Raw genomic sequence first — 56,064 nt, forward strand, 5'->3', positions numbered from 1 at the left:
CGGGCGAGCGCCGCCACCGCGGTCGAGGTCATGCGACGGCCGGCATGGGCGCGGTCCATATGCTCGTCGATAAGGGCTGCGACCTGCTGGTCGCGCGCGCGGCCGGAGCGGCCGCCGAGCACGACGGTGAGGATGTGCCGGCCGTCCATCTTGGCCGAGGTGAGCAGGTTGAAGCCCGAGGCGCGGGTATAGCCGGTCTTGATGCCGTCCACGCCCTCGACGGTGCCGAGCAGCCGGTTGTGATTGCGATAGGCGCGCCCCTCATAGGTGAAGCTGCGGGTGCCGAAATAGGGATAATAGCGCGGGAAGCGGTCGTGGATCGCGCGGCCGAGCGTCACGAGATCGCGTGCGGTTGTCCATTGGTCGGGGTCGGGCAGGCCGGAGGCGTTGCGGAAGGTGGTGCGGCGCATGCCGATGGCGCGCGCCTTGCGCGTCATCATCGCAGCGAAGCGCTCCTCATCCCCCGCGATGGCCTCGGCGACGACGACCGCGACATCGTTGGCGGATTTCGTCACCAGCGCCTTGATCGCATCCTCGGCCGTGATCGTGTCGCCGGGGCGCAGGCCGAGCTTGGACGGCGCCTGGCTCGCGGCCTCGCGCGAGACCGGCAATTCGCTCGACAGCTTGAACCGGCCGCTCTCAAGCTGCTCGAACAGCATGTAGAGCGTCATCACCTTCGTTACTGAAGCCGGGTGGCGCAGCGCATCGGGATTGGTGGCCTGGAGCGTCCGGCCCGATTTCACGTCATAGACCATCGATGCATAGGGCGGATTATAGGCGGGGAGACGCTTCCGCTTGCGCCGGGCTTCCGCTTCCGGAACCATCGCGACGATCGCCACGAGGCAGGCGAGAAACAGAGGCAGCGCCGCGCGCGCGACGTTCGGTCGCGACGCGGCGCGGAGAGGGGAACAACGCATGCTGACGCTCCGGCACCCGGTCGGTCGGGCCTGCCCGCGCGGCCCGTTCCGCTAAAATGCCGTCGAGGCAGTTACCCGAGCGTTAAGCCTCGGGCGGGTTTCGCGGTTGTGCTCCGTGTCCTGCGCCTGCGCGCCGCCGCGCGCGATCGTTGAGGCAGCGGAATGATGCGCTGCAAAATGGTTGCTTGACATTTTGTGCGGCGCAACATAAATCACCCTCGCAGTTGGCGCGTGCGGCTTCACCGGCGCAATTTCAAGGGGACTAGCGATGATGCAGGCTTTCGAAGATTTCCAGAAGTTCGGCAAAGAGAACCTCGACCTCGCCGTGAAGGCGTTCGGCGCCCAGCAGAAGGGCGTGCAGGCGATCGCGACCGAAGTCGCCGATTACTCCAAGAAGGCGATCGAGGCTGGGTCCGCGACGTTCGAGAAGCTCGCCGGCGTGAAGACGCTCGACAAGGCGATCGAGATCCAGTCGGACTATGCCAAGTCGGCCTATGAGGGCTTCGTCGCTCACGCGACCAAGGTCGGCGAGCTCGTCAACGAGCTGGCCAAGGAGAGCTTCAAGCCGCTCGAAGCCGCCTTCTCCAAGGTTCAGGCGAAGTAAGCCCTGCCCGGCCACGAGGCCGAGGCGGTCGCACCTTCCCGTTGCGTCATGTGATGGCCCGGTCGTGAAAGACCGGGCCATTTTCGTTGCAATGCGGGAAAACCTGCGTGGGGCCTTTCCGAAATCCGGCCGCCACCCCACATTGCTTGCGGCCGGCAGGGTTCGCCGGCCGGCGTCAAGCCTGTGGCGAATGCCCGAACCGGCTTGATTGTCCGAAAAACCCGCATAACCTCTCTGGCATGAGCGCTTGGGTGCGACATCGCGCGTTTGAATCGAAACCGCTTTCCGGCGCGGCCGGCGGCGGGCAGGGTGGCCGTCCGGCCAACGGGACCGCGCTCGCAACGCGGACCAGGACCGTCCGGAAGCGCCCGGATCTCTACCGGGTGCTGCTGCTCAACGACGATTACACGCCGATGGAATTCGTCGTGCATGTGCTGATGCGGTTCTTCAACAAGAACGAGGAGGATGCGACCCGCATCATGCTGCATGTGCATCATCACGGTGTGGGCGAATGCGGCACCTATACGTTCGAGATCGCGGAGACCAAGGTGACGCAGGTGATGGACTTTGCCCGCGAACACCAGCACCCTCTGCAATGCGTGATGGAAAAGAAATGATCGGGGGGTTCCCGCGGCGGCGCGGGAACGGTGCCGGGCCGGTCCCGGCGGGAACGGAAAGCGGGCGGGGCCGGACCCCCGAACCAGGAAAGCGAGCGGGATTTGCCCAGTTTCTCGAAAAGCCTCGAAAACGCCCTGCATCAGGCGCTTGCCCATGCCGCCGCGCGGCGCCATGAATTCGCGACGCTCGAGCATCTCCTGCTTGCGCTGATCGATGACGAGGACGCGGCGGCGGTGATGCGCGCCTGCAATGTCGATCTCGACCTGCTGCGCCAGAGCGTCACCACCTATATCGATACCGAGCTTGAGGCGCTGGTGCTGCGCGAGCGTGCCGATACCAAGCCGACCGCCGGGTTCCAGCGCGTCATCCAGCGCGCAGTCATTCATGTCCAGTCCTCCGGGCGGGAGGAGGTCACCGGCGCCAATGTGCTCGTCGCCATCTTCGCGGAGCGCGAGAGCCACGCCGCCTATTTCCTGCAGGAGCAGGAAATGACACGCTACGACGCGGTCAACTACATCTCGCACGGCATCGCCAAGCGCCCCGGCGCCACGGAGGCCCGCAGCCCGCGCGGCGCCGACGAGGAGAGCGAGTATGCGCCCGAACAGGGGCAGGGCGAGCGCGAGCAGGGCAAGGCCAAGAAGGAAAGCGCGCTTCAGGCCTACGCGGTCGATCTCAACCGCAAGGCGCGCACCGGCAAGATCGACCCGCTGATCGGCCGCGAGGCCGAAGTGCGGCGGACGATCCAGGTTCTGTGCCGGCGGCAGAAGAACAATCCGCTGCTCGTCGGCGATCCCGGCGTCGGCAAGACCGCGATCGCCGAGGGGCTGGCCAAGAAGATCGTCGACGGCGAAGTGCCCGACGTGCTCGCCGACGCCACCGTCTATTCCCTCGACATGGGCACGCTGCTCGCCGGAACCCGCTATCGCGGCGATTTCGAGGAGCGGCTCAAGCAGGTGATGAAGGAGATCGAGGCGCATCCCAAGGCGATCCTCTTCATCGACGAGATCCACACCGTGATCGGCGCCGGGGCAACCTCCGGCGGGTCGATGGATGCGTCGAACCTGCTCAAGCCGGCGCTCGCCGCCGGCACGCTGCGCTGCATCGGCTCGACGACCTACAAGGAATACCGCCAGTATTTCGAGAAGGACCGGGCGCTGGTGCGCCGGTTCCAGAAGATCGACGTCAACGAGCCCTCGATCCCCGACACGATCGAGATCCTCAAGGGGCTGAAGCCCTATTTCGAGGAGTTCCACCGGCTGCGCTACACCAGCGAGGCGGTCAAGGGCGCGGTGGAACTCTCCGCGCGCTACATCCATGACCGCAAGCTGCCGGACAAGGCGATCGACGTCATCGACGAGACCGGCGCGGCGCAGATGCTGCTGCCCGAATCCCGCCGCAAGAAGACGGTCGGCATCAAGGAGATCGAGGCGACCATCGCCACCATGGCGCGGATTCCGCCGAAATCGGTATCGAAGGACGATGCCGAGGTGCTGCGCAACATCGAGACGACGCTGAAGCGCGTCGTCTACGGGCAGGACAGGGCGATCGAACAGCTGGCCGCGGCGATCAAGCTCGCGCGCGCCGGGCTGCGCGATGCGGAGAAGCCGATCGGCTCCTATCTGTTCTCGGGACCGACCGGCGTCGGCAAGACCGAGGTCGCCAAGCAGCTTGCGAGCGTGCTGGGTGTGAAGCTCCTGCGCTTCGACATGAGCGAATACATGGAGCGCCACACCGTGAGCCGCCTGATCGGCGCGCCGCCGGGCTATGTCGGCTTCGACCAGGGCGGGCTCCTCACCGACGGCGTCGACCAGAACCCGCATTGCGTGCTGCTGCTCGACGAGATCGAGAAGGCGCATCCGGACCTCTACAACATCCTGCTGCAGGTGATGGATCACGGCAAGCTGACCGATCACAACGGCAAGGAAGTGCAGTTCCGAAACACGATCCTCATCATGACTACCAATGCCGGTGCGGCGGACCTTGCCAGATCGGCCTATGGCTTCACCCGCTCCCGGCGGGAGGGGGATGATGCGGAGGCGATCAACCGGCTCTTCACGCCGGAATTCCGCAACCGCCTCGATGCGATCGTCTCGTTCGGGCATCTGCCGCGCGAAGTGATCGCGCAGGTGGTCGACAAGTTCATCGCCGCGCTCGAGGCCCAGCTCGCCGACCGGCACGTGACGATCGAATTGTCCGACGAAGCGCGCGCCTGGCTGGTCGAGAACGGCTATGACGAGCAGATGGGTGCCCGGCCGATGGGGCGGCTGATCCAGACCGCGATCAAGACGCCGCTCGCCGACGAGGTGCTGTTCGGCAAGCTGCGCGAGGGCGGCACGGTCCGCGTCGTGGTACAGGAGGAGGCGGAGGGGCGGAAGACGCTGGCCTTCGATTATCCCGAGGGGCCCGTGGTGCCGAAGCCGGAGAAGCTGCCGGAGCGGCCGAAGCCGCCGCGCAAGCCCGCCGCCGCCCGCAAGGCGCGGGTGCCGCGCGCGGCGCTGCCGAAGCCGTCCGCGCCGCCCAGACCGCCGGAAGGGCCCGCCCCGGACAAGGGGCCAGAGCGCGGCGGCGACGAGCCACCCCGCCCACGGCGCGGCACGGTGCCGAAGCTGCCGCTGAAGCGTTGAGCGCCCCCCGGCGGGGGGCCTCTCGACGCGCGGCGCGGCGGGGGCTAGCCTGAACGGGTTCCATGCCCGACGATTCTTCACAAGCCGGTTCCCCGCCTTCCGCGCCTTCGCCTGCTCCGAGCCCTGAACGCTCGCCACGGCAGCGTGCCTCGCCGCATGTCCTGGCGGGAATCCGGGCCGGCGCCGGGCTGCCGGCGCTGATGCTGATGTGTTCGCTGGTCGGGGTCGGCGGGCTCTGCCGCGATATCGGCTATCCGCCCGGCGCCGCCGTGCTCTCGACGCTGATGATCTGGGCCGCGCCGGCGCAGATGGTGCTGTTCGGCTCGATCGCCGCCGGGGTGGCGCTGCCGGCGATCGCCGCGGCGGTCTCGCTGTCCTCGATCCGCTTCGTGCCGATGTGCATGTCGATCCTGCCCCTGGTGCGGCGGCCGGGCACGCCGACCTGGCTGCTGCTGCTCATCGCGCATTTTGTCGCAGTCACGGCCTGGGTCGAGGGCATGCGGCGGCTGCCGGATATGCCGCAGCACGCGCGCATCCCCTATTATCTCGGCTTCGCCAACACGGTGATGTTGGCCGCGGCCTTCGCCACCGGGGCCGGCTATTTCCTGATCGCGGAATTGCCGCCGCCGCTGGCGGCCGGGCTGCTCTTCACCTCGCCGGTCTTCTTCACGCTGTCGCTGATGGCGGGGGCGCGGCGCGCGCTCGACTGGCTGGCGATCGGCCTCGGCTTCGCGGCGGCGCCGCTGGCCGCCCGCCTCGTGCCGGCGGGGCTCGACCTGCTGGTCGGCGGGCTCGGGGCCGGCACGCTCGCCTATCTCGCGCATCGCCTGCGCGCGCGCGGGGGAGGGCGGCCGGCATGAGCCTGATCCAGAGCCTCGAACACGCGACTGGCGGCCTCTGGCCCTATCTGGTGGTGATCCTGTTCGGGTTCCTGCCGAGCGAGGTCTGGCGCTGGCTTGCGGTGTTCCTGGTCCGCGGCCTCGACGAGGAGGCGGAAATCCTGGTCTGGGTGCGGGCGGTGGCGACGGCGCTGCTCGCCGCCGTGGTCGCGAAGCTGCTGCTCAACCCCAACGGCGCACTTGCGGTCATCCCCGCCCTGTGGCGCTGGGGGGCGCTCGCGGCGGGAATCGCCGGCTACGCGCTGTTCCGGCGCTCGGTTCTGGCGGGGGTCCTGACCGGCGAGGCGGCGCTGGTTGCGGCCGGGTTCCTCGCGCCGGGCTGAACGGGGCCGCAGCGCCAGCGCGGCCGGCCCATGCCGCTACTGGCCGAGGGCGGCGCGGATTTTCCCGGCCTGCTCGGCGAGCACGGCCATGTCGCCCTTCGGCGCCGGATGCGGGTGGATGCGCTGCCCCTCCCAGCGCGGCAGGATGTGGAAATGCAGGTGGAACACCTCCTGCCCGCCGGCGCTTTCCGAGAATTGCTGGAGGGTTATGCCCTCGGCGCCGAGCGCGGCCATCGCGGCCCGCGCGATCCGCTGCACGCGTGGCAGCATCGCGGCGAGGGTTTCGGGGTCTGCGTCGAGAAGGTTGCGCGCCGGCGCTTTCGGGATCACGAGCAGATGGCCGGGCGAACGCGGCATGATGTCCATGAAGGCGAGCACCACCTCGTCCTCGTAGACCCTGTGGCAGGGCAATTCCCCGCGCAGGATCTTCGCGAAGACATTGCCGTTATCATAGGCGGCATTCTGAGCGGGGGAATCGGGGCCCGACATGGCAATCTCCGGTCCTGAAACGAAAAGGGCGGCTTTCGCCGCCCTGATATCGCGCCTTTCGGCGCCGGATCAATAATAATAGACCCGGCGGACATAGCGCCGGCGATAGACCCGGCGCGGGCGATAATAATAGCGCGGGCGCCGGTAATAGCGGCGACGGCGGTAATAGTAATATTGCGTCGGTTCCGAGGCCGGAAGGTCGGCATCGCGGGCGGCTTCCTGGGGCGCTTCGGGCTTCGGCTCGGGGCTCGGCGCATCGGCCGCGCGCGGCGCGGCTTCGGCGGCTGCCGGCATCAGCACCGCCCCGGCTCCGGCGGCGACGGCCGCGAGGCCGAGCAACGCCTTGAGTGCGGCACGGCGGCCGAGGGCGGGTCTCGCGTCAGTTTCGGTCATCCAAGTCTCCTCTCACGGGCTGGACCCCTCTTAAGGGGGGCGGGAAGGCGGAGCCTAGTCGCGGCGAAACGGGAATCCGTGCGTTGGCGCACCATGCGCGCTGCAACCAACGGACGCAAGAGGAGAATGCCGGCGGCTGTGGATGCCCCGCGCCGCCCCAGAAGCGCAGCCGGATAGAGGGATGGAGCCGGGGCAGGCCTGTGGCTAGCTTTGCTTCCGGAAGGGCGTCATCCCGGCGAGGATCGCCTGGGCGCGGTCGATCTCGGCGTGTTCGTGGCGCAGGTAATCGGCGACGGCCCGATGCAGGCCGGGATCGGCGAAGCGATGCGCGGACCAGGTCTTGACCGGGCCGTAGCCGCGCGCGAGCTTGTGCTCGCCCTGCGCGCCGGCCTCGACGCGGGCAAGCCCCCGCGCCAGCGCGAAATCGATCGCCTGATAATAGCACAGCTCGAAATGCAGGAAGGGGTGATGCTCGATCGCCCCCCAGTTGCGGCCATAGAGCGTGTTGGCGCCGATGAAGTTCAGCGCTCCGGCGATGTAGCGCCCGGCGCGCTTCGCGAGGATCAGCAGGATCCGCTCGGGCATCGCGGCCGAAACCTCGGAGAAGAAGGCGCGGGTGAGGTAGGGCGAGCCCCATTTGCGGTCGCCCGTATCCATGTAGAAGGCGAAGAAGGCATCCCAATGCGCTTCCGTCAGGTCGCGCCCGGTCACCCATTCGACCGTGATCCCCGCGGCGAGCGCGTCGCGGCGCTCGCGCCGCAGCACCTTGCGCTTCCTTGAGGCGAGGCTTTCGAGGAAAGCGTCGAAATCGCGATAGCCGGGGTTCCGGAAATGGAATTGCTGGTCGGCGCGCAGCAGGTAGCCCGCAGCAGCCAGCGCCGCGCGGTCCGGCGGGGTCAGGAAGGTCGCGTGGATGGAGGAGCCGTCGATCCGCTGGCGGAGCGCCTCCAGCCCCGCGATCAAAGCGGCGCGGGCGGTCTCCGCCGCAGCGCCCGGCGCCACCAGCAGCTTCGGCGCAGTCGCCGGCGTGAAGGGCACCGAGACCTGGAGCTTCGGGTAATAGCGTCCGCCGGCGCGGTGATAGGCCTCGGCGAAGGCGTGGTCGAACACGTATTCGCCGCGCGAATGACCCTTGGCATAGGCGGGAACAGCGCCGAGCAGCCGGCCGGCGCCGTCACGGGCAAGCAGATGCAGGGGGGTCCAGCCCGAACGCCCGCCGACGGAGCCGGAGCGTTCGAGGGAGGCAAGAAAGGCATGCGATATGAACGGGTTGTCCCGATCTTCCTCAGGGTCCGATTCCGGTTCTTCACTGAATGATTCCGCATCTTCACGCGGCGGATCAATGGCGGCGGCACACGGTGCGGCCGGTGTCGGCGCGTGGCGGAACAGGCTGTCCCATTCCGCCGGGGCGATGCCGGCGAGGGAGGTCAGGATCTCGATCGAGGCGGCACTGGCGCGGGCGGCGGAACCGGGCATGAGGCTCATCTATCGCGCGCCGGCACCATTCCAAGGGGGGAGGCAGGGCGCGAATCTGCGTCGGCGCAGGCCTCTCAATCCGGCAGAAACCCCTCGAACACGATCTGGTCGAGATGCGGGGCGGCGCGGCGCGCTTCCTCCGGCGTGCGGATCGTCCAGCCCATGACCGGCAGGCCGAGCGCGGCACGGCAGAGATAGGGACCCGCCGAAGGCAAAGCGAGGTGATGCCAGGAGAGGAAATCCGGCCGGCTTTCGGCGAAATGCAACAGATTGGCAAGGGCGTGCCGGGCCGCGTCGTCGAGATGGGCGTAATCGGGGTAATCGTAGCGGGCCATGCCGACGATGCCGAGCGGCGTTTCGATCCCCGCAGCCTTGAGCGCCATGATCTGGGCGGGATCGAAGGATTTGAAGACGAGCGGGCCGGCGTAAGCCCGCGCCAGCGCGGCGATGCGGCCGGCGAGGCGCGTATCGCCGTTGAAGCGGCTCTTGACCTCGACGACAAGCGGAACCCGCCCGGCGACAAGATCGAACAGCCCGGCGAGCGTGCCGATCCGGTCCGGCCCCTCCGCCAGGGGGATACCGGCGAGCGCGGCGGCGTCGCGGGCATCGAGCGGCCCGGTTTCGCCGGTCAGCCGGTCGAGGGTGAAATCGTGGAAGACCATCGCCTCGCCGTCGCGGCTCGCCTGGACGTCGCATTCGATGCCGTAGCCGGCCGCGACTGCCGCCCGGAAGGCCGAGGCGGAATTCTCGATCCGCCCGGCGGCGCGCGCATGCAGCCCGCGATGCGCGATCGGCCGGGCGAGGAAGCCGGGCGGGAGCGGCCGGGGCGGGGTCATCCGGCGATCTCGAACAGGCCGTCGACCTCGACCGCGCAATCGAGCGGCAGCACGGGGACGCCGATCGTGGTCCGGGCATGGCGGCCCGCATCCCCCATGGCGGCGACCATCAGGTCCGAGGCGCCGTTCATCACCTGCGGCAGGGCGGTGAAATCCGGCGTCGCGGCGATGAATCCGCCAAGCCGCAGGCAGGATTTCAGCCGGGTGAGATCGCCGCCGAGCGCGGCGCGCGCCTGGGCGAGCAGGTTGATCGCACAGAATTTCGCGGCCTCCGCCCCGTCCTCCGGCGAAACCGCGCCGCCGAGCTTGCCCTTGTGGCGCGGCGCCAGCGCGCCGTCCGGCCCGATGCAGATCTGGCCGGAGAGAACCAGCAGGGTGCCGCTGATGCGATAGGGCACGTAATTGGCGACCGGCGCGACGGGCACCGGCAGCGAGAGGCCGAGTTCGGCGAGGCGGGTTTCGATCGGGGACATCGGGACTTTCCTCGAAGGACGCCGCGCGGGCGGGCGCGGCCGGACGCGGAAGCTCTAGCAGAAAAAGCGGCGCGCGAAATGGCGGCCGGTGCCGGAATTTCGCCATCTCGCAGCGCTTGATGAAGGCGCCCTGAGAATCCATCGATGATGGGGCAACCCAACGATTCGTCCGCCGCCAGATCCGATGCGGCCTCTTCCGACAGGATAGCGCCCCATGTCCCACCACTCCGCCTCGCTCCCGCCCCGTTCCGCCGCTCCGGCCGGCGCGGCGCTCGCTGTGCTGCTCGGCATCGCGCCGGCGGCAGCGGCGCCGGCCTCGGGCGCGGCCGCGACCGCGATCGTGCTCCAGCCGCACCGCATCGCCTATGAGGTTTCGCTCGGCCCCCGGCGCGGCCCCGGCGGCTTCAGCGGTGCGCGGGGGCTGATCGCGCTCGAATTCACCGGCAATGCCTGCGACGGCTACGCCACCAATTTCCGGCAGGCGACCGAACTCGAGGATGCCGACGGCCAGCCGCGCCGGCTCGATTTCTCGGTCAATCTCTGGGAGGAGGGCAGGGGCCAGCGCTTCCGCTTCACCGTGCTCAACAAGGTCAACGGCCAGACGACGCGCGATGGCGACGGCGAGGCGCGGCGGAGCGCTGACGGCTCGATCGCGGTGGCGATGAAGCGGCCGCCGGGCCGGAAGGGCGATTTCGACGGCGCGGTTCTGTTCCCCTCCGCGATGATGATCGGCCTCATCGAGGCTGCCCAGCGCGGCGAGCGGCGTTACGATGCCCGGCTCTTCGACGGTTCCGAAGGCGGCGAGAAGATCTACGAGACCTCGGCGACGATCGGCGCGCGGCTCGAGGGCGCGCGCAACGAGCGGCTCGAACCGGCGATGCGGGTCGCGGCGCTCGAATCCGTTCCGCGCTGGCCGGTGGTCACGGCCTATTACGAATCGACGCCGGGCGACCGTGTGCCGGTCTACACGATGCGCGCGGTGACCTTCGCCAACGGCGTCGTCAGCGATCTGGTGTTCGATTTTCCCGATTTCAGCCTGATGGCGAAGGCGGTGCGCTACGAGGCGCTGCCGGTCGAGAGCTGCCGCAGATAACCGGGGCGGCTCAGATCTCCGCCCCGTGCCCGGCGAGGCGGTCGCGCGCGGCGAGAACCCGCTCCGGCGCGACTTGCCGGTTCGCGGCGAAGGCGAGCAGCAACGCCTCGTCCTGCGCGAGATGATCGAGCACCGCGGCAAAAAAGCCCGGTGCGCGGGCCGCCTCGCGCAGCGTCTCCGGCGCGATCCCCGTCAGCGCGAGAAAGCGGCCGAGGCGCTCGACATCCTCGGCGAGAAAGCCGAGCGCATCGATCGCCAGCAATTCGGGATCGATGCCCCTGTCGTCGCGGATCATGCCGGCCTCCCTGTCTTCCCCGTATTTCTTCCGCCGCAGCAAGCCTCTTTAAACCATCTTCCGCGATGCGCGATCCGCGGGCTTGCGGAGGCCCGGTCACTTAGACGATTCCTTCAACCTTCGCAGGCTAGCGTCGGGACGGATGCAGGCGGCCCCGGGGGGCGTCTGCCATTCTGGCGTGGTGGGAGCCGGCGACCGCAGCGATGGCAAAGACCGTTCTGATTGTCGAGGATAACGAGCTCAACATGAAGCTCTTCAACGATCTCCTCGAAGCGCATGGCTACGAGACGCTCAAGGCCAGGACGGGCCTCGAGGGCTTCGATCTTGCGCGGACCAGGAAGCCGGATCTCGTCCTGATGGACATCCAGCTGCCTGAGGTCTCCGGCATCGACATCATCAAGCTTCTCAAGGAGGACGAGGAGCTGAAGGGTATTCCCGTCATCGCCATCACCGCCTTCGCCATGAAGGGGGACGAGGAGAGGATCCGGGAATCGGGCTGCGAAGGCTATCTTTCCAAGCCGATCTCGGTTTCGAAGTTCATCGAGACCGTGCGCGGCTTCGTTGCCTAGCCATTCCGGCAAGGCGGAAGATGTGGGCAGGGTGGACCAGAAATGACTGCGCGCGTTCTCATTGTCGATGACGTCTTCGCCAATATCCGCTTGCTCGAAGCACGGTTGACCGCCGAATATTTCTCGGTCCTGACGGCGATGAACGGGCCGCAGGCGCTCGATATCTGCGAACGCGGGGAATGCGACATCGTTCTGCTCGATGTGATGATGCCCGGCATGGACGGGTTCGAAGTCTGCCGACGGCTCAAGGCCGCGCCCTCGACCGCGCACCTGCCGGTAGTGATGGTGACGGCGCTCGACAGCCCGGCGGACCGGCTGGCCGGGCTCCAGGCCGGCGCCGACGATTTCCTGACCAAGCCGATCAACGAACTCGCGCTGCTCACACGCGTGCGCAGCCTGGTGCGGCTCAAGCACCTGACCGACGAACTTCGCGCCCGCGCCTCCGGCACGCAGGGGCTCGGCCTGCCCGATCCGCTCGCCCTTGCGGCCTCGGAGGACGGCATGAACGGCCAGATCCTGGTGATCGAGGATCGGCAGAACATTGCCGAGCGCATGAGCTCGGCGCTGCTCCAGCACCATCGGGTGGAGATCGCCCCGCGTGGCCACGAGGCCGGGACCCGCGTTGCGCAGGGCGATTACGATGTGGTGATCCTGAGCCTCGGCCTTGCCGATACCGACCCGCTGCGGCTCGTTTCGCAGCTCCGCCTCAACGACAAGCTGCGCAACCTGCCGGTTCTGGTGATCAGCGATACGCTTGATGATCCGCGCGTGGTGCGGGCGCTCGACATGGGGGTCAACGATTATCTGATCCGCCCGGTGGATCGGAACGAGCTGATCGCCCGTGTCTCGACCCAGATCCGCAAGAAGCGCTATCAGGACAGGCTGCGCGAGAACCTCCAGGCCTCGATGGAACTCGCGATCATCGACCCGCTGACGCGGCTGCACAACCGGCGCTACCTGCACAGCCAGCTGCAGGCGCTGCTGGCCGACAACGCCCATCGCGGCGCCGCGCTCTCGCTGCTCGTCATCGATCTCGATCATTTCAAGGCCATCAACGACCAGCACGGCCATGATGCGGGGGATGATGTGCTGCGCGAATGCGCGGATCGACTGCGGAAGATCGTGCGCAACATCGATGTCATCGCGCGGTTCGGCGGCGAGGAATTCGTCATCGTGATGCCGGATACCGAGAGTTTCGCGGCGAGCCGGGTCGCCGAACGGCTGCGCGCGGCGGTCGAGAGCGAACCGGTCCGGATCGCCGGCGGCAATACGGTGCGCGTCACCGCCTCGATCGGCGTCGCGACCGGGATCGGCGACCGCACGAACGCCAAGGCGCTGTTCAAGCAGGCGGACGAGGCGCTCTACGCCGCGAAGAAATCCGGCCGCAACTGCGTGCGGCTCGCGGCCTGAGGCGCGCCATCACGCCGCAGATGCAACGCTTGTTTCGGTGACGGGCGCGACCTTTCGGCCTTGCGGCGCCGAACGAGACTCGGATAGCCTCTTGTTTCAATCGAACGCGCGCGCCGCCTACCACCTCTTTGGGAAAGGCCGCCCGCATCGCAGCCATTCCTCGCGGGATGCTCAGGTCCGCCGCATCTCCTGGGTCCCACGGGGTCGGCCGGTTCGGAACCGGAGGGAGTGCCTCCTCGCCTCCGGTTCCGGGCCGGCCACTTTCTGGCCGGCGAGCCCTCGCGGGGATCAGTCCAAGACCAGGATTCTCCTGATGGGGCACGAGCGGATGAGGGGGCTCGCGGCATGAAAAAGGCGCCCGCAGGCGCCCATTCCGGCATGTCGATGCTTGCAGATCAGGGGTTGTGGATCAGCAGCGGGTTGGCTGCCGGCCGGAGCACAAGCGAGTTTGATCCTGGCTTACTTGATCTTGGCTTCCTTGAACTCGACATGCTTCTTCGCAATCGGATCGTATTTCTTGAACGCGAGCTTCTCTGTCGAGGTGCGGGCATTCTTCTTGGTCACGTAGAAATAGCCGGTATCGGCCGTCGAGACGAGCTTGATCTTGATCGTGTTGGCCTTGGCCATGGGAACCTCCGGCGCGACCTGGCGCCGCCGCGCGGCCGGCCTGTCGCATGAAACAGAGCGCCGGACGAAAACGCCCGGCGCGAGGGGCCCGTATCGCGGATCGGGCCGGCGAAGTCAAGCCTTTCCGTCCCGCGCCGCACGGCGCGGTGAAAGGCGCAGCACCACGATTCCCGCATAGCCGGCGAGCAGCGCCACGAGGATCGCCGGCAGGCCATAGGCGCCGCCGGCATCCATCCCAAGCCCGATCAGCGGCGGGCCGAGCATCAGCCCCAGCGAATAGAGCAGCACGAAGGCGGCGTTGGCCGAGGCGAGATCGGCATCCGAGAACCGCGAACCGAGATGCGCGAGCCCCACCGTGTAGAGCGCGCCCGAAATGCCGCCGAACACGAGGAGCAGCGCCGCGAAGGGCCAGAAGGCCGGCTGCGCCAGGGGCAGCGCCGCCGCGAAGCCCGCCGAGAGCAGCGCCAGGGCGAGCAGCATGGTGCGGCGGTCAAGCCGGTCTGACAGCAGGCCGAGCGGGAGCTGGAACAGCACATTGCCGAGCGTGAAGGCGCTGAGCAGCAGCGCCGCCTCGTGCTCGCTGAATCCAACCCGGACATTGTGCACCGGCAGTTGCACGAAGAGCCCGGTCTCGACCGCGCCGAACACGAAGGCGGCGAGCGTCGCCGCCGGCGCGGCGCGGATGAAGCGCGTAAACCCCGCCGCGGGCGCACGCTCGAGGCCGGGGGCCGCGCCGCCGGCGATCGCGAGCGGCGCGAGCCCAAGCAGGATGATCGCTGCCGTGACGAGAAAGGGCAGCGCGCCGGCGGTGCCGATCAGCGCCAGCACCGCCGGCCCGGCGGCGAAGCCGAGATAGAGCGTCGTCGCGTAGAGCCCCATCACCAGCCCGCGCCGGGCGGGATCCGCGGCGGCGTTGATCCAGAATTCGGAGAGCGTGAAGATCACGCCGATCGCCGCGCCGAGCGCGAAGCGCAGGGCGCTCCAGGCCAAGAGGTTCGGTACGGCCGGGAAGGCGGCGAGGGTGAGCGCGGTTGCAAGCAGCGCCGCCGTGAGCATCGCGCGGATGCCGAAGCGGCGCGCGAGCCCCGGAACCAGGGGCACCATCAGCACGGTTCCGAACCCCGCCAGCGTCGCCGTCAGCCCGGACACCGTGCTGGACACGCCCCAGCGCTCGATTTCCAGCGAGACCAGCGGCCCGGAGGTCGCGAGCGCGAGGCCGACCAGCGTGACGAGCGCGATCGCGGCGGCGATCACGCGCGTGCCGCCGCCGGCGGTGGAGGGGGGCGCGGGCATGCGTTCGGGCTTTCGGGCGTGCTAGCATAGCGGACCGATTCGGCTCGATCCGGGATTGCGATGAGCGAACATCTAGCGCGGCGCGCCGGCGCCGTCATCCCGCCGGCCCTGCTGCTGGCCGCTTTCCTCTCCGCCATGGCGGCCGGAGCACAGGAGTCGGGGCGGTTCCTGTTCGGAACGCGCGATTTCGAGATGGATTGGCGCGCCGAGGCCGGGGGGCGGCCGATGCGGCTGCGCTTCCTCGGCGCGCGGCGCCTCCTGCGCATGGAGCCGCTCGACGGGTCCGATCAGGTGATGCTGCGCGATCTCGCGACCGGGGCGGTGCATGTGCTGATCGGCGAGGGCCGGAGCGGGGTCCATGCCGGCCGCGCGCCGCCGCTCGGGTCGTTCCGCCCCGACGGGATCGGCGAGATCCGGACGATCGCCGGCGAGGCCTGCCGCGAGATGCGGGCCGGGCCGGAGCGCTTCTGCCTGACCGATGACGGGATTCCGCTCGAAATGGCCAATGCACGCGAGCATTACGTGGCCGAGCGCCTGTTGCGCCGGGCGCAGGCGCCGGCGCTGTTCGAGGTGCCGAAAGAGCCGAAGCCGAAGCCCATTCCCGGCCTGCCGGGGCTGGAGCCGAAGTCCGGCCCCTAGCTCTGGCGCCGGGGGAGCGGGTTAGCGCGCCTCCGGCGTGATCCATTCGCGGCGGAAGACGCGGTTCTTCTCGAAATAGAACGGCACCGGCCGCGGCGCCTCGATCGGCCCCTGACGCAAGGCGGCATCGAGATCGGCGAGCACGACGCGCGTGATCGCGGGGAGCGGCAGGGCGGCGGTTTCGGCGAGGCTCAGCCAGGCGAGTTCGACCAGTTCCGAATCCGGCCCCACCACGCCCTCGATCCGGTGGGCGATGCGGGCGGCGTCGACCACGAAGAACCGCGTGTCGAAGCGCTTCGGCCGGCGCGGCGGCGTGATCGCGCGCGCGAGATAGGCGAGGCCCGAGAGATCCGGCACATGGCCTGTGCCGAGAAAATCGCGCCAGGGATCTTCCTTGCGGTCTTGCTTGTTGCCCGTGGGACGGGGCGGAAACGGACTGGCGGCGGGGCGGCCGATCACGATTCCCGTCTCCTCGAAGGTTTCGCGCAGCGCGGCGAGGGCAAGACGGCGACCGCGCGCGGCGCTCGGCCGCCCGCAGCGCGCGGCGAGCCCGGCCGCCACCGCCGGCGGCAATTCGCCAGCCACGGGCAGGCGCGAATCGCCCGCCTCGCTCCGGCCGCCCGGAAAGACGAAGCGGTCGGGCATGAATTTCAGCGCCGGGTGGCGGCGCCCCATCAGCACGCGCGGCACGGGGCCGGATCGGTCGAGGATGACGAGGGTCGCGGCATCCACCGGCCGGACATTCGGCCAGGAACGGTCGCGCGCCTCGCCCGTCAGGCGCGCGAGGCGCTCCTCCTCGGCGAGGCGCGCTCCGGCGGAATCGGTCATCGCGCCGCCGGCCTCGACGGGATGTCGTGGATATCGCCGGCCGGGTCGAAGCCATGCATCCGATGCGCCCATTGATAGGCGATCAGCGCGCCCTTGACCGGCTGTATCAGCAGCAGCGCCAGCAGCACGGTCAGCGCCGGCCACAGCGCCATGTGCCACCAGAGCGGCCATTCCGCGCCCTGCTCGACGGCGAGGTTGAGCGGAACGATGATATGGCCGACGATCATGATCGTCACATAGGGCGGCATGTCGTCGGCGCGGTGGCCGTCGAGCGGCTCGCCGCAATCCCGGCAGGCGGGCTCGACCTTCAGGAAGCGGCCGAACATCCGCCCCGTGCCGCAACGGGGGCAGCGGCATCGGAAGCCGCGCGCCATCGCCTGTTTCCAGTCGCGCGCCGGCAGGGCGGGCGCGGCTGCGCCATCTTTCCACGCGGTGTTGGTCCAATTGTCCATCGTGATGTCCGGCCTCCTGTTCTCGACCGGCCTCATTCCTCGAAACGGGGGACGCGCGCGCGCCGCGGGGTTGCGCCGGATCTTGAAGCATCGGCGCGGCCGGCGCGCAACCGGCCTTTCGCCGCGCCCCCCGCCTCCTGCGCGGGCGGCAGGCGCCGGCCCCGTCCCGTCTTGACGTAGCGGCCCTCGCTCAACATCTCGAAGCGCAGCGCGCCGGCCATCGGCTGCGCCTCCACGAGCCGGACCTGCACCTCGTCGCCCAAGCGGTAACTCTCGCCGGTGCGCGATCCGGTCAGGGCGTGGCCGGCTTCGTCATGGCGGAAGAAATCGTCGCCGAGGCTCGCGGCCGGGATGAACCCGTCGGCGCCGGTGCGGTCGAGCTTCACGAACAGGCCGGCGCGGGTGACACCGGCGATGCGGCCGCGGAAGCTCGCGCCGACCTGATCGGCGAGATAGAGCGCGATGAGCCGGTCCACCGTCTCGCGCTCGGCAGCCATGGCGCGGCGCTCGGCGGCCGAGATCCGCGCGCCGATCTCGCGCATGGTCTCGATCGGCGTATCCGGCAGCGCGTCCTTCCTGCCGAGATCCAGCGCCCGGATCAGCCCGCGATGGACGACGAGATCGGCATAGCGGCGGATCGGCGAGGTGAAATGGGCGTAGCGGCGCAGGTTGAGGCCGAAATGGCCGATATTCTCCGGCGCATATTCCGCCTGGGCCTGCGAGCGCAGGATGACCTCGTTGACGAGGCTCGCATGCGGCCCCGCCTTCACCCGCGCGAGGATGCGGTTGAACAGGTCCGGCCGCACCGCGCCCTGCTTCGGCAGCGAGATGCCGATCGTGTCGAGGAAATCGCGCAAACCCTGCATCTTCTCGAGGCTCGGATTGTCGTGGATGCGATAGAGCAGCGGCACGCGCGCCTTCTCCAGCGTCTCGGCGGCGCAGACATTGGCGAGGATCATGAATTCCTCGATCAGCCGGTGTGCGTCGAGCCGCTCGGGCACGATCACGTCCGCGACATGGCCCTGCCTGTCGAGCACCAGCTTGCGCTCCGGCAGGTCGAGATCGAGGGGCTCGCGCGCCTCCCGCGCGACCTTAAGGGCGGCATAGCCGGCCCAGAGCGGCCGCAGCACCGTTTCGAGCAGCGGGCCGGTGGTCTCGTCGGGCCGGCCGTCGATCGCGGCCTGGGCCTGGGCATAGGCGAGCTTGCCCGCGGAGCGGATCAGCACCCGGTGGAAGGAATGTGCCCGCTTCTCGCCGCGCGCCGAGATCGCCACCCGGAGCCCGAGCGCGGCGCGGTTGACGCCGGGCTTCAGCGAGCACAGATCGTTGGAGATGCGCTCCGGCAGCATCGGCACGACGCGATCGGGAAAATAGACCGAATTGCCGCGCTCCAGCGCCTCGGCATCAAGCGCTGAGCCCGGCAGAACATAGGCCGCGACATCGGCGATCGCGATATGGAGCACGAAGCCGCCGGGATTGGCGGGGTCCGCGTCCGGTTCGGCATGGACGGCGTCGTCATGGTCCTTCGCATCCGCCGGATCGATGGTGACGAGCGGGATCGTCCGCCAATCCTCGCGGCCGGCGAGCGTCGCCTCCTGCGCCGCCGCCGCCTCCCGCAGCGCGGCCTCGGAAAAGACATGCGGGATCTCGTGGGTATGGATCGCGATCAGCGAGATCGCGCGCTCGCTCCGCGTCGAGCCGAGGCGTTCGCGCACCCGGCCGACGCGCAGGCCGAGCAAGCGGTCGCGGCCGAGTTCCACCGAGACGAGATCGCCGTCCTGCGCTGCGCCGGCGGCCTCGCCGGGCGGGATCGCGATCTCGACCCCCCTGGCCTTCTTGTCGATCGGCACCAGCCGCCCGCCCCCCTCGGGCAGGGCGCGGAACACGCCGACCGCGCGCTTCGCCTGATGCGAGAGGATCTTGAGGATCCGGCCGGAATAGGCCGGGCCTTCGGCGTCCCCCGTCGGTTCGATGCGGATCAGCACCCGGTCGTTGAGGCCGGGCGGCGGGCCTTGCTCGCGCCGGCGCGGCACGGGGATGACGATCAGCGGCGGCTCGCCGCGCATCTCGTCCCATTCGGCCGGCGCGGCGATCAGGTCGCCGTCGGAATCGCGGCGCAGGATGTCGGCGACGATCACCGGCGGCAATTGTCCGGCGCGGTGCAGCGCGCCGCGACTGCGGGTCAGCGCGCCTTCCGCCTGAAGCTCCTTGAGGATGCGCTTCAGCGCGATCTTACCGGCCGGGTTGAGGCCGAATTCGCGCGCGATCTCGCGCTTGCCGACCTTGCCCCGCGCGCCGGCGATGAAGCCGAGGATCTCCTCCCGGCTGGGGAAGCCCCGCGCCTCGGCCGATTTCGGCTGGCGGCGGGGCGCGCGGGGAAAGGGCAGGGAGCGGGCCATGGATGCTTCTCGCATGCGGCGGGGGCTACAGGAAGAGCAGAAGCAAAAGCGGCACCAGGATCGCGGTCACGAGGCCGTTGAGCGCCATGCCGAGCGCGGCATGCGCGCCGGCGCGCTCGTCGACCTGCAAGGCCCGCGCGGTGCCGATGCCATGCGCGGCGATGCCGGCTGCGAAGCCACGCGCCGCGTAATCGCGGATGCGCAGCAGGTTCATCAGCGGCGTCACCATCACCGCGCCGAGGATGCCGGTTGCGATCACCAGCACCGCAGTCAGCGGCGGCGAGCCGCCGACCTCGGCCGAGATGCCCATGGCGATCGCCGCCGTCACCGATTTCGGCGCCAGCGAGGCGATCGTGGCGTTGCCGAGCCCGGCCGCCCGCGCCAGCGCGAGCGTGGCGACGATGCCCGTGACGGCGCCGGCGACCAGCGCGCCGAGAATGGCGCGCCATTGCCGGCGGATCAGCGTCCGGTTGCGGATGACGGGCAGCGCCAGCGCCACCGTCGCCGGGCCGAGCAGCACATGGATGAAGCGCGCGCCCTCGAAATAGCGCTGGTGCGGCGTGCCCGTCGCCAGCAGCATGCCGCCGACGAGCAGGATCGCGATCAGCACCGGGTTCGCCACCGGATGCCGGCCTGTCGCGGCGGCGATCCGGTCGCCGACGAGATAGGCCGCGAGCGTGAGCGCCAGGAAGAACAGCGGCTGCTCGGCGAGATAGATCCAGAAGGCGTTGGGATCGAGCCCGCGCAGGGTCATCGTCCGTCACCCCCGTCGCGGGTCAGTGCCCGGAAGACGAGGGCGGTGACGGCCATGGTGATCGCGGTCGAGGCGACGAGCACCAGCAGCAGGCGCGGCCCCTCGGCGACAAGCCGGTCGCCGAAGGCGATCAGCCCGACCCCTGCCGGGACGAAGAGCAGCGACAGATGCTTGAGGATCGCATCGCCCGCCACCGCGACGGGCGCCGGGATCCGCCCGCGCAGCAGCGCCAGCGCCGCGAGCAGCGCGAGCCCGATCACCGGCCCCGGCACCGGCACGCGGGTGAAGCCGGCGATCAGTTCGCCGACGAATTGCAGGATGATCAGGATGGTGATGCCTTCGAGCATGGCGGCTCCCCCCAAGCCAACATAGGGGGATTCGCGCCGACCGGTCATGTGTCCGGTTGTGGCCGCAATCAGGACGGCCTCTTCGGCGCGGAGCGGGCGCGCGGGGCCTTCTTGCTGACCGTATCCTTGCCGGCCGCATCCTTGCCCGCCGTATCCTTGCCGGCCTTTGCTGCGGTCTTTCCGGCTCCGGCCGGCCTGGCGGATTTTGCCTTGCCGCCGGCAGGCTTTCCATCCGCGCTCTTGCTGCTGCCGCTCCTGCTGCCACTCTTGCCACGGCCCTTGCCGCCATCTCCCGCGACCGCGATGCGCGCGGCGAGGATGGCGAGGGCCTCCGGCAGGGCGACGCTGTCCTTGTCGGTGCCCTTCGGCAGGTTGGCGTTGACCTTGCCCCAGTTGAGATAGGGGCCGAAGCGGCCGTCCCGCACCGTCACCGCCCCGCCATCCGGGTGATCGCCGAGCAGACGGCCGGCCTCGGCGCCCGCGCGCCCGAAGCGCCGGCCGCCGCCCGCCTCCTTCGTCGCGATGAGATCGACGGCGCGGTTGATGCCTACCGTGAACACCTCGTCGGCCGAGGGCAGGTTGGCGTAGGTCTTGCCGTGCTGGACGTAAGGGCCGTAGCGGCCGATCCCGGCGAGGATCGGTTCGCCGCTCTCGGGATGGCGGCCGATCTCGCGCGGCAGGGAGAGCAGCGCCAGCGCCTTCTCGAGATCGACCGTTTTGGCGGTGAAGCCCTTGGGCAGCGTCGCGCGCCTGGGCTTTTCGCCCTCGCCGAGCTGGACATAGGGCCCGAACCGGCCGTCGCGCAGCGTCACCTCCTCGCCGGTCGCGGGGTCCTTGCCGAGCACCAGGGTGCCCGAGGCGCCCTGCGCGTCGCCGCCTTCCTCGCCGTTCGGCACCGAGAGCGGCCGCGTGAACCGGCATTCCGGGTAATTCGAGCAGCCGATGAAGGGACCAAGCTTGCCGAGCTTCAGCGAAAGCTGGCCGGCGCCGCATTTCGGGCAGGCGCGCGGATCGGAGCCGTCCCCCTTCTCGGGGAAGATCATCGGGCCGAGATGGGCATTGAGCCCTTCGAGCACCTCCGCCGTGCGCCTTTCCTTGGCGCTCTCGATGGCGGCCTTGAAATCGCGCCAGAAATCGCGGAGCACCGCGCGCCATTCGACCTCGGCGTTGGAGATGCGGTCGAGATCGTTTTCGAGATCGGCGGTGAAATCGTATTCGACATATTTCTGGAAGAAGCTTTCGAGGAAGGCCGTGACGATGCGGCCCTTGTCCTCCGGCACCAGGCGCTTCTTCTCGATGCGGACATATTCGCGGTCGCGCAGCACCGCCAGCGTCGCGGCATAGGTCGAGGGCCGGCCGATGCCGAGTTCCTCCATGCGCTTGATCAGGCTCGCCTCGGAATAGCGCGGCGGCGGCTCGGTGAAATGCTGGCTCGCCTCGATCCCGCGCCGTTCGAGTGCCTCGCCGGCGCGCATCGCGGGGAGCCGGCGGTTCTCGTCGTCCTCCTCGTCGTCGGCGGTTTCGGTGTAGAGCGCGAGGAAGCCGTCGAAGGTCACGACCTGGCCGGTGGCGCGCAGGTCGAGTGCCCGGCCGCCGGCCGCAGCGCGGATCTCGACCGTGGTGCGCTCGAGGCGCGCGCTTTCCATCTGGCTCGCGATGGTGCGCTTCCAGATCAGCTCGTAGAGCGCGAATTCGTCGGCCGAGAGATGGGATTTCACCGCCTTGGGCACGCGGAAGGCATCCGTGGGCCGGATGCATTCATGCGCCTCCTGCGCGTTCTTGGCCTTGGTGGAATAGGCGCGGGGCACCTGCGGCAGGTAGGGCGCCTCGTAGGCCTTGCCGATGAAGGCGCGGACCTGGGCGCGGGCTTCCGGCGCGATGTCGACGCCGTCCGTGCGCATATAGGTGATGAGCCCGGTGGTCTCGCCGCCGATATCGACGCCCTCATAGAGCTTCTGGGCAATGCGCATCGTGATCGCCGGCGCGAAGCCGAGCTTGCGCGAGGCCTCCTGCTGGAGGGTCGAGGTGGTGAAGGGCGGGAAGGGATGGCGCTTCGCGGGCTTCGCCTCCACCGAGACGACGGCGAATTCCGCGGCCGCGAGCGCGGCGCGGAACGCCTCGGCCTCGGCGCCGGTGCCGATGTCGAGCCGGCCGATCTTGCGGCCGTCGGCGCCGACGAGGCGCGCGGAGAAGGTCTCGCCGCGCGGCGTCGCGAGCGTTGCCACGAGGCTCCAGTATTCGCGGGCGCGGAACCGCTCGATCTCGGCCTCGCGGTCGCAGACGAGCCGCAGCGCCACCGATTGCACCCGCCCGGCCGAGCGCGCGCCGGGCAGCTTGCGCCAGAGCACCGGCGAGAGCTGGAACCCCACGAGATAATCCAGTGCGCGGCGGGCGAGATAGGCATCGACCAGCGCCTGGTCGATCTGGCGCGGCGCGGCCATCGCCGCCGCGACCTGATCCTTGGTGATGGCATTGAAGGTCACGCGCTCGACGGGCTTGTCCTTCAACACGCGGCGGGCCTTGAGCGCCTCCAGCAGATGCCAGGAGATCGCCTCGCCCTCGCGGTCCGGGTCGGTGGCGAGGATGACGCGGTCGGCGTCCTTCACGGCCGCCGCGATGGCCGAGACCTGCTTGGCGCCGCGCCCGTCAAGCTCCCAGATCATCGCGAAATCGTTGTCGGGATCGACGGATCCGTCCTTCGAGGGCAGGTCGCGCACATGCCCGTACGAGGCGATCACCTCGTAGCCCCGGCCGAGATATTTGTTGATCGTCTTGGCCTTGGACGGCGATTCGACGATGACGACGCGATTTTCCATGGATGCCCCGATCCGCCAGCGCCGGTTAAGTGGCCGGGAGGGGCGCGTTTGTCAAATGCAACCAAGAGAAGAGACCCCGCAATTTGGTTATCCGGGCATTAACAGAATAACGAAATCTTCACACTTGCAAACTAACTTGCGGCCTCCAGAAAGATCTTTTGCGTGAAAGCACAGAATGTTCTCCTTCAACGGAAATGCGTCGCGCATGCTTGCGGCAATCAGTCATGCACATGCCATGCTCGAACTCGATCTCGACGGCAGAATTCTCGATGCAAACGAGACTTTTCTTGCGCTGACAGGTTCTTCCCTAAAGGAGATCGTCGGCAGGGATCATGCGACGATCGTCAGCGAAGCCTATATCCGCAGCGACGAATACCGCGCGTTCCGGGCCGCCTTGGCGACAGAAAGGGGGATTGTGGCTGAGATCCCGTATCGCACGACATCGGGCCGGGACCTGTGGCTTGCCGGCCGGTGCGCTCCTGTGCTGCGTGGCGGCAAGCCCTACAAGATTGTCAAGATCGCAACCGATATCACGGCTCAGAAGGCCGAGCGGGCGCGGATGGAAAGCGAGCTCGCGGCGATCCGGCGCTCGCAGGCCGTGATCACCTTCGCGCTCGACGGCACGATCCTCGACGCCAACGACAATTTCCTCGCCGCGCTCGGCTATGCCCTCGACGAGATCAAGGGCCGGCATCACAGCCTGTTCGTCGATCCGGCGGAGGTCTCCGGCGAGGGCTATCGCCGCTTCTGGGAGGAGTTGCGCGCCGGCAAATACCAGACGGCCGAATATCGCCGCCTCGGCAAGGGCGGGCGCGAGGTCTGGATCCAGGCCTCCTACAACCCGATGTTCGATGGTGCGGGGCAGGTCATCGGCGTCATCAAGTTCGCGACCGACATCACGGCCGCGCATCAGGCGCGCCAGCAGCGGCGCCAGGCGCAGGAGCGCGTCAATGCCGGGGTCACCGACATTGCCGGCGCCGTTGGCTCGACCAACGAGGCCGCGACCGGCGCGGCGGCGGCGGTCGAAGTCTCGACCAATGTGCAGGCGGTTGCCTCCGGCTCGGCGCAGCTCGCCTCCTCGGTGGCGGAGATCAACAGCCAGGTGGGCCGCGCGCTCGAAATCTCCAACACGGCCGTGGAGCAGGCGGGCTCGGCCGGGGCGACGGTGGCGGAACTCGCGGAGGCCGTGGGAAAGATCGGCGCGGTGGTGGAGCTGATCTCCTCGATCGCGAACCAGACCAACCTGCTCGCGCTCAACGCGACCATCGAGGCGGCGCGGGCCGGCGAGGCGGGCAAGGGCTTTGCGGTGGTGGCGAGCGAGGTCAAGGCGCTGGCGAGCCAGACGGCGCGCGCCACCGGCGAGATCGCCGCCCATATCGCCGCGGTCCAGCAATCGAGCACCCGCGCGCAGGGCGTGATCGAGACCATCTCCGCTACGATCGGCGATATCAACGGCATCTCGCTCTCGATCTCGGCCGCAGTCGAGGAGCAGGCGGCGGTGACGAACGACATGTCGCGCAACATGGGTGAGGCGGCCGCCGGCGTGGAGATGATCACCCGCAGCATGGAAGAGGTGGCGACGCTCACCCGCAATGCCGACGAGGGGATCAAGGGCGTGGTGGCGGCGGCGCGCGAGGCGGCCTGAGGCGCAAGGCCGGGAAAGGTTTCGGAGGACAAGGCGCCGGCCGGCTTGTGGCCGGCCGGCCGCTCGCGTAGACCCTGTTCCTTGTCATGTCCGCGCCATCCGATTTCGTGTTCCCGCACCGCCACCTTCTCGGGATCGAGGGGTTGTCGCGCCCCGTGATCGAGGGGCTGCTCGCCCTTGCCGAGGAGGAGATCGCGATCTCCCGCCAGGTGGAGAAGAAGAAATCGTCGCTGCGGGGCCGGACGCAGATCAACCTGTTCTTCGAGGCTTCCACGCGCACGCAAAGTTCGTTCGAGCTGGCCGGCAAGCGGCTCGGCGCGGATGTGATGAACATGAGCGTCTCGAATTCCTCGGTGAAGAAGGGCGAGACGCTGATCGACACCGCGATGACGCTCAACGCCATGCGGCCGGATATCATCATCGTGCGCCATCACCATGCCGGCGCGGTCAATCTGCTCGCGCGCAAGGTCGATTGCTCGGTGGTCAATGCCGGGGACGGCGCGCATGAACACCCGACGCAGGCGCTGCTCGATGCGCTGACCATCCGCCGCAACAAGGGCCGGATCGAGGGGCTTCTCGTCGTGATCTGCGGCGATATCGCCCATTCCCGCGTTGCGCGCTCGAATCTCATCTGCCTCCAGGCGCTCGGCGCCCGGGTGCGCGTCTGCGGCCCGCCGACGCTGCTGCCAGCGGGGATCGATCGTTACGGGGTCGAGGTCTTCACCGATATGCGCGCGGCGCTGAAGGATGCGGATATCGTGATGATGCTCCGCCTCCAGCGCGAACGGATGAACGGCGCCTTCGTGCCGAGCGTACCGGAATATTTCCATTTCTACGGGCTCGACCGCGAGAAGCTCGCGATCGCCAGGCCCGATGCGCTGGTGATGCATCCCGGCCCGATGAATCGCGGCGTCGAGATCGCCTCGGATGTCGCGGATGGCGCGCAGAGCCTGATCCGCGAGCAGGTGGAGATGGGGGTTGCGGTGCGCATGGCGGTGCTGGAGGCGCTGGCACGGCGGATGCCCAATGGGTGAGGCCCGCCATGGGCATGTTTGAAGGCCTTCTTGGCGATCTCCTGCTCGGGCTCACGCAGTCGCCCGCCCTGCGCTGGGGCGCGGCGGGGCTGGCCCTGGTCTGGATCTGGCTTGTCGGGGAGCGGGGTGATCCGCGCCGCCGGCTGTTCCTGCTCGCGCCGCTCGCGGCGGCCGGCGCGGTCGAGCTCGCCGACCTGCTGATTCTCGGCCCGGCCACCGGGCAGGGCGCGCGGGGCGGCTGGTTCCCCTATTATCTCACGACCATGGAGGCCTTGCGCCGCTTCGTCTCGCCGCTGGGGCTGATCTCGCTCGCGCTCGCGGCCGTGCTCGGCTTCCGCGGCGCTTTCGGGGTGTTTGTCGGGCTCGCGGCGCTCAGCGCCGCCTATCTCGCCGATGCGATGACCGGCAAGGCGCCGGGCTTCTTCTCGGCGGAGGTGTTCGGGCTGATCGCGACGCTGCTGCCGGGGCTGTTCCTCGTCCAGATGATCGCCTATGGGCTCGGCGCGACATGGCGCACGGTGTTGGGACGGCAGATGGCGAGGCGGCGCGAGGATGACGATGACGAATGAAACGCGCCCCCTCCACCTCGCCAATGCCCGGCTGATCGAGCCGGTCACCGGGCTCGTCTCGCCGGGCGGCGTGCTCGTCGAGGCCGGGCGGATCCGCGATATCGCGCCCGAACTCGCCTCGGCTCGCGTCGAGGGCGCCGAGCGGCTCGATTGCGCGGGCGCGATCGTGGCGCCGGGGCTTGTCGATCTCCGCGCCTTCATCGGCGAGCCGGGCGAGGAATTCCGCGAGACGCTGCGCTCGGCCTCCGAGGCGGCAGTAGCAGGCGGCGTCACCACGCTGATCGCCCAGCCGAACACCTCGCCGGTGATCGACGATCCGGCGGTGGTGGATTTCGTGCTCCGCCGCGCCCGCGATACGAGCCTCGTGCATATCCGGCCGGCGGCGGCGCTCACCAAGGGCTGCCGCGGCCAGGAGATGACCGAGATCGGCCTGCTCAAGGCGGCCGGGGCGGTTGCCGTCACCGATGGCGACCGTCCGGTCGTCAACGCGCAGGTGATGCGCCGCTGCCTCGCCTATGCGCGCATGTTCGACATGCCGGTGATCCACCATCCCGAGGATCCCCATCTCGTCGGCGAGGGGGTGATGAACGAGGGCGAATTCGCAACCCGCCTCGGGCTGCCCGGCATTCCCGCGGCGGCGGAGGCGATCATGCTCGAGCGCGACATGCGCCTCGTCCATCTCACTGGCGCGCGCTATCATGCGGCGCTGGTCTCCTGCCGCGAGAGCCTCGACATCCTGCGCCGCGCCAAGCAGGCGGGGCTGCCGGTGACGGCGGGCGTCTCGATCAACCACCTGACGCTCAACGAGCTCGATATCGGCGAATATCGCACCTTCCTGAAGCTGAGCCCGCCCCTGCGCGGCGAGGAGGATCGGCTCGCGCTGGTCGAGGCGGTGGCCGAGGGGCTGATCGACGTGATCGTCTCCGACCACAACCCCCAGGATGTCGAGACCAAGCGGCTGACCTTCGCCGAATGCGCGCCGGGGGCGATCGGGCTCGAGACCATGCTGGCGGCGGGGATGCGACTCGTCGAGGCCGGCCTCATCAGCCTGCCGCGGCTGATCGAGGCGATGTCGGCGGCGCCGGCCCGGCTTGCCGGGCTCGATACCGGCCGTCTCGCGCGCGGCGCCCCGGCGGACCTGATCGTGTTCGACCCGGAGGAGCCCTGGCTGGTGGATCCGGCGCGGCTGCGCTCGCTGTGCAAGAACACGCCCTTCGACGGGGCGCGGATGAGCGGCCGGGTGACGGCCACGCTGGTTGCGGGGCGGATCGTCCACCAGTATCGTTGAAACGGGGCGGGGAGACGGCGGCGTGGATATTCTCATCCTTGTCATCCTGGGCTACCTGCTCGGTTCGGTGCCGTTCGGCCTCGTCCTGACGCGGCTTGCGGGCACGCGGGACCTGCGCTCGATCGGGTCGGGCAATATCGGCGCCACCAATGTGCTGCGCACCGGCCGCAAGGATCTCGCGGCGGCGACGCTGCTGCTCGATGCGCTCAAGGGCACCGCGGCGGTGGTGCTGGCGCGGCATTTCGCGGGCGAAGGCGTGGCGATGCTGGCGGGAATCGCTGCCTTTCTCGGCCATCTCTTCCCGGTCTGGCTCCGGTTCGAGGGCGGCAAGGGGGTCGCGACCTTCATCGGCGTGCTGCTGGCGCTGTGGTGGCCGGGACTCGTGCTCTTCGCCGCCTGCTGGCTCGGCATCGCCTATGCGACCCGCTATTCCTCGCTCGCCGCGCTCGCCGCCTCGGCGCTGGTGCCGGCGGCGCGACTGACGCTCGATCTCGCGGCGGGCACGCTGGGGCCGCTTGCCGGCGCATTGCTCGCCATGGCGGCGCTGCTGTGGTGGAAGCACCGGCCGAATATCAGGCGCCTGCTCCTCGGCACCGAGGGGCGGATCGGCGAGCAGGGATGAGCCGGCCGGGCGGCCTCCGGTTGAGCGACAGCCAGCGCTTCGACTGGATCCGCCTCACGCGCACGGAGGGCATCGGCCCGCGCGGCTTCCAGGGGCTGATCAACCGCTTCGGCGGCGCGGGCGCCGCGCTCGCGGCGCTGCCGGACCTCGCCCGCGCGCGGGGGCGGACGATCCGCATCCCGCATCCGGAGACCATCGCGCGCGAGATCGAGGCCGCGGCGCGGCTCGGCGTCCGGTTCGTTCTCTCGGGCGAAGCCGAATACCCGACGGCGCTCATCGAGATCGACGCGCCGCCGCCGGTTCTGGCGTTGCGCGGCCGGCCGGATCTGCTCGAACGGCCCTGCCTGGCGATCGTCGGGGCGCGCAATGCCTCGGCGCCCGGCCGGCGCATGGCGGCGCGGCTGGCGCAGGGCCTTTCCGAGGCCGGCTACACGATCGTCTCCGGCCTCGCGCGCGGGATCGACGCCGAGGCGCATCGCGAGAGCCTCGCGGGCGGCACGGTGGCGGTGCTGGCCGGGGGGCTCGACAGGCCCTATCCGCCGGAAAACGCCGCGCTCTATGACGAAATCCTCGCGCGCGGGCTCGCTCTTTCGGAGATGCCGCTCGGGCTTTCCCCGCGTGGCCGCGATTTTCCCCGCCGCAACCGGCTCGTTTCGGGGCTGTCGCGCGCGGTGATCGTCGTCGAGGCAGCGCGGCGCTCCGGATCGCTGATCACGGCGCGGTTCGCGGCGGAGCAGGGGCGGGAGGTGTTCGCGGTGCCGGGCTCGCCGCTCGATCCGCGCTGCGAGGGCAGCAACGATCTCCTGCGCGCCGGCGCGAGCATCGCCACCGCCGTCGAGGATATCCTCGCGATCCTGACCCCGCTCGCCGGGACGGAGGCGCGGGCGCCGCGCCTGTTCCGCGAGCCGCCGGCATGCGGGCAGGACGGCTTCACCGGGCCGCCCGATGCCGGGGAGGACGATCTGTTCGAGGACCCGGATCCCGCGGAGGATCTTCCGCAACCCGCGGCCATCCAGCCCCAGCCGGCGGAGGAGGCGCTGCTCGCGCTGATCGCGGTCGCGCCGGTCGAGATCGATCAGCTCGCGCGGATCACCGGCCTGCCGGCGCGGGCGGTGCAGGCGGCGCTGCTGGAACTCGAAATCGCCGGCCGGATCGTCCGGCATGGCGGCAACCGCGTCTCGCGCGCGCTGTGAGCGGGGCCGGCCGGGCTCAGCTCGCAAGCGCGACGAGAAGCGGCAGGGTCAGCATCGAGGCGAGCGTCTGCGCGGTGATGATCGCCGCCATCAGCGGCGCGTCCCCGCCCATCTGCCGGGCGAGGAGATAGGAGGCGCTGGCGGTCGGCACGCCGAGGCAGACGATGGCGATCACGGCGGCGCTGCCGGAAAGCCCGAACAGCAGCGCGAAACCCGCCCCGAGGGCCGGCGCCGCGACGAGCCGCAGCAGCACCCCGGCGACAAGCGCCGGGTCCGGCCGCCGGAGATCGCCGAGCCGCAGCCCGGCGCCCACGAGGATCAGCCCGGCACCGAGCGCGCAGCGCCCGACGATGTCGAGCGCGAGATCGAGCGCCCGCGGCAGCGGCAGGCCGGTCAGATTGAGGAGCAGCCCGGCGATCGTCCCCAGGATATAGGGGTTGGTCCCGAGCCCGCGCCAGAGCGTGCCCCCGCCGGCGCCGTAACGGCGCAGAACCAGCACGCAGAGCACGTTCAGCACCGGGATCAGCGCCGCGATCGCCACCGCCGCCAGCGTCACCCCCTCGCGGCCGTAGAGATTGGCGGCGATGGCGAGCGCGATGAAGGCGTTCCAGCGCAGGATTCCCTGAAACAGCGAGGTGAAGCCGGCATTGCCGGTGCGCAGCCCGCGCAGGAGCCGCGGCCGGGCGAGGAGCAGCAGCGCCGCGAGCACGGCGATCGTCGCGAGCAGGGTCAGGCCGAGCCTTTCGAAGGGCACGGCGCCGAGCTTCGCGCCGCCGAGCGTCGTCGCCACCAGCACCGGCACCAGCACGTAATAGGAGAGCTGCTCGAAGCCCTTCCAGGCGCCATCCTCGCGGATCAGCGTCCGCCGCAGCACCCAGCCGATGGCGATCACCAGGAAGACGGAAAGGAGGGAATCGATGATCACGGACGGGATGACGCGAAAGGCGGATGGCACGGGGCCGGGCGATGAAGCTAGCGGCCCGGCGCCGTTCCGTCACCCCGTCGGATGCGGTATGCGTATTTTCATCCCGGTATGCTGTCGGCATGCTTTCGCCATCGTTCAGCGCCAGTTCAAGGGCAGGATCCTATTCGGTCCGCTCCAAGCCAATCCGGCGGAACGCGGGGCAGCAACGGCCTCGAGGAGAAACGAGATGAAGCGCGTGCATGCCCATCGCCTTGTCTATGGCCTTGCCCTTGGCCTTGCCCTCGCGCTTGCCGGCGGCGGCCTCGCCCATGCGGAGACCGATCAGGATCGCGGCCGGCCGGTTCCGGGCGGCGGCGTCCGCGGCGCCGATGGCAATACCTATTTCCCCGGCGGGCCCGGCCGCCTCTATCAATGCCCCACCGACGCGGATTGCCGCCCCGGCGCGCAGCGCTACCAGCAGCGCAGCTTCGAGCCGCAGCGCCGGCGCAGCTATTACGACGGATACGGCTATCGGGGCGGCTATGACGGGCCCTCCGGCTATTACGCGCCCGCGCCGCGATATTACGAGCCCGCGCCGCGTTATCGCCCGCGCCGGCAATACGACCCGGCCGGCGGCGGTTCGCTCTATTACTGAAACGCGCGCAGCCGATCGAGCGCGCCCTGCAGGATGAAGGCGGCGGCGGCGGAATCGATGCTCGCCGCGCGCTTGCGCCGCGAGAGATCGGCGTCGATCAGCACCCGTTCGGCGGCGACAGTCGAAAGTCGCTCGTCCCAGAGCAGGATGGGAATGTCGCGCAGGGCGAGGAGATTGCGGGCGAAGGCGCGGGTCGCCTGCGCCCGCGGGCCGCTCGTGCCATCCATGTTGAGCGGCAGCCCGATGACCAGCCCGCCGGCGTGCTGGGCTTCGACCAGGGCGAAGAGCATGGCGGCATCGTCCCGGAACCGGCCGCGCCGCTGCGTCGTCATCGCGGTGGCGATCATCCGGCCGACATCCGAAAGCGCGAGGCCGATCGTCTTCTCCCCGAGATCGAGGCCGAGGAGTCGCGCGCCGGGCGCGAGGCGGGCGGCAAAGGCGCCGGCATCGGTCAGCGGCGCGGCGCGTGCCGCCGGGCCGGTTTCCTCGCCCGCCGCGTCGCTCATGGCGCGGCCCGGCGCGGCGGGCGGTTCAGCGATTGCCGCATTGCACAAATTCCTTTCCCTCATCGCCCGCCCGGCCTAAACGAGGGGCATCGGCTGGGGCACGCGGAGAGGATACCATGCAGATCACCTGGTTCGGCCATTCGGCCTTCGCGCTGGAGCACAAGGGGCGCCGTGTGCTCGTCGATCCGTTCCTGACCGGCAACCCGGTCTTCGAGGGCGAGGGGGCCGGCGACGCGGACGCCAAGTTCGCGGCCGCGATCCGCGGCGCGACCGATATCGTCATCACCCACGGCCATTCCGACCATATCGGCGATTCGCTCCGGATCGCGAAGGAAACCGGCGCGACGATCTTCTGCAACTGGGATCTCGGGCAATGGCTCCTCCACAAATGGGAGGCGATGGCGACCGGCCGGCCGCTCGCGATCGAGATGATGAATTCCGGCGGCCGCGTCGAGCATGACGGGGTCTCGATCCGCCTCGTCCGCGCGGATCATTCCGCCGGCGTTTGGGAGGACGGCATCTTCCAGACGCTCGGTTCCGCCAATGGCGTGATCCTCAACATTCCCGGCGCGCCGATCGTCTATCACATGGGCGATACCGACATTTTCGCCGGAATGGGGCTGATCGAGGAATTGCACCGGCCGGACATCGTCATCGTTCCGATCGGCGACCGTTTCACGATGGGGCCCTCGACGGCGGCGCTGGCGGTGCGGCGGTTCTTCCCGCGCTCCAAGGCGGTGATCCCGTGCCATTTCCGCACCTTTGGCGCGCTGACCGGCACGGTCGAGGAATTCCGCCGCGAACTCGGCCCGCTCGGAACGCATCTGCTCGAACCGGTTCCGCACGAGCCGGTGCGGTTTTCGATCGCCTGAGCCAAGGCGGCGTTTGTCAGCGCCGCGCGGCTTCGCTAAAGACCGGGAATCCCTTTCCCGGAGAACGCTCATGTCCGTTGATGTCGCAACCGTCCGCCGGATCGCGCGGCTCGCCCGGATCGAGGTGCCCGAGGCGGAACTCGAAGGCTTCCGCGGCGAGATCAACGCCATCCTCGGCTTCGTCGAGCAGCTGGGCGAGGTCGATGTCGACGGCGTCGAGCCGATGACCTCGGTCATGCCGATGGCGCTCAGGATGCGCGCGGATGCGGTGACGGACGGCGAGCAGCCGGCAAAGGTGACCGCCAACGCGCCGGAACGCGAGGATTCGTTCTTCCTTGTTCCGAAGGTCGTCGAATAGGGACGGCGCTGCCGCCCGCCGCCAGAATTTCCCGCCCGCCTTTTCCGGATGGACCATGACCGATCTGACCGCGCTCACGCTCGATGAGGCCCGCCAGGGGCTCGCCAAAGGCGATTTCACCGCCCTCGAGCTGACCGAGGCGCATCTCGCCGCGATGGAGGCGGCGGCCGCCCTCAACGCCTATGTGCTCGACACGCCCGACCGCGCCCGGGCCATGGCGCGGGAGTCCGACGCGCGGCGCAAGCGCGGCGAGGCCGGCCGCCTGGAGGGCATCCCGCTCGGCGTCAAGGATCTCTTCGCCACCGAGGGCACCCGCACCACGGCCTGTTCACGGATCCTCGGCGATTTCGTGCCGCCCTACGAATCCACCGTCACGCGTCAGCTCTGGCAGCAGGGCGCGGTGATGCTTGGCAAGCTCAACAACGACGAATTCGCGATGGGTTCCTCGAACGAGACCAGCGCGTTCGGCCCCGTCGTCAACCCGTTCCTGCCGCCGAACTGGGACGCGGCGAAGGCAAGGGCGGCGCTTGCGGCCGACCGGAAGGGCCTGCTGGTGCCCGGCGGCTCCTCCGGCGGTTCGGCGGCGGCGGTCGCGGCCAATCTCTGCCTCGGCGCCACGGCGACCGACACGGGCGGCTCGATCCGCCAGCCGGCGGCCTTTACCGGCACGGTCGGCATCAAGCCGACCTATGGCCGCTGCTCGCGCTGGGGCATCGTTGCCTTCGCCTCCTCGCTCGACCAGGCCGGCCCGATCGCCAAGACCGTCCGCGACGCCGCCGCATTGCTGACGGCGATGGCCGGGCATGACCCGAAGGATTCGACCTCGGTGGACCTGCCGGTGCCGGATTTCGAGGCGGCCCTGGGCCGTTCGGTTGCCGGCAAGGTGATCGGCATCCCGCGCGAATACCGGGTCGAGGGCATGCCGGCCGAGATCGAGGCGCTGTGGCGCAAGGGCGCCGAGATGCTGAAGGCGGCGGGTGCGCGCATCGTCGATGTCTCGCTGCCGCACACCAAATACGCGCTGCCGGCCTATTACATCGTCGCGCCGGCGGAGGCCTCCTCGAACCTCGCCCGCTATGACGGCGTGCGCTACGGCCTGCGCGTCAAGGGCCGAGACATCGTCGAGATGTACGAGAAGACGCGCGCCGCCGGCTTCGGCCGCGAGGTCAAGCGCCGCATCCTGATCGGCACCTATGTGCTCTCCGCCGGCTATTACGACGCCTATTACCTGCGGGCGCAGAAGATCCGCACCCTGATCAAGCGCGATTTCGAGACGGTTTATGCCGAGGGTGTCGATGCGATTCTCACGCCGGCGACGCCCTCGGCCGCGTTCGGAATCGCCGAGAAGGCCGAGGCCGATCCGGTCGAGATGTATCTCAACGACATCTTCACCGTGACGGTGAACATGGCGGGACTGCCCGGCCTCGCGCTGCCGGGCGGAACAGATCCGTCCGGCCTGCCGCTCGGGCTCCAGCTCATCGGCCGGCCCTTCGACGAGGAGACGCTGTTCAGCCTCGCCGGGGTGATCGAAGATCAGGCGGGACGGGTGCGCGCCCCGCGCTGGTGGGCCTGACCGCCGCTTTCCGCCGGGATTTCCGCCCGATCGGGCTCCCGCCATGAAAAAGGCCCGGTTTCCCGGGCCCTTCAACGTTTTCGGGCTGCCGGCCGCCGCGCGGGCGGGCTCAGCCCCCCAGGGCCTGTCTGGCGCGGCTCCACCAGCCGGAGCGCTTGGGGCGGTTCGGATCCTCGATCTCGGGTTCCGGCTCTGGCGTCGGTGCCGGCGCTGCCTTGATCTCGGGCGCCGCTTTCGCTTCCGGCGCGGCCGCGATTTCGGAGATCGCCGCCGCGGAGGCCACAATCTCGTGCGTCGCGATTTCGGTGGCCACGACATCCGGGGGCGGCGCTGCGGCCGGCTCGACGGCGGCCTCGGCGACGGCCTTCTTGCGCCCGCGCGGCGCCCGCGCCGGTTTCGCAGCCGGAGCTTCGGCAGCCGGCGCCTCGGCGGCAGGTTCGGCGCCTGCGACCACCTTTGCGGTTCCGGCGCGGGTGCGGCGCGGCTTCTTCGTCGGCTCGGCTGCCGGTTCGGCATCGGCCGGTGCCGCGATCACCTCCGGTGCCGGCGGCGCCATGGCGGGCTCTGCGGCCCCGGCCGGGGAGGAAGGATCGCCGGCCTCGCCATCATCCAGGTCGCGGCCGCCGTCATCGGTGTCGGCGATGCCGGTCTCGCCCGCGCGTGCCTCGCGGTCGCGCCGGTTGCGGCGGCCGCCGCGGCGACGGCGGCGGCGCTTGCGCTCCTCGCCATTGCCGGTCTCGTTCCCGGCGCGCTCCTCGCCTTCTTCAGCCTCGCTTTCCTCGTCATCGCCGGGGCCGGCATCGCCGTTGCCGGCCTCATCCTGTGCCTCGCGGCGCGCGTCGTCGCCGGCATTTTCCCGCAATTCGCCGCCGCGCCCGCGCCGCCGCCGGCGGCGGCGGCGCTTGCGCTCCTCGCCATTGCCGGTCTCGGTTCCGGCGCGCTCCTCGCCCTCCTCGGGGGCTCCGCCTTCTTCGTCCGCCTCGGGCAGGTCCTCGATCTCGACATCCTCGGGATGGACCGCCCCGGCCGAGCCGGGCCGTTCCGCGCGGCGCTGGGGCGGCGGCGCGGTCTCGCCCTCGTCGGCGCGCGGGCGCGGCTGGACCGCTTCGCCGCGCTCGATCAGGAAATGCTGGCCCGGCGGCAGCGCCGCCTCGGCCACCACCGTGATCGTGACGCCGAAGCGCGCCTCGAGCGCGCGTAGGGATTCGCGCTTCTGGTTCAGGATGTAGAACGCAGTCTCGAGCCGGGTCCGCAAGGTGATGTCGTTCTGGGCGCTGCGGAGCAGCGTATCCTCCAGGGCGCGCAGGACATGGAGGGCAAGGCTCGGCGTCGAGCGCAGGAGGCCCGTGCCGGCGCAATGCGGGCAGGGGGTGGTCGAGCTTTCGAGCACGCCGGTGCGGATGCGCTGGCGGCTCATTTCCAGCAGGCCGAAATGCGAGATCCGCCCGACCTGGATGCGCGCGCGGTCGTTCTTGAGGCAATCGTTGAGCTTGCGCTCGACCGCCTTGTTGTTGCGCTTCTCCTCCATGTCGATGAAGTCGATGACGATCAGCCCGGCGAGGTCACGTAGGCGGAGCTGGCGCGCGACCTCCTCGGCCGCCTCGAGATTGGTCTTGAGCGCGGTGTCCTCGATATTGTGCTCGCGCGTCGAGCGGCCGGAATTGACGTCGATCGAGACCAGCGCCTCGGTCTGGTTGATGACGATGTAGCCGCCGGATTTCAGCGTCACGACATTGGAGAACATCGCGTCGAGCTGGCTCTCGACGCCGAAGCGCGAGAAGAGCGGCGTCGCCTCCTTGTAGGGCTGCACGGCCTTGGCATGGCTCGGCATGAGCATGCGCATGAAATCCTTGGCCTCGCGGTAGCCCTCGTCACCCGCGACCTGGATCTCCTCGATATCCTTGGAATAGAGATCGCGGATCGCGCGCTTGATCAGCGAGCCTTCCTCGTAGACGAGGGCCGGCGCGGTCGATTTCAGCGTCAGCTCGCGCACGCTTTCCCACAGGCGCATCAGATATTCGAAGTCGCGCTTGATCTCGACCTTGGTGCGCGCGGCGCCGGCCGTGCGCAGGATGACGCCCATCCCCTCCGGCACCTCCAGCTCGGAGGCCATGGATTTCAGGCGCTTGCGGTCGGTCGAATTGGTGATCTTGCGCGAGATGCCGCCGCCGCGCGCGGTGTTCGGCATCAGCACGGAATAGCGGCCGGCGAGGCTCAGATAGGTGGTGAGCGCGGCGCCCTTGTTGCCGCGCTCCTCCTTGACGACCTGCACCAGCAGGATCTGCCGGCGCTTGATCACCTCCTGGATCTTGTATTGGCGGCGCGGGCGCGAGGCGGCGCGGGTCGGCACCTCCTCCATCGCGTCGCCGCCGCCGCCGATCTCGGCGACCTGATCCTCGCCATTGCCGTTCTCGCCGGCCTGCATCTCGCCGGCATGATCCTCGCCGGCATGATCTTCCGCCGTGGCCAGCGCCTCTCCGGTGTTCTCGCCTTCGACGGCCTCGCTCACCGAATCGGCGGCCGGGCTCGCGGCCTTGCGCGCCCGGCCGCGCTTGGCGCGGGCGCGGCTGCGCTCGTCGTCGTCGCGCTCCTCGTCGGCGGCGGCGGCGGCTTCCTCGGCGAGCAGCGCCTGCCGGTCGGCCGTCGGGATCTGGTAATAATCGGGATGGATTTCGGAGAAGGCGAGGAAGCCGTGGCGGTTGCCGCCGAAATCGACGAAGGCGGCCTGAAGCGAGGGTTCGACCCGCGTCACCTTGGCGAGGTAGATATTGCCGCGCAGCGGGCGCCGGTTGGCGCTCTCGAAATCGAATTCCTCAACGCGGTTGCCGCGTGTCACCACGACCCGGGTCTCTTCCGGGTGCGCGGCATCGATGAGCATTTTTGTTGTCATGGGAAACTCTTGAAAGGTCGGAAGCCCGCCTGCCGGCGCGGCGCGTCTCCAGGACGCGCGGGGCGCCGGCCCGTTCCGGGAATGGCGGGCGGCAAGGTCGGGATCGGGGCAGGACGGCGGACCGCCGCTGCTCCGGGGCAAGGGGTGCGTTCGAAGCGACGCGCGGAACGCCCCGCGCCGCGACCGCGGAAGCGGCAGCGCGGCGGGTTTGGTCCGACATCATCCAAGCTGGCATCGACGCCATCCTCGTTCGAACAGACGCGCGAGGCTCGCGCGCCACGGGGCACCGGGCGACGGGCGAAATTGCCGGGCGGCAAAGGCTCGAAGCCGGTTTCCCGCATTCCACGGACGGGGAGGAGGATCCGGCGCCCTTTCACGAGGCGTTAGGACGGATCAACGAAAACTTGCCCCGGCTCGGAATGCACCGTAGGACCCGTTTAAGCGGGAGGGGGGCTTTTGGCAAGCACCACGATGGCAGGCGCGCGCAGCAAGGCCGGGGCACGGTTCCGCGCGATTTCCGCCGGGCTCGCGGCGCTTGCGGTGCTCGCGATCGCGCCGGCCCTGCGGGGGGCGGAGGGCAACGGGGCCAACGGCCCTGCGCGGGGCGAGCCGCCGGCGGTTGCGCGCGGGCTTCATCTCGTCGATGCCGGCGGCGAGGCGGCGGGGCTCGTCGTCGATCTGCCGCGTGAGGTCAATGTCCGCGTCTCGGCCCTCGCCGCGCCGGACCGGCTCGTCATCGATCTCGACGGCGTGGTGATCGCGCCCGGCGTCCCGCCGCTCGGCCGGGCCGGGCAGGGGCCGGTGGCGGGCTATCGGGCCGGGCTGTTCATGCTGGGCCAGTCGCGTATTGTCGTCGATCTCGCGCGGCCGGCGCTGGCGGAACGGGTCGATTTCGTCCGGCAGGCGGGCACCGCGCGGCTCATCGTCGAGATCCGGGCGGTGACGCCGCAGCGCTTCGCCGAACAGGCGCGGATGGATCGCGCCAGCCGCCTCGCCGCGCAGGGAGAGGAGACGGCGGCCATCGCCCGCCCGCCGGGAGCGAAACCGCTCATCGTCATCGATCCCGGCCATGGCGGCATCGACCCCGGCGCCTCGGGGGCGAAGGGCGAACTGGAGAAGGACATCGTGCTCGCCTTCGGGCGGGCGCTCCGGCAGGCGATCGAGGCCGAGGGGCGCCTCGAGGTGCAGATGACGCGGGAGGACGACCGCTTCATCGCGCTCGGCGAGCGGGTGCGGTTCGCGCGTTCGCGCGGGGCAGCACTGTTCGTCTCGCTGCACGCCGATTCGCTGGCCGGGGAAAGCGACGTGCGCGGCGCCTCGGTCTATACGCTGTCGGAGAAGGCTTCCGACGCCGCCGCCGCGCGCGCTGCCGAGAAGGAGAACCGCGCCGACCTGATGGCCGGACTTGATCCGGATACCGAGGCGCGCGACGGGATCGGCGACATCCTCGCCGATCTGGCGCGGCGGGAGACGCGGATCTTCAATCAGCTCGCCGCGCGCGCGGCGATCAGGGCGATCCGACACGGCGCGGCGCTGCACAAGGTGCCGCTGCGCAGCGCCGGCTTCCGGGTGCTGCGCGCGCCGGACATGCCCTCGATCCTGATCGAACTCGGCTATCTGTCCAATGCCGAGGATCTCGCGGCGCTCCATGACGACAGAGCGCGGGCCGCGCTGGCCCGGACGCTGGCGCGCGCCTTCACGACCTTCCTGACCGAGCGGCGCGACGCGATTTCCGCGCGCGTTCAGGAATAACGTGCAGAATGGCAACATTGCCGTTTTTCGGCCACGCTTCTCGACAAAGTCCAGACAAGCGGGTTTGTCGGGCCGCGCGCGTTCTGGTATCGGAACCCCGGTCGGTTCCGTGCCCTCCCGTTTCCGGCCGTGGCCTTGAAAGCGGGAACGGGCGGCGAGACGGCGCGGAATCCACGGCGGATCACGGGCGCGCAGGGCATTCCGGCCGCCACCTGGAAATGGGATAACGGCATGCGGATCATCGCGCGGTTCCTCGCGTTCCTGTTCGGCACGGCAACGCTGGTCGGGCTGATCGGCGCCGCCGTGGCCGGCTACATGATCTGGCATTATTCGCAGGATCTGCCCGACCACGCCCAGCTCGAGAAATACGAGCCGCCGGTCACGACCCGCATCCATGCCGCCGATGGCACATTGCTGGCGGAATATGCGCGTGAGCGCCGGCTCTACCTGCCGATCCAGGCGGTGCCGAAGCTGGTGATCGCAGCCTTCCTTTCCGCCGAGGACAAGAATTTCTACAAGCATGGCGGTGTCGATCCCGAGGGCATCGCCCGCGCGCTCGTCTCGAATTTCCGAAAAGGGTCGGGCGCGCGCCAGCAGGGCGCCTCGACCATCACCCAGCAGGTGGCGAAGGTGTTCTTCCTCTCGCCCGAGCAGAGCTACGAGCGCAAGATCCGCGAGGCGCTCGTCGCCTTCCGGCTCGAATCGACCTTCTCGAAGGACAAGATCCTGGAACTCTATCTCAACCAGATCTATCTCGGCTTCGGCAATTACGGCATCGCCGCGGCGGCGCTGAACTATTACGGCAAATCGGTGCACGAGCTGACGGTGGCCGAGGCCGCCTATCTCGCCGCGCTGCCGAAAGCGCCGTCGAACTATCACCCGATCAACCAGCGCGATGCCGCGCTCGGCCGCCGCAACTACGTAATCGACCGCATGGTCGAGAACGGCTACATTACCCGCGAGGACGGCATCGCCGCCCGCGCCGAGCCGCTCAATGTCACCTTCCGGCAATTGTCGCCGAATTCCTATGCCGCCGGCTTCTTCGCCGAGGAGGTCCGGCGCGAGCTTGCCGAGCGCTACGGCTCGAAGAAGCTCTACGAGGGCGGGCTCTCCGTGCGCTCGACGCTCGATCCCAAGCTCCAGATCCTCGCGCGCAAGGCGCTGTCCGACGGCCTCGTCCGTTTCGACGAGGCGCGCGGCTGGCGCGGCGCGCAGGAAAAGATCCCCTATACCGGCGATTGGGGCGTGGCGCTCGCCGAGGTGGCGACGCTGACCGATGTCGATCCCTGGCGCCTTGCGGTGGTGCTCGATGTCACCGACCAGCAGGCGCGGATCGGGCTCCAGCCGCAGCGGCTCGGCGGTGGCCAGCTCGACCGCAAGCGCGAGACCGGCGTCATTACCGCCGAGAGCGCCAAGGTCTTCCCGCGTCGACCGCTGCGGCAGGCGCTGGTGCCGGGCGATGTCGTCTATGTCGAGCCCATCGCCGGCCAGCCGGGGCAGTTCCGTCTGCGCCAGGTGCCGGAAATCTCCGGCGCGATCGTGGCGATGGACCCGCATACCGGCCGCGTCAAGGCGATGGTCGGCGGGTTCTCCTTCGACAAGAGCGAGTTCAACCGCGCGACGCAGGCGCTGCGCCAGCCGGGTTCCGCATTCAAGCCCTTCGTCTACGCGACGGCGCTCGACAACGGCTATACCCCGTCTTCGATCATTCTCGACGAGCCGATCGAGGTCGATCAGGGCGCCGGGCAGGGCGTATGGCGGCCGGAGAATTACGACGGCAAGTCGACCGGCCCGCATACGCTGCGTTACGGAATCGAGCGTTCCAAGAACCTGATGACCGTGCGCCTCGCGCGCGATCTCGGCATGCCGCTGGTCGCGGAATATGCCAAGCGATTCGGCGTCTACGACGACATGCTGCCGGTGCTCGCCATGTCGCTCGGCGCCGGCGAGACCACCGTGCTGCGGATGACGGCCGCCTATTCGATGTTCGCCAATGGCGGCCGCCGCATCCGCCCGACCCTGATCGATCGCATCCAGGATCGCTGGGGCGAGACGATCTACCGGCATGATGAGCGGATCTGCCGCGATTGCAACGCCGAGGGCTGGCGCAGCCAGGACGAGCCGAAGATCATCGACAAGCGCGAGCGCGTGATCGACCCGATGTCCGCCTACCAGATCACCTCGATCATGGAGGGGGTGGTCCAGCGCGGCACCGCGACCGTGATCAAGCCGCTCGGCCGCACCATCGCCGGCAAGACCGGCACGACCAACGATGCCAAGGATGTCTGGTTCGTCGGCTTCTCGCCCGATCTCGCCGTCGGCGTCTATCTCGGCTACGACAAGCCGCGCTCGCTCGGCACTTCCGCGACTGCCGGGCAATATGCCGCGCCGATCTTCCGCGACTTCATGAAAGAGGCGCTGGCCGGCAAGCCGAACCTCCAGTTCCGCGTGCCGCCGGGCATCAAGTTCATCCGCGTCAATTATGCGAGCGGGCAGCGCACCAGTGCCGGTGATCCGCAGGCGATCCTGGAGCCGTTCAAGCCCAACACGGCGCCGCCGGAGAGCTATTTCGGCGGCAGCATCACCGCTGGCGGCGGCGCGGGCGGCGTGATCGGCGCGACGACGGGCGGGCTCTACTAGGCCGGTGCGGGTTTACAGCGGCCTGCCGGCTCGGCTATGCGGGCGCTTCGCTGCGCCCGGGGCGGCGTGGCCCATTTGCGGAAAGCGGGAATGCGCGCGGAAATCGAGACGATGGTCGATGCCATCAAGCAGTCTGTCGGGCTGCTGAGGAGGCATCTTTGACTGGGACAAGGCGCAGAAGCGCCTCGCGGAGCTGAATGCGCTCGTCGAGGCTCCGGACTTCTGGAACGATTCGGCCCAGGCGCAGAAGGTGATGCGCGAGCGGACCGACCTCGAATACAAGCTCAACGCCCTCCAGAAGCTCGAACGCGATCTCGAGGACGCGATTACCCTGATCGAGCTCGGCGAGGCCGAGGATGACGAGGCGACGATCGCCGAGGGCGAGGCGCAGATCCGCGCACTCGAGGCCGAGGCGCAGAAGCGGCAGATCGAGGCGCTGCTCTCGGGCGAGGCGGATTCCAACGATACCTATATCGAGGTGCATTCCGGCGCCGGCGGCACCGAGAGCCAGGATTGGGCCTCGATGCTGATGCGGATGTATATCCGCTGGGCCGAACGCTCGGGGTTCAAGGTCGAGGTCATGGAAATGTCGGACGGGGAGGAGGCAGGGATCAAATCCGCCACGCTCCTCGTCAAGGGCCGCAACGCCTATGGCTGGGCCAAGACCGAGGCGGGCGTGCACCGGCTGGTGCGCATCAGCCCCTACGATTCGAATGCGCGCCGGCACACCTCCTTCGCGAGCGTCACCGTCTATCCCGTGGTTGATGACGCGATCCAGGTCGACTTGAAAGAGAGCGATGTCCGCATCGATCTGATGCGCGCGCAGGGCGCCGGCGGGCAGAACGTCAACAAGGTCGAGAGCGCGGTGCGCCTCGTGCATATCCCGACCGGGATCATGGTGATGAGCCAGACCTCGCGCTCGCAGCACCAGAACCGCGAACTCGCCTGGAAGATGCTGCGTGCGCGGCTCTACGAACTCGAACTGAAAAAGCGCGAGGAAGCCGCCGCCGCCGAGCAGGCCAACAAGACCGATATCGGTTGGGGGCACCAGATCCGCTCCTACGTGCTCCAGCCTTATCAGCTCGTGAAGGATCTGCGCACGGGCGTGACCTCGGGCACGCCCTCCGAGGTGCTGGACGGCGATCTCAACCCCTTCATCGAGGCGGCACTCGCCCATCGCATCCATGGCGGGGACACAATCGTCGAGGATATCGATTGAATTGATGCCCTTAGGCGCGTGATCCGGGCTGGCCGCCCGGCGCGCATTCGCGCTTGCGGCCCTGGGGGCCAGAAGGGTTGCGGTCAGGGCGTATGGCCGGCGAGGAGCCGCTCGGCGCGCAGGAACCGCATCGGGTCCATCGCGTCGTCGTCGATGCGGACCTCGTAATGCAGGTGCGGGCCGGTCGAGCGGCCGGTCGAGCCGACCTGGCCGAGAACCGCGCCCTTCTCCACCGTCTCGCCCTCGCTGACGGCGATCGTCGAGAGATGGGCATAACGCGTCGAGATGCCGAAGCCGTGGTCGATCTCGACCATGCGGCCGTAGCCGCCATTATAGCCCGCCTCGATGACCGTGCCCCTGGCGGTGGCGCGGACCGGCGTGCCGGTCGGGGCGCGGAAATCGAGGCCGGAATGGAGCGCCGGGGTCCGGGTGAAGGGGTCAAGCCTCGTGCCGAAGCCGGAGGCGAGATCGTGCCGCCCCGCGAGCGGCGCGGCGACCGGCAAGGCCCGCACCATGCTGCGGCTGCGGATCAGCGCGTCGAGCGCGGTTTCGGCCTCTGCGAGCGTCAGTTCGAACCGGCCAGCCATCCCCGCGCCATGCGGCGGCGGCAGCAGGGGACCGCCGAGCCCAGCGGCTTCGGGTTTGACATCACGCAGTATCAGGTCGTCGAACGATGCCGGGCGGCGGATCGTCGGCGCGGCGCTCGCGCGGCCGAAGCGCGCCGGATCGAGCCCGAGTGCCGCGACCAGTTTTCGGCCCTGTTCGGCCTCGGCGGCGGCATTCTCACCGATCGCCTTCAGGCGATGGAGCTGCGATTGCTCCATGCGCCCGGAGCGGCGCTCGAGTTCGCCCACCACGCCTTCAAGCGGACCGCGGATCGGGGAGGCGGGGTTCTCGGCCCGAAGCGGCGCGACCGGTTCGAGCGGCTGGGGCTTGCGCTGCGGCATCGGCGCGAAGGAAAGGACCGAGCCCGGCGTGGCGACGGGCGCCGGCGCTGCGGCGGTTGCCGGCGGCAGGCCCGCTTTGTCGGCGCGCGCGTCGAGTTCGGCGACGATCACCTGCCGCGCCTCCAGCTCGGCTTGCCGCGCGACCAGCCCGGCGACGCGATCCTCGATCGAATCCTGGTTCATCACCTGCCTGGCCGAGATCCGGTCGATACGGGCGCGGAGATCGGCGATCCGGTCCTCATAGGCCTGCACGCTGCGGTTCTCGCCTGCCAGGATCGCGGCGACGATCTCGTCGCGCGCAAGGAGATAGGTGCAGGCCAGCGCGAACCAGAGCGCGAGCGCCGCGCTCAGCGCCAGGATCGCCAGCGAAAGGCCCCGGCCGAGTTCCACCGCGCGCGTGACGCCGCCTGTCCGGACGAGGAGGGCGAAGCGTGTTCCGGAATGGGCGAGCGGGTCCTGCGGAAGCGGTCGAATAATCATGGGACGCACGAATCCGGAAGCGGAAATCAGCTTCCCCCGATCATGGATCGTTAGGGTTAATGCCGGGCTAACCGGCAAATTCCGCTTGCAGCTTGCGCGGGGCGCGCTTCCGGCGCCCGCGCGCGGCGTCTTCAGAGCGCCTTCACCGCCGCCAGCACCTCCGCCGCGTGGCCGGGAACCTTGACCTTCGACCAGATCCGCGCGATGCGGCCGGCGGGGTCGATCAGCAGGGTCGTGCGTTCGACGCCCATGTATTTGCGGCCATACATGCTCTTCTCGACCCAGACGCCATAGGCCTGGAGCATGGTTTTTTCCTCGTCGGCGGCAAATGCGAGATCGAGCCCGTGCTTGGCCTTGAACTTGTCGTGGCTCCTGACGCTGTCCGGCGAGACGCCGAGGATGGCCGCGCCGGCTTCGGCGAAATCCGCGCGCAAGGCGTTGAACTCGATTGCTTCCTGCGTGCAGCCGGAGGTGTCGTCCTTCGGGTAGAAATAGAGCACCAGCGCCTTGCCGGCGAAATCCGCCAGCGAGAGGGTTCGGCCGCCATCGCCGGGCAGCGAGAAATCGGGGGCCTTGTCGCCCTGGGCGAGGCTCGGGGTCGCAGACATCGATCGGGTCTCCTGGTTCGCGCGGGCTGATCCGCCGCCGGCGCCTAGATGGTGCGGCGCGGCCGGTGCGGCGAGGGGGCGGTGATCGGGATCCGCGCTTTCGCGATCCATGATTTTGACGTCTTTGATGTGCATGAGCCGGGAACGCCGCCCCCGGCGGGCCGGTGACAGGTTTGCGGCGCGGTTCCGGCTGATAAGGAAGGAACGGGCGAGGCGACTCGCCGGCCGGAGTGAGGACTTGCAGCGCAACACCGAATCCCGTGCGCATGAGGGCGCCGACGCAGACATGGAACTGGGTCCGCTGCCCGGACGGCGGCGGATCGGGCTCGCCGGTCGCTGCGCGCTCGGCGCCGCGGCCCTTCTGCTCGCGCTCCTCGCTTCGGGCGCCTTCCTGATCTGGACCATCCAGAACGAGCGGAACTCGGCCTTCCTGCGCAACCAGTTCGTTGCGCTGCTCAGCGCCGGGCTCGGACCGGAGAACCGGTTCGCGCTCGATTCGGCCGGCCTCAAGCTTGCCGGCATCACGCCGACCTTCTCGATCGGCGGGCTTTCGATCCACAATCCCGAGACCGGCGCCGCCGCGGAGCTCGACAGGGCCGATGTCCGGCTGACGCGAGCCTCGGTGTTGCGGCTCGCGCCGGAAGCGAAATCGATCCGGTTCGAGGGGTTGCGGCTGGTGCTGCCCGGCAGGGCCGGCACCGCCGAGCCGCCGGGGGCGCGCGCAGCGATGGCCCTGCTGCGCGCGGTTCTGGCGGGGATTCACGGCGCGATCGCGGGGCAGGACCCGGCCTTCGCCGCGCTGACGACGATCGAGGGGCGCGACATCACGATCCTGCGCCGCGCGGAGGATGGCTCGATGGTGCTTGTCCGCAGCGGGCTGACGGCCAGTTTTACCCGCAAGGACGACGCCCATCTCGTCGCAAGCCTCGGCCGGCAGGGCGAGGCGGCGGCGGTCACGCTGGCCGCGCGCGCGGCGCCCTCCGCCGAGGGCGGCCGCGTCATCGAGCTGGAGAGCGGCGGGCTGACCGCCGCAACCCTGTTCCAGTTCCTCAGCGCCGTACCGGCGGGGATCGACCCCGCCCTGCGCCTCGTGGCGCGGGTGACGGCGCGGGTCGACGAGGCCAACCGCCCGCTCGACACGATGTTGACGCTGGTGGCGGCGGGAGGGCGGATCGTGCCGCCGGATCCCGACATGCTGCCCTTCGATCTCGACGAGGCGCGGATCGATCTGCGCCTCGCGCCGGACGAGGCGGATATGGTGATCGACCGCGCCGCGATCCGGTTCGGCGAGACCGAGATCGTCACGCGTGGCCGGCTCGGGCCGGGCGGAGACGGGGCGGAGGGGCTGAAGCTCGATCTCGTCGCCGAGCGGCTGGTTCTCGGGCGTTTGTCCCGTCAGGAGCCCCTTGTCACGCTGCCGGAGGCCCGGCTCGAGGGCCGGATCGCCCCGGACGGGCGGACCTTCGATCTCGACCGGCTGGCCTTCGGGGACGGCACGGGAAGCGGGCTGCTGTCCGGCCGGTTCTCGATGGCGGATGGCGGGCTCGTCGATCTGCGCTTCGAGGCCCAGGGCTTCGATCTGCGCCCGGCATTGCGGGTCTGGCCGATCTGGATCGCGCCGGCGGTGCGGACCTGGCTCGTCGATCGTGTCGAGGGCGGGCGCGTCGCGGCGCTCTCCGTCCAGTCGCGGCTTGCCGGCGAGAGCTTGCGGGCGGCGCAGGAGAAGCGGCCCATTCCCAACGATTCCCTGCGCCTCACCTACCGGCTCGAGGACGTGACGCTGAAGCCGCTCGACGATGCCCTGCCGGTCCGGGGGCTCGTCGCCGAGGGGCTCTCGACCGGGCGCCGGGCGGCGATCTCGCTGCTGGCCGGGCGGATCGAGCCGCGCCCCGGCGCCAGCGTGGAGATCCAGCGCAGCGAACTCGTCGTTGCCGATACCGCACAGCGCCCGGCGCTCCTGGAGATGAACCTGCCGCTCCGGGGGCATCTCGGCGCGTTCATGACCTATCTCTCCGCGCCCTCGCTGCGCAGCGTCACGGGTGTTCCGAGCGATATCGAGATCCGTTCGGGGCAGTTCGAGGGCAGGGCTGCGATCCGGCTGCCGCTGACGGCGCAAGCCGCTTCGAAGGATGTCCGGGTCGAGTTCCGGGCCGATCTCCGGCAGGTGGCGATCGACAATGTCGTCAAGGACGAACGGATCGAGGACGGCCAGTTCCAGCTCGTGAGCCGCAACGGCCAGATCCAGCTGCGCGGCGAGGCGAAGCTCTTCGGCACGACGCAGCAGATCGAGATCCGCGGCGAGGCCGGCAAAGCACCGCGCGCGGTGCTGAAATCGGTGCTCGACGAGGCCCAGCTCGCGCGCCGCGGCATCGAGGTGAAGCCGATCCTGTCCGGCCCGGTCGCGGCGACGGTGTCGCTCGATCTCGATGGCCGGCCGGCGCGGGATGTCGAGATCGAGCTGGATCTCGCGCGGGCGCGCGTCGAGGGCGGGTTGCCGGGGCTTTCGAAGCGGGCAGGGCAGCCGGGGCGGGTGAAGTTCGTGCTACAGACCCGGCAGGATCTGACGATCCTCGACCATCTCGATTTCGAGATGGGCGGGGTCTCGGCCAGGGGGCGGCTCGAATTCCAGCGCGGCGGGTTCCACCGCGCCGAATTCGCCGCCCTGAAGCTCTCTCCCGGTGACAATGTCCGCGTCACGGCGGAGCGCGTGAAGACGCTGACGAAGATCGTCGTTCGCGGCAATTCCTTCGACCTGCGCCCCTTTCTCAAGAGCCTCCAGGCCGGCCGGATCGAGGAGGCCAGGGGGCAGGCGGGCAAGGCCCAGGATGGCAAGAGCCAGGACGGCGCCGACCTCGATCTCGATCTCGAGACGACGGTGCTGGTCGGGTTCAACGGCGAGTTGATGAGCGGGGTGAGCGCCAGGGCGCAGAAGCGGCAGGGCCGGCTTGCGCAGCTCAACCTGCAGGGACGGTTCGGGGCGGCGCCGATCGCGGTCACCACGCTTGAGCAGCGCGCGGATGCGACCCGTCTCGGCGTCGAAGGCGGGGATGCCGGCTCGCTGTTCCGCTTCCTCGATCTTTACACGCGGGCCTATGGCGGGCGGATGAATGCCGATCTCACGATCGCGGCCGACCGGCAGACCGGCCTCGTTCAGGTGCGGGATTTCGACGTACGCGGCGAACCCGGCCTCAAGCAGGCCTCGGGTTCGGTGGCGGCGGCCCAGCCCGATCGTCAGTTCGTCGCCGGTTCGACGGGCGATGTCGTGCGGTTCGAGAAGCTGCGCGCCGAGTTCACGCGCCGGCCCGGCAGGCTCGACGTGCCCGAGGCGGTGATGTGGGGCGCCTCGATCGGCGGTTCGATCGAGGGCACGATCGATTACGCGCGCGACACGGTGAGCCTCAAGGGCGCCTTCGTGCCGGCCTATGCGCTCAACAATCTCTTCGCGCAGGTGCCGATCATCGGCCGCATTCTCGGCGGCGGGCAATATGAGGGCCTGTTTGCGGTGCCCTTCGTCATCACCGGCAAGGCCAGCGCGCCGGTGCTGCGGATCAACCCGGTGAGCGCCATCGCGCCGGGTTTCCTGCGCAAGTTCTTCGAGATCCAGCGCGAGAAATAGCCCGGCGCGGCCGTTCCGTTCGGCTCGCGGCCCGGTCAGACCGGGCGGATCAGCACATGCTTCTTCTTGCCGAAGGAGAGCTTGATCGCGCCGGCCTCCGTCGCGTCCGCCGCCGTGAGCACCCGGGCGGGATCGGTGACGACCCTGTCGTTGACGCGCAGCCCGCCGGCCTGCACCTGCCGGCGCGCCTCGCCGTTCGAGGCGACGAGCCCGGCCCGCACGAAGGCCGCGAGCACGCCAAGCCCGGTGGCAAGCTCCGCCGCCGGGACGTCGATCCCCGGCAGGTCGGATGCCGCGCGGCCCTCCTCGAAGGTCCGGCGCGCGGTCTCGGCGGCGGCTTCCGCGGCTTCGCGGCCATGCATCAGCGCCGTCGCCTCGGTCGCGAGCACCTTCTTCGCCTCGTTGATCTCGGCGCCGCCCAGCGCGGCGAGCCGCGCGATCTCGTCGAGCGGCAGGAAGGTGAAGAGCCGGAGGAAGCGGCCGACATCCGCATCCTCGGTGTTGCGCCAGAACTGCCAGTATTCGTAAGGGGAAAGCATGTCGGCATTGAGCCAGACCGCGCCTTGCGCCGTCTTGCCCATCTTGGCGCCGGAGGCGGTGGTGATGAGCGGGCAGGTGAGCGCGTAGAGCTGATGCGTGCCCATCCGCCGGCCGAGATCGATGCCGGTGACGATGTTGCCCCATTGATCGGAGCCGCCCATCTGCAGGTTGCAGCCGTGGCGGCGCGCCAGTTCGACGAAATCGTAGGATTGCAGCAGCATGTAGTTGAATTCGAGGAACGAGAATTCCTGCTCGCGCTCGAAGCGCTGGCGCACGGATTCCATCGTCATCATGCGATTGACCGAGAAATGCCGGCCGACATCGCGCAGGAAGGGCAGGTAAAGCAGCCTGGTCAGCCATTCCGCGTTGTCGATCATCCGCGCCTCGCCCGGCGCCTCGCCGAAGCGCAGGACCTTGGCGAACACCTCCCTGATGCCGGCCTTGTTGATCTCGATCTCGTCGAGCGAGAGCAGCTTGCGCGCCTCGTCCTTGAACGAGGGATCGCCGATCTGGGTCGTGCCGCCGCCCATCAGCGTGATCGGGGTGTTTCCGGTCCGCTGGAGCCAGGCCAGCATCATGATCGAGACCAGGCTGCCGATATGCAGCGAGCGCGCGGTGCAATCATAGCCGACATAGGCGACAATCTCGCGCTTGGCCGCCAGCGCATCGAGGCCGGCGAAATCCGAGCATTGATGCACGTAGCCGCGCTCGAACATGACGCGCAGGAACTCGGATTTCGGCGAAAAATCGGTCATGGTGGCACCGTTCAGGATCGTTTGGGGCTCGCTAAAGCAAGGCGGCGGAAATGGAAAGGGCGGCAAAAGAAAAGGGCGGCTCCTGGCCGCCCTGTTCCGTCCCGGAAGCGCGCGGGGCCTATTCCGCGACGATCCCGAGACGCCTGTCCAGATAGCTGCCGACCGTGCCCACGAGCTGATCGACCCTGTTCTCGAAGAAATGGTTCGCGCCCTCGATCACGGCATGGTCGAGCTTCACGCCCTTCTGCACCTTCACCTTGTCGATGACGGAAATCACCTCGTTCACCGGTGCGACGCGGTCCTTGTCGCCATGGACGAACAGCCCCGAGGAGGGGCAGGGCGCGAGGAAGGAGAAATCGTAGCGGTTCGCCATCGCCGCGATCGAGATGAAGCCCTCGATCTCCGGCCGGCGCATCAGGAGCTGCATGCCGATCCAGGCGCCGAAGGAGACGCCGGCGATCCAGCAGGAGCGTGCATCCGGGTTCACGGCCTGCATCCAGTCGAGCGCGGCGGCGGCATCGGAGAGTTCGCCCGAGCCATGGTCGAATGCGCCTTCCGAGCGGCCGACGCCGCGGAAATTGAACCGCAGGACCGAGAAGCCGCGCTCGTGAAAGGTGTAGAAAAGCTGGTAGACGATCTGGTTGTTCATCGTCCCGCCGAATTGCGGGTGCGGGTGCAGCACGATGGCGATCGGCGCGCCCTTCTTCTTGGCCGGCTGGTAGCGGCCTTCGAGACGGCCTTCGGGGCCGTTGAAAATGACCTCAGGCATGTATTCTTCCGTCTTCAGGCGCCCCGCCGCGCGAAGTTGACGGAAGATATCCGTCGGGCGGCTTGACGGGGCGCATGTGCCCGCTAAGTAATGTAGGTGGAACCGTTCTTAGAACAATTCTAAGAACGGTCTGCCTTCGGCGTCTCGCGGCGCCGATGGAGCAGGCGCGTTAGCATAGCGCCACGCGAATTGCGACGGTTTTCGTGGCCTCGGCCACAGCAACGGGATGACCATGCCAGGCGCGCGCGCCTATCTCGACTGGAACGCCTCGGCGCCGCTTCTTCCCGAAGCGCGGGCGGCGATGCTGGCCGCGCTGGACGAGGCCGGCAACCCGTCCTCGATCCATGCGGAAGGGCGGGCGGCGCGGGCGATCGTCGAGGCGGCGCGGGCCGAGGTCGCAGCTCTGGCTGGCGGGGAAGCGGAGAACGTGGTCTTCACCTCCGGCGCCACCGAGGCGATCAACGCCGTGCTGCGGCGGGGGCTCGGCGGCTGCTGCGGCCGCGACCTCGCCGTCGGCGAACGGGTGATCGTCGGCGCAACGGAGCATGCGGCGGTCTTCGCCGCCGCGGCGGCGGCGGAGATCGCACCGGTCGGGCCGGACGGGCTGATCGACCGCGCTGCTCTGGCGGCGCGGCTTGTCGAGGGGCCGCCGGCGCTCGTCATGATCCAGCTTGCGAACAACGAGACCGGCATCCGCCAGGATATCCCCGCGCTGGCGGGGATCGTCCACGCGGCCGGCGGTGCGCTGGTCGTCGATGCGGTGCAGGGGCCGGGGCGCATCGCGGGCCCGCTCGCCGCGGCGCTCGACGGCGCGGATGCCGTCATCCTTTCCGCGCATAAGTTTGGCGGGCCAAAGGGCGTCGGCGCCCTCATCTTCGCCGATCGCCGCACGCGGCTCGCCTCGGCGCTGATCGCCGGCGGCGGGCAGGAGCGGGGGCAGCGCGGCGGAACCGAGAATATTCCCGGCATCGCCGGCATGGGCGCGGCGGCCCGGGCGGTTCACGCGGCAGGTAAAGTGCCTGAGAGATTGATTCATCTCCGCGACACATTCGAGAATCATCTGAATCACATCGCGGCGGATGCTCTCATCGCGGGGCAAGGCGGGCCGCGCCTCGCCAATACGAGCCTGTTCGCGATTCCCGGCCTTTCCGCCGAGAAGGCGCTCATCGCCTTCGACCTGGCGGGCGTGGCGCTGTCTTCCGGCTCGGCCTGCTCGTCGGGCAAGGTGCGGGCGAGCCATGTGCTCCGCGCGATGGGTGCGGCGGAATGGGTGATCGAGGGCGCGCTGCGCGTCTCGATCGGCCCGGCGACGCGGGAAGAGGACCTCGAACGCTGCCTTGCCGTTTTGGCGCGGCAGCTTCGCGGACGCGGCAACCGGCCCCGGAGCGCGGCATGACCGCGCCTGGCCCGGACCTTCGAACGTGCATGCAGATCCCCGGCCCTTGAAACCGGAGAGGAGAGACGATGGCAGCGGTGAAAGAGACGGTCGAGACCGTCAAGACGATCGACGTCGACCAGTACAAATACGGCTTCGTCACCGAGATCGAGACGGAACTCGCGCCCAAGGGGCTGAGCGAGGATATCGTCCGCTTCATCTCGGCGAAGAAGGGCGAGCCGCAATGGCTGCTCGACTGGCGGCTGGAAGCCTTCCGCCGCTGGCAGACCATGACGGAGCCGACCTGGAGCCGCGTGCATTATCCGGCGATCGATTTCCAGGACCTGCATTATTATGCGGCGCCCAAAAGGACGCCGGGGCCGAAGAGCCTCGACGAGGTCGATCCCGAACTGCTCCGGACCTATGAGAAGCTTGGCATTCCCCTGCGCGAGCAGGAAATCCTCGCCGGCGTCGAGATCTCGAAGGTCGCGGTGGATGCGGTGTTCGATTCGGTCTCGGTCGTGACCACCTTCAAAGCAGAGCTGGCCAAGGTCGGCGTGATCTTCTGCGCGATCTCCGAAGCGGTCAGGGAGCATCCTGATCTCGTGCGGAAATATCTCGGCACGGTTGTACCGACCTCCGACAATTTCTACGCCACGCTCAACTCGGCGGTTTTCTCCGACGGGTCGTTCGTCTACATCCCGCCGGGCGTGAAATGCCCGATGGAGCTTTCGACCTATTTCCGCATCAACGAACAGAAGACCGGGCAGTTCGAGCGCACGCTGATCATCGCCGACAAGGGCGCCTATGTGAGCTATCTCGAAGGCTGCACCGCGCCCAAGCGCGACGAGAACCAGCTTCACGCCGCCGTGGTGGAACTCGTCGCGCTCGACGATGCCGAGATCAAGTATTCGACCGTCCAGAACTGGTATCCGGGCGACAGCGAGGGCAAGGGCGGGATCTACAATTTCGTGACCAAGCGCGGCGATTGCCGCGGCGCGCGCTCCAAGATCTCGTGGACGCAGGTCGAGACCGGCTCGGCGATCACCTGGAAATATCCGTCCTGCATCCTGCGCGGGGAAGGCTCCTCGGGTGAATTCTACTCGATCGCGATCTCGAACGGCCATCAGCAGGTCGATTCCGGCACCAAGATGATCCATCTGGGCAAGAACACGACCTCGAAGATCCTCGCCAAGGGCATCGCGGCTGGTCGCTCGGACAATACGTATCGCGGGCAGGTCTCGGCGCACCGGAAGGCGACCGGCGCGCGCAATTTCACCAATTGCGACAGCCTGCTCATCGGCGACAAATGCGGCGCGCACACGATTCCCTATATCGAGGCGAAGAACGCCTCGGCCGTGTTCGAGCACGAGGCGACCACCTCGAAGATCGCCGAGGACCAGCTCTTCTACTGCATGCAGCGGGGCCTCGACGAGGAGGAGGCGGTGGCGCTCATCGTCAACGGCTTCGTGAAGGACGTGCTCCAGCAATTGCCGATGGAATTCGCGGTGGAAGCGCAGAAGCTCATCGCCATCAGCCTCGAGGGGAGCGTGGGATAACGCTTCCCGATGCCCGGGCGCGGCCCGCGCTCCAGCTCTCGATTTGACCTTCTCCCGAAGACGTCGGCGCCCGGCACGGCCGGGCATGGCGGCGGAGGGACCGAAACCGGAAACACACCATGCTTAAAATCAACAATCTCCATGTCGAGATCGACGGCAAGAAGATCCTCAACGGCCTTACGCTTCATGTGAAGCCGGGCGAGGTCGCGGCGATCATGGGCCCGAACGGCTCGGGCAAGTCGACCCTCTCCTATGTCGTCGCCGGCAAGGAGGATTACACCGTCACCGACGGCGAGATCCTGCTCGACGGCGTGAACATCCTCGAGATGGAACCGAACGAGCGGGCGGCGGCGGGGCTGTTCCTCGCCTTCCAGTATCCGCTCGAAATTCCCGGCGTCGCCACCATGACCTTCCTCAAGGCGGCGATGAACGCCCAGCGTAAAAGCCGGGGCGAGGGCGAACTTTCTCCCGGCGATTTCATGAAGGCGGTGCGCGAGGCGGCGAAGGCGCTCGGCATCGACCCGGACATGTTGAAGCGCCCGCTCAATGTCGGCTTCTCGGGCGGCGAGAAGAAGCGCATGGAAATCCTCCAGATGGCGCTGCTCAGGCCGAAAATGGCGATCCTCGACGAGACCGATTCCGGCCTCGACATCGACGCGCTCCGAATCGTCGCCGAGGGCGTGAATGCCCAGCGCGATCCTCGCCACGGTTTCCTCGTCATCACCCATTACCAGCGCCTGCTCGATCATATCGTGCCGGATACGGTGCATGTGATGGCGAAGGGCCGGATCGTGAAATCCGGCGGGCCGGAGATCGCGCTCGAACTCGAGAAGCATGGCTATGCCGAATATGTCGGCGAGGCCGCGTGAGGGCATGGCCATGAACGCGACCATCCTTCCCATCCGGACGCCTGCGGAAACGGCGCTCGCGGAGCGCTTCGCCACCGAGCGCGCGCGCCTTCCCGGCGCCGCGGCGGTGCGCGCCGCCGCCTTCGCGCGGTTCGAGAAGACGGGCCTGCCAAGCCGGCGGGTCGAGAGCTGGCATTACACCGATCTGCGGAGCCTGATGCGCGAACTCGCCCCTGCGGCGGGGGAGGCGGCGGTTCCGGCGGCGCTGCCGGAATTCGAGGGGCTCGGGCATCGGCTGGTGCTGGTCAACGGCCGGGCCGGAGCCGGGCCACTTCCGGCGGGGGTGACGGTCGAGCCGCTGGCGACGGCGCTCGCCGCCGGCCGGGTCGCGCTCGGCGCGGCGATGGGCGCGGCCGAGGATACGATCGTCGATCTCAACACCGCCCTGGCGCGGGAGGGGCTCGCGATCCGCATCGCCAGGGGGGCGGAGGCGGCGCTGCATCTCGCCTTCGTGACGGTTGCCGAGACCGCGGTGTCGGTGGCGTCGCGGATCGTCGTGGAGGTCGAGCCGGGCGCCGCGCTCACGCTGGTCGAAACGCATACCGGCCCGGATGGCCTCGCCTGCCAGCAGAATATCGTGGTGGAACTCGCGCTCGGCGCGGGTGCGCGGGTCGAGCATGTCCGCGTCAACGAATCGGGCGATGCGGCGCTGGCGCTGTCGACCCTCGCGGCCACGCTCGCGGCCGGCTCAGCACTCGCCTCGCTCAATGTCTCGACCGGCGGCGCCGTCAGCCGGCATCAGGTCTTCGTTACCTATGCCGGGGAGGGCGCGACGCTCTCCCTGCGCGGCGCGACGATGATCAAGGGCCGTCAGCATTGCGACAACACGCTGGTCGTCGATCACGCGGTGCCGCACGGGGAGAGCCGGGAATTGTTCCGCACCGTCATCGACGACGAGGCACAGGGGGTGTTCCAGGGCAAGATCATCGTCCGGCCCGACGCGCAGAAGACCGACGGGCAGATGGCCTCGAACGCGCTGCTGCTCGGCGACGAGGCCGGCATGGCCAACAAGCCGGAACTGGAGATCTTCGCCGACGATGTCGTCTGCGCCCATGGCGCGACCTGCGGCGCGCTCGACGAGAACCAGCTCTTCTACCTGATGGCGCGCGGCCTGCCGAAGCCGGAAGCCGAGGCGCTGCTCGTCGAGGCCTTCGTCGCGGAGGCGCTCGATCAGGTGCGCCACGAGGGCATCCGCGCCGCGCTGACGGCGAAGATCGGCGCCTTCATGCGGGGGCGGGCGCGATGACGCTCGACCTTGCCCGCATCCGCGCCGATTTTCCGGCATTGTCGCTCGAGCCTTACGGCAAGCCGCTCGTCTATCTCGACAATGCGGCCTCGGCGCAGAAGCCGACGGCCGTTCTCGACCGCATGCGCGCGGCCTACGAGAGCGAATACGCCAATGTCCATCGCGGGCTGCATTACCTCGCCAATGCCGCCACCGAAGCCTACGAGGCCGCCCGCGAGCGCGTGCGCGCCTTCCTCAATGCCGCCTCGACCGACGAGATCCTCTTCACCAAGAACGCGACCGAGGGGCTGAACCTCGTGGCCGCCTCGCTGGGGCGGCATCTCGCGATCGGGGAGGGCGACGAGATCGTGCTCTCGATCCTGGAGCA

The 56,064-nt window shown here is 69.1% G+C and carries 50 protein-coding genes (2 of these 50 running past the window's edge); 28 read left to right on the forward strand and 22 right to left on the reverse strand.

The features are described 5' to 3' along the window. Positions 1-917, reverse strand: the beginning of a protein-coding gene (locus FWJ24_RS10175) for a serine hydrolase (protein WP_150287716.1). The gene continues 946 nt to the left of window position 1, outside the view; 917 of the gene's 1,863 nt are visible here — the first part of the coding sequence; it begins with the start codon at positions 915-917; the stop codon falls past the left edge of the window. Positions 918-1,185: 268 nt separating this feature from the next. Between FWJ24_RS10175 and FWJ24_RS10180 the strand changes: the two genes are divergently transcribed. The 5 genes from FWJ24_RS10180 (at position 1,186) to FWJ24_RS10200 (ending at position 5,985) form a co-directional block, all read left to right on the forward strand. Continuing rightward, positions 1,186-1,521, forward strand: a complete 336-nt coding sequence (locus FWJ24_RS10180) for a phasin family protein (protein ID WP_150287717.1) — start codon at positions 1,186-1,188, stop codon at positions 1,519-1,521. 239 nt (positions 1,522-1,760) lie between these two features. Next, complete coding sequence (clpS, locus tag FWJ24_RS10185) at positions 1,761-2,138, forward strand: ATP-dependent Clp protease adapter ClpS (RefSeq protein WP_150287718.1); 378 nt, start codon at positions 1,761-1,763, stop codon at positions 2,136-2,138. 102 nt (positions 2,139-2,240) lie between these two features. Next, positions 2,241-4,763 carry an ATP-dependent Clp protease ATP-binding subunit ClpA gene (gene clpA / locus FWJ24_RS10190; protein WP_150287719.1) on the forward strand — a complete coding sequence of 841 codons (2,523 nt, stop codon included), beginning with the start codon at positions 2,241-2,243 and terminating at the stop codon, positions 4,761-4,763. Between the two features lie 200 nt (positions 4,764-4,963). Further along, positions 4,964-5,623, forward strand: coding sequence for an AzlC family ABC transporter permease (locus tag FWJ24_RS10195; protein WP_166443658.1), 660 nt, complete (start codon positions 4,964-4,966; stop codon positions 5,621-5,623). Next, a complete protein-coding gene (locus FWJ24_RS10200; protein ID WP_150287721.1) occupies positions 5,620-5,985 on the forward strand; it encodes an AzlD domain-containing protein in 366 nt (121 codons plus the stop codon). The genes FWJ24_RS10195 and FWJ24_RS10200 overlap by 4 nt, the downstream gene beginning before the upstream one ends. Before the next feature lie 36 nt (positions 5,986-6,021). Here the strand turns inward: FWJ24_RS10200 and FWJ24_RS10205 are convergent, their stop codons facing one another. From FWJ24_RS10205 to FWJ24_RS10225, 5 genes are all read right to left on the reverse strand, one after another. Further along, positions 6,022-6,474, reverse strand: a complete 453-nt coding sequence (locus FWJ24_RS10205) for an HIT family protein (protein ID WP_150287722.1) — start codon at positions 6,472-6,474, stop codon at positions 6,022-6,024. A 69-nt stretch (positions 6,475-6,543) separates the two neighbouring features. After that, positions 6,544-6,867: a hypothetical protein gene (locus FWJ24_RS10210; RefSeq protein WP_206110821.1), complete on the reverse strand. Its 324-nt coding sequence runs from the start codon at positions 6,865-6,867 to the stop codon at positions 6,544-6,546. Between the two features lie 204 nt (positions 6,868-7,071). Beyond that, on the reverse strand, positions 7,072-8,352 hold the full coding sequence (locus FWJ24_RS10215) for a GNAT family N-acetyltransferase (protein WP_246155648.1): 1,281 nt from the start codon (positions 8,350-8,352) through the stop codon (positions 7,072-7,074). 65 nt (positions 8,353-8,417) lie between these two features. After that, positions 8,418-9,179 (reverse strand): glycerophosphodiester phosphodiesterase family protein, encoded by a 762-nt coding sequence (locus FWJ24_RS10220; RefSeq protein WP_150287723.1) that lies wholly within the window; start codon positions 9,177-9,179, stop codon positions 8,418-8,420. Further along, positions 9,176-9,652, reverse strand: coding sequence for a RidA family protein (locus tag FWJ24_RS10225; protein WP_150287724.1), 477 nt, complete (start codon positions 9,650-9,652; stop codon positions 9,176-9,178). Before FWJ24_RS10225 ends, FWJ24_RS10220 begins: the two co-directional genes overlap by 4 nt. A gap of 214 nt (positions 9,653-9,866) precedes the next feature. Here FWJ24_RS10225 and FWJ24_RS10230 point away from each other — a divergent pair, with 214 nt between their 5' ends. Continuing rightward, a complete protein-coding gene (locus FWJ24_RS10230) occupies positions 9,867-10,745 on the forward strand; it encodes an EipB family protein (protein WP_150287725.1) in 879 nt (292 codons plus the stop codon). 10 nt (positions 10,746-10,755) lie between these two features. Here FWJ24_RS10230 and FWJ24_RS10235 read toward each other — a convergent pair whose 3' ends face one another. Next, a complete protein-coding gene (locus FWJ24_RS10235) occupies positions 10,756-11,040 on the reverse strand; it encodes a DUF3572 domain-containing protein (protein WP_150287726.1) in 285 nt (94 codons plus the stop codon). A gap of 203 nt (positions 11,041-11,243) precedes the next feature. Between FWJ24_RS10235 and FWJ24_RS10240 the strand changes: the two genes are divergently transcribed. Together FWJ24_RS10240 and FWJ24_RS10245 are read left to right on the forward strand one after the other, a co-directional pair. Beyond that, the gene (locus FWJ24_RS10240) at positions 11,244-11,609 is read left to right on the forward strand and encodes a response regulator (protein WP_150287727.1); all 366 of its coding nucleotides are present in this window, start codon (positions 11,244-11,246) and stop codon (positions 11,607-11,609) included. A gap of 42 nt (positions 11,610-11,651) precedes the next feature. Continuing rightward, entirely contained in the window at positions 11,652-13,019 is a 1,368-nt protein-coding gene (locus tag FWJ24_RS10245; RefSeq protein WP_150287728.1) for a PleD family two-component system response regulator, read from the forward strand. A 459-nt stretch (positions 13,020-13,478) separates the two neighbouring features. Here FWJ24_RS10245 and rpmG read toward each other — a convergent pair whose 3' ends face one another. Further along, positions 13,479-13,646 (reverse strand): 50S ribosomal protein L33, encoded by a 168-nt coding sequence (rpmG, locus tag FWJ24_RS10250; RefSeq protein WP_150287729.1) that lies wholly within the window; start codon positions 13,644-13,646, stop codon positions 13,479-13,481. Between the two features lie 114 nt (positions 13,647-13,760). Then, on the reverse strand, positions 13,761-14,939 hold the full coding sequence (locus FWJ24_RS10255) for an MFS transporter (protein WP_150287730.1): 1,179 nt from the start codon (positions 14,937-14,939) through the stop codon (positions 13,761-13,763). A 60-nt stretch (positions 14,940-14,999) separates the two neighbouring features. Here FWJ24_RS10255 and FWJ24_RS10260 point away from each other — a divergent pair, with 60 nt between their 5' ends. Further along, entirely contained in the window at positions 15,000-15,578 is a 579-nt protein-coding gene (locus FWJ24_RS10260) for a hypothetical protein (protein WP_150287731.1), read from the forward strand. A gap of 21 nt (positions 15,579-15,599) precedes the next feature. Here FWJ24_RS10260 and FWJ24_RS10265 read toward each other — a convergent pair whose 3' ends face one another. The 6 genes from FWJ24_RS10265 to topA form a co-directional block, all read right to left on the reverse strand. Next, the gene (locus FWJ24_RS10265) at positions 15,600-16,406 is read right to left on the reverse strand and encodes an NUDIX hydrolase (protein ID WP_246155649.1); all 807 of its coding nucleotides are present in this window, start codon (positions 16,404-16,406) and stop codon (positions 15,600-15,602) included. Next, positions 16,403-16,858, reverse strand: a complete 456-nt coding sequence (locus FWJ24_RS10270) for a DUF983 domain-containing protein (protein ID WP_150287732.1) — start codon at positions 16,856-16,858, stop codon at positions 16,403-16,405. Before FWJ24_RS10270 ends, FWJ24_RS10265 begins: the two co-directional genes overlap by 4 nt. Before the next feature lie 32 nt (positions 16,859-16,890). After that, complete coding sequence (gene rnr / locus FWJ24_RS10275; protein WP_150287733.1) at positions 16,891-19,257, reverse strand: ribonuclease R; 2,367 nt, start codon at positions 19,255-19,257, stop codon at positions 16,891-16,893. 25 nt (positions 19,258-19,282) lie between these two features. Continuing rightward, positions 19,283-20,011, reverse strand: a complete 729-nt coding sequence (locus FWJ24_RS10280) for an LrgB family protein (protein ID WP_150287734.1) — start codon at positions 20,009-20,011, stop codon at positions 19,283-19,285. Next, complete coding sequence (locus FWJ24_RS10285) at positions 20,008-20,358, reverse strand: CidA/LrgA family protein (protein ID WP_166443659.1); 351 nt, start codon at positions 20,356-20,358, stop codon at positions 20,008-20,010. The genes FWJ24_RS10280 and FWJ24_RS10285 overlap by 4 nt, the downstream gene beginning before the upstream one ends. A gap of 68 nt (positions 20,359-20,426) precedes the next feature. Next, entirely contained in the window at positions 20,427-23,174 is a 2,748-nt protein-coding gene (gene topA / locus FWJ24_RS10290; RefSeq protein ID WP_150287736.1) for a type I DNA topoisomerase, read from the reverse strand. Between the two features lie 205 nt (positions 23,175-23,379). Between topA and FWJ24_RS10295 the strand changes: the two genes are divergently transcribed. The 6 genes from FWJ24_RS10295 (at position 23,380) to dprA (ending at position 29,525) form a co-directional block, all read left to right on the forward strand. Continuing rightward, a complete protein-coding gene (locus tag FWJ24_RS10295) occupies positions 23,380-24,819 on the forward strand; it encodes a methyl-accepting chemotaxis protein (protein ID WP_150287737.1) in 1,440 nt (479 codons plus the stop codon). A gap of 86 nt (positions 24,820-24,905) precedes the next feature. Further along, positions 24,906-25,853: an aspartate carbamoyltransferase catalytic subunit gene (locus FWJ24_RS10300; protein ID WP_150287738.1), complete on the forward strand. Its 948-nt coding sequence runs from the start codon at positions 24,906-24,908 to the stop codon at positions 25,851-25,853. Between the two features lie 8 nt (positions 25,854-25,861). After that, a complete protein-coding gene (locus FWJ24_RS10305; protein WP_150287739.1) occupies positions 25,862-26,422 on the forward strand; it encodes a hypothetical protein in 561 nt (186 codons plus the stop codon). Further along, entirely contained in the window at positions 26,412-27,710 is a 1,299-nt protein-coding gene (locus FWJ24_RS10310; RefSeq protein ID WP_150287740.1) for a dihydroorotase, read from the forward strand. The genes FWJ24_RS10305 and FWJ24_RS10310 overlap by 11 nt, the downstream gene beginning before the upstream one ends. Positions 27,711-27,732: 22 nt before the next feature. Further along, positions 27,733-28,332 (forward strand): glycerol-3-phosphate 1-O-acyltransferase PlsY, encoded by a 600-nt coding sequence (gene plsY / locus FWJ24_RS10315; RefSeq protein ID WP_150287741.1) that lies wholly within the window; start codon positions 27,733-27,735, stop codon positions 28,330-28,332. Then, positions 28,329-29,525 carry a DNA-processing protein DprA gene (gene dprA, locus FWJ24_RS10320; protein WP_150287742.1) on the forward strand — a complete coding sequence of 399 codons (1,197 nt, stop codon included), beginning with the start codon at positions 28,329-28,331 and terminating at the stop codon, positions 29,523-29,525. Before plsY ends, dprA begins: the two co-directional genes overlap by 4 nt. A gap of 16 nt (positions 29,526-29,541) precedes the next feature. Here dprA and FWJ24_RS14965 read toward each other — a convergent pair whose 3' ends face one another. Continuing rightward, positions 29,542-30,081: an AEC family transporter gene (locus FWJ24_RS14965; RefSeq protein ID WP_425468926.1), complete on the reverse strand. Its 540-nt coding sequence runs from the start codon at positions 30,079-30,081 to the stop codon at positions 29,542-29,544. Between the two features lie 595 nt (positions 30,082-30,676). On the opposite strand from FWJ24_RS14965, the gene FWJ24_RS10330 reads away from it, so the two are divergent. After that, positions 30,677-31,084 (forward strand): hypothetical protein, encoded by a 408-nt coding sequence (locus FWJ24_RS10330; protein ID WP_150287744.1) that lies wholly within the window; start codon positions 30,677-30,679, stop codon positions 31,082-31,084. Here FWJ24_RS10330 and ruvX read toward each other — a convergent pair. Next, a complete protein-coding gene (gene ruvX, locus FWJ24_RS10335) occupies positions 31,078-31,590 on the reverse strand; it encodes a Holliday junction resolvase RuvX (RefSeq protein WP_150287745.1) in 513 nt (170 codons plus the stop codon). The two genes, FWJ24_RS10330 and ruvX, sit on opposite strands and share 7 nt — an antisense overlap. Positions 31,591-31,706: 116 nt before the next feature. Between ruvX and FWJ24_RS10340 the strand changes: the two genes are divergently transcribed. From FWJ24_RS10340 to gatA, 3 genes are all read left to right on the forward strand, one after another. Then, positions 31,707-32,462: a metal-dependent hydrolase gene (locus tag FWJ24_RS10340; protein ID WP_150287746.1), complete on the forward strand. Its 756-nt coding sequence runs from the start codon at positions 31,707-31,709 to the stop codon at positions 32,460-32,462. A 70-nt stretch (positions 32,463-32,532) separates the two neighbouring features. Then, a complete protein-coding gene (gene gatC, locus FWJ24_RS10345; RefSeq protein WP_150287747.1) occupies positions 32,533-32,820 on the forward strand; it encodes an Asp-tRNA(Asn)/Glu-tRNA(Gln) amidotransferase subunit GatC in 288 nt (95 codons plus the stop codon). A 55-nt stretch (positions 32,821-32,875) separates the two neighbouring features. Then, positions 32,876-34,393 carry an Asp-tRNA(Asn)/Glu-tRNA(Gln) amidotransferase subunit GatA gene (gatA, locus tag FWJ24_RS10350; RefSeq protein WP_150287748.1) on the forward strand — a complete coding sequence of 506 codons (1,518 nt, stop codon included), beginning with the start codon at positions 32,876-32,878 and terminating at the stop codon, positions 34,391-34,393. 109 nt (positions 34,394-34,502) lie between these two features. On the opposite strand, the gene FWJ24_RS10355 is transcribed toward gatA, so the two are convergent. Further along, positions 34,503-37,283 carry an Rne/Rng family ribonuclease gene (locus FWJ24_RS10355; protein WP_150287749.1) on the reverse strand — a complete coding sequence of 927 codons (2,781 nt, stop codon included), beginning with the start codon at positions 37,281-37,283 and terminating at the stop codon, positions 34,503-34,505. Positions 37,284-37,739: 456 nt separating this feature from the next. Between FWJ24_RS10355 and FWJ24_RS10360 the strand changes: the two genes are divergently transcribed. From FWJ24_RS10360 to prfB, 3 genes are all read left to right on the forward strand, one after another. Continuing rightward, on the forward strand, positions 37,740-39,035 hold the full coding sequence (locus tag FWJ24_RS10360) for an N-acetylmuramoyl-L-alanine amidase (protein WP_150287750.1): 1,296 nt from the start codon (positions 37,740-37,742) through the stop codon (positions 39,033-39,035). Positions 39,036-39,266: 231 nt separating this feature from the next. Next, on the forward strand, positions 39,267-41,675 hold the full coding sequence (locus FWJ24_RS10365; protein WP_150287751.1) for a penicillin-binding protein 1A: 2,409 nt from the start codon (positions 39,267-39,269) through the stop codon (positions 41,673-41,675). Between the two features lie 90 nt (positions 41,676-41,765). Continuing rightward, positions 41,766-42,894 (forward strand): peptide chain release factor 2 gene (gene prfB, locus FWJ24_RS10370; RefSeq protein WP_150287752.1). Its coding sequence is split into 2 segments (ribosomal slippage): positions 41,766-41,834 and positions 41,836-42,894, totalling 1,128 coding nucleotides; the frame shifts between segments, so codons are not numbered across the junction. Between the two features lie 83 nt (positions 42,895-42,977). Here the strand turns inward: prfB and FWJ24_RS10375 are convergent. Both FWJ24_RS10375 and FWJ24_RS10380 read right to left on the reverse strand, forming a co-directional pair. Next, positions 42,978-44,321 (reverse strand): M23 family metallopeptidase, encoded by a 1,344-nt coding sequence (locus FWJ24_RS10375; RefSeq protein ID WP_150287753.1) that lies wholly within the window; start codon positions 44,319-44,321, stop codon positions 42,978-42,980. Positions 44,322-44,452: 131 nt separating this feature from the next. Beyond that, the gene (locus FWJ24_RS10380) at positions 44,453-44,929 is read right to left on the reverse strand and encodes a peroxiredoxin (protein WP_150287754.1); all 477 of its coding nucleotides are present in this window, start codon (positions 44,927-44,929) and stop codon (positions 44,453-44,455) included. Between the two features lie 286 nt (positions 44,930-45,215). Here FWJ24_RS10380 and FWJ24_RS10385 point away from each other — a divergent pair, with 286 nt between their 5' ends. Next, positions 45,216-48,545, forward strand: coding sequence for an AsmA-like C-terminal region-containing protein (locus tag FWJ24_RS10385; protein WP_166443661.1), 3,330 nt, complete (start codon positions 45,216-45,218; stop codon positions 48,543-48,545). Positions 48,546-48,580: 35 nt separating this feature from the next. On the opposite strand, the gene tyrS is transcribed toward FWJ24_RS10385, so the two are convergent. Next, positions 48,581-49,840 carry a tyrosine--tRNA ligase gene (tyrS, locus tag FWJ24_RS10390; protein WP_150287756.1) on the reverse strand — a complete coding sequence of 420 codons (1,260 nt, stop codon included), beginning with the start codon at positions 49,838-49,840 and terminating at the stop codon, positions 48,581-48,583. Between the two features lie 118 nt (positions 49,841-49,958). Beyond that, positions 49,959-50,609, reverse strand: a complete 651-nt coding sequence (locus FWJ24_RS10395) for an alpha/beta hydrolase (RefSeq protein ID WP_150287757.1) — start codon at positions 50,607-50,609, stop codon at positions 49,959-49,961. A gap of 232 nt (positions 50,610-50,841) precedes the next feature. Here FWJ24_RS10395 and FWJ24_RS10400 point away from each other — a divergent pair, with 232 nt between their 5' ends. The 5 genes from FWJ24_RS10400 to FWJ24_RS10420 all read left to right on the forward strand — a co-directional run. Next, a complete protein-coding gene (locus FWJ24_RS10400) occupies positions 50,842-52,005 on the forward strand; it encodes a cysteine desulfurase family protein (RefSeq protein ID WP_150287758.1) in 1,164 nt (387 codons plus the stop codon). Between the two features lie 68 nt (positions 52,006-52,073). Further along, a complete protein-coding gene (gene sufB / locus FWJ24_RS10405) occupies positions 52,074-53,543 on the forward strand; it encodes a Fe-S cluster assembly protein SufB (RefSeq protein ID WP_150287759.1) in 1,470 nt (489 codons plus the stop codon). Between the two features lie 119 nt (positions 53,544-53,662). Continuing rightward, positions 53,663-54,412 (forward strand): Fe-S cluster assembly ATPase SufC, encoded by a 750-nt coding sequence (sufC, locus tag FWJ24_RS10410; RefSeq protein ID WP_150287760.1) that lies wholly within the window; start codon positions 53,663-53,665, stop codon positions 54,410-54,412. 10 nt (positions 54,413-54,422) lie between these two features. Then, positions 54,423-55,697: a Fe-S cluster assembly protein SufD gene (gene sufD / locus FWJ24_RS10415; RefSeq protein WP_342788612.1), complete on the forward strand. Its 1,275-nt coding sequence runs from the start codon at positions 54,423-54,425 to the stop codon at positions 55,695-55,697. Continuing rightward, positions 55,694-56,064, forward strand: partial view of a cysteine desulfurase gene (locus FWJ24_RS10420; RefSeq protein ID WP_150287762.1) — the start only. Its footprint extends 853 nt past the window's final position; 371 of the gene's 1,224 nt are visible here — the first part of the coding sequence; the start codon lies at positions 55,694-55,696; the stop codon falls past the right edge of the window. Before sufD ends, FWJ24_RS10420 begins: the two co-directional genes overlap by 4 nt.

Source organism: Rhabdaerophilum calidifontis (assembly GCF_008641065.1).
Lineage (GTDB): Bacteria > Pseudomonadota > Alphaproteobacteria > Rhizobiales > Beijerinckiaceae > Rhabdaerophilum > Rhabdaerophilum calidifontis.

Excerpts from the sequence above, each read along its gene's own strand:
- FWJ24_RS10330 (WP_150287744.1), top strand. The coding sequence starts at position 30,677 with ATGAAGCGCGTGCATGCCCATCGCCTTGTCTATGGCCTTGCCCTTGGC.
- FWJ24_RS10200 (WP_150287721.1), top strand. The coding sequence starts at position 5,620 with ATGAGCCTGATCCAGAGCCTCGAACACGCGACTGGCGGCCTCTGGCCC.
- FWJ24_RS10365 (WP_150287751.1), top strand. The coding sequence starts at position 39,267 with ATGCGGATCATCGCGCGGTTCCTCGCGTTCCTGTTCGGCACGGCAACG.
- rnr (WP_150287733.1), bottom strand. The coding sequence starts at position 19,257 with ATGGCCCGCTCCCTGCCCTTTCCCCGCGCGCCCCGCCGCCAGCCGAAA.
- clpS (WP_150287718.1), top strand. The coding sequence starts at position 1,761 with ATGAGCGCTTGGGTGCGACATCGCGCGTTTGAATCGAAACCGCTTTCC.
- FWJ24_RS10230 (WP_150287725.1), top strand. The coding sequence starts at position 9,867 with ATGTCCCACCACTCCGCCTCGCTCCCGCCCCGTTCCGCCGCTCCGGCC.
- FWJ24_RS10380 (WP_150287754.1), bottom strand. The coding sequence starts at position 44,929 with ATGTCTGCGACCCCGAGCCTCGCCCAGGGCGACAAGGCCCCCGATTTC.
- FWJ24_RS10235 (WP_150287726.1), bottom strand. The coding sequence starts at position 11,040 with ATGATCCGCGACGACAGGGGCATCGATCCCGAATTGCTGGCGATCGAT.
- FWJ24_RS10270 (WP_150287732.1), bottom strand. The coding sequence starts at position 16,858 with ATGGACAATTGGACCAACACCGCGTGGAAAGATGGCGCAGCCGCGCCC.
- FWJ24_RS10205 (WP_150287722.1), bottom strand. The coding sequence starts at position 6,474 with ATGTCGGGCCCCGATTCCCCCGCTCAGAATGCCGCCTATGATAACGGC.
- FWJ24_RS10305 (WP_150287739.1), top strand. The coding sequence starts at position 25,862 with ATGGGCATGTTTGAAGGCCTTCTTGGCGATCTCCTGCTCGGGCTCACG.
- FWJ24_RS10265 (WP_246155649.1), bottom strand. The coding sequence starts at position 16,406 with ATGACCGATTCCGCCGGAGCGCGCCTCGCCGAGGAGGAGCGCCTCGCG.
- FWJ24_RS10285 (WP_166443659.1), bottom strand. The coding sequence starts at position 20,358 with ATGCTCGAAGGCATCACCATCCTGATCATCCTGCAATTCGTCGGCGAA.
- FWJ24_RS10195 (WP_166443658.1), top strand. The coding sequence starts at position 4,964 with ATGCTGATGTGTTCGCTGGTCGGGGTCGGCGGGCTCTGCCGCGATATC.
- FWJ24_RS10210 (WP_206110821.1), bottom strand. The coding sequence starts at position 6,867 with ATGACCGAAACTGACGCGAGACCCGCCCTCGGCCGCCGTGCCGCACTC.
- FWJ24_RS10240 (WP_150287727.1), top strand. The coding sequence starts at position 11,244 with ATGGCAAAGACCGTTCTGATTGTCGAGGATAACGAGCTCAACATGAAG.
- rpmG (WP_150287729.1), bottom strand. The coding sequence starts at position 13,646 with ATGGCCAAGGCCAACACGATCAAGATCAAGCTCGTCTCGACGGCCGAT.
- FWJ24_RS10400 (WP_150287758.1), top strand. The coding sequence starts at position 50,842 with ATGCCAGGCGCGCGCGCCTATCTCGACTGGAACGCCTCGGCGCCGCTT.
- FWJ24_RS10310 (WP_150287740.1), top strand. The coding sequence starts at position 26,412 with ATGACGAATGAAACGCGCCCCCTCCACCTCGCCAATGCCCGGCTGATC.
- FWJ24_RS10395 (WP_150287757.1), bottom strand. The coding sequence starts at position 50,609 with ATGCCTGAGGTCATTTTCAACGGCCCCGAAGGCCGTCTCGAAGGCCGC.
- FWJ24_RS10385 (WP_166443661.1), top strand. The coding sequence starts at position 45,216 with ATGGAACTGGGTCCGCTGCCCGGACGGCGGCGGATCGGGCTCGCCGGT.
- FWJ24_RS10300 (WP_150287738.1), top strand. The coding sequence starts at position 24,906 with ATGTCCGCGCCATCCGATTTCGTGTTCCCGCACCGCCACCTTCTCGGG.
- tyrS (WP_150287756.1), bottom strand. The coding sequence starts at position 49,840 with ATGACCGATTTTTCGCCGAAATCCGAGTTCCTGCGCGTCATGTTCGAG.
- FWJ24_RS10340 (WP_150287746.1), top strand. The coding sequence starts at position 31,707 with ATGCAGATCACCTGGTTCGGCCATTCGGCCTTCGCGCTGGAGCACAAG.
- sufD (WP_342788612.1), top strand. The coding sequence starts at position 54,423 with ATGAACGCGACCATCCTTCCCATCCGGACGCCTGCGGAAACGGCGCTC.
- FWJ24_RS10255 (WP_150287730.1), bottom strand. The coding sequence starts at position 14,939 with ATGCCCGCGCCCCCCTCCACCGCCGGCGGCGGCACGCGCGTGATCGCC.
- FWJ24_RS10260 (WP_150287731.1), top strand. The coding sequence starts at position 15,000 with ATGAGCGAACATCTAGCGCGGCGCGCCGGCGCCGTCATCCCGCCGGCC.
- FWJ24_RS10355 (WP_150287749.1), bottom strand. The coding sequence starts at position 37,283 with ATGACAACAAAAATGCTCATCGATGCCGCGCACCCGGAAGAGACCCGG.
- gatC (WP_150287747.1), top strand. The coding sequence starts at position 32,533 with ATGTCCGTTGATGTCGCAACCGTCCGCCGGATCGCGCGGCTCGCCCGG.
- FWJ24_RS10180 (WP_150287717.1), top strand. The coding sequence starts at position 1,186 with ATGATGCAGGCTTTCGAAGATTTCCAGAAGTTCGGCAAAGAGAACCTC.
- topA (WP_150287736.1), bottom strand. The coding sequence starts at position 23,174 with ATGGAAAATCGCGTCGTCATCGTCGAATCGCCGTCCAAGGCCAAGACG.
- FWJ24_RS10280 (WP_150287734.1), bottom strand. The coding sequence starts at position 20,011 with ATGACCCTGCGCGGGCTCGATCCCAACGCCTTCTGGATCTATCTCGCC.
- FWJ24_RS10245 (WP_150287728.1), top strand. The coding sequence starts at position 11,652 with ATGACTGCGCGCGTTCTCATTGTCGATGACGTCTTCGCCAATATCCGC.
- FWJ24_RS10220 (WP_150287723.1), bottom strand. The coding sequence starts at position 9,179 with ATGACCCCGCCCCGGCCGCTCCCGCCCGGCTTCCTCGCCCGGCCGATC.
- FWJ24_RS10215 (WP_246155648.1), bottom strand. The coding sequence starts at position 8,352 with ATGAGCCTCATGCCCGGTTCCGCCGCCCGCGCCAGTGCCGCCTCGATC.
- gatA (WP_150287748.1), top strand. The coding sequence starts at position 32,876 with ATGACCGATCTGACCGCGCTCACGCTCGATGAGGCCCGCCAGGGGCTC.
- FWJ24_RS10295 (WP_150287737.1), top strand. The coding sequence starts at position 23,380 with ATGCTTGCGGCAATCAGTCATGCACATGCCATGCTCGAACTCGATCTC.
- sufB (WP_150287759.1), top strand. The coding sequence starts at position 52,074 with ATGGCAGCGGTGAAAGAGACGGTCGAGACCGTCAAGACGATCGACGTC.
- dprA (WP_150287742.1), top strand. The coding sequence starts at position 28,329 with ATGAGCCGGCCGGGCGGCCTCCGGTTGAGCGACAGCCAGCGCTTCGAC.
- FWJ24_RS10225 (WP_150287724.1), bottom strand. The coding sequence starts at position 9,652 with ATGTCCCCGATCGAAACCCGCCTCGCCGAACTCGGCCTCTCGCTGCCG.
- sufC (WP_150287760.1), top strand. The coding sequence starts at position 53,663 with ATGCTTAAAATCAACAATCTCCATGTCGAGATCGACGGCAAGAAGATC.
- FWJ24_RS10375 (WP_150287753.1), bottom strand. The coding sequence starts at position 44,321 with ATGATTATTCGACCGCTTCCGCAGGACCCGCTCGCCCATTCCGGAACA.
- ruvX (WP_150287745.1), bottom strand. The coding sequence starts at position 31,590 with ATGAGCGACGCGGCGGGCGAGGAAACCGGCCCGGCGGCACGCGCCGCG.